Origin of the sequence: Dactylosporangium sp. CA-152071, assembly GCF_050936335.1 — a bacterium.
GTDB classification, from domain to species: domain Bacteria; phylum Actinomycetota; class Actinomycetes; order Mycobacteriales; family Micromonosporaceae; genus Dactylosporangium; species Dactylosporangium maewongense.
Genome location: NZ_JBNJMZ010000002.1, coordinates 2,999,967 through 3,055,984, shown reverse-complemented (window position 1 = coordinate 3,055,984; position 56,018 = coordinate 2,999,967). Strand labels below are relative to the sequence as shown.

Below are 56,018 nucleotides of genomic sequence, written 5' to 3'. Positions count from 1 at the left end.
GTCGACGCCACCCTGACCGACCAGGACACCAGCCGGGCGTCCGGGGACGCCAGCACCGACACGCCGAGGAGTTGACGCCATGGACACCATCGACGACGCCATCGCGACCGCCGACCGCACCTGGCGCGCGCAGGGGGTGAGCGGCGCCGACCGTACGAGCCTCGCCGCCGACCTCAGGGCGGATCTCGCCGCCGCCGCGGAGGACGGGATCGGGCCCGCCGAGCTCCTCGGCCCCGACGTGCCCGGCTTCGCCCGCCGGCTCGCCGACGAGGCGGGTGTCCGGCGCGTCCCGCGGGAGTACCTGCGCTTCCTGCGGACCTCCATCGCCGGCGCGCTGCTCGGCGGCGCCGCCGGCTTCGCGCTGATCACCATGGTGGTGCACCCGCTGCTGGTGGCCCTGTTCGACCTGCCGAGGTCCGTGAAGGTGCCGATCCTGCTGGCTGCCGGCATCTTCTACGGCGCCGCGGTGGCGTTCGCGGTCACCGGATCGGTCGCGGCCGTCCGGATTCGATTGCGGCATCTCCCGTACACCGGAAACACCGCCAACGCGATGGCCGTCCTCATACCGGCCGCCGCGCTCGTCGCGGCCCCGCTGACGGTGGGGTTCGCCCGGCTGACCGGCTACAGCACCAGCCCGTGGGTCGTGCTCACCGAGTGCGCGCTCGTCGTCGCCGCCCACATCGGCGCCGTCCTGCTCGCTCGCCGCTGGGCGCTGCGCGAACCGGGAACATCGTTCGCGATTTAAGCTGGTCGCCATGGACACGATCTGGACCCGCCCCGACCGCGGGTCCCGGGGACCTGTCCCGCAGCACAGCCGGGCCGAGATCGTCGCGGCGGCCGTTGTACTGGCAGACGCCGGCGGCCTGTCCGCGGTTTCGATGCGCGCCGTCGCCTCGGCCCTGTCCACGGGCGCCGGCTCGCTGTACCGCTACCTGTCGTCCCGCGACGACCTGCTCGACCTCATGTCCGACGCCGTCCTCACCGAGCTCCCGCTGGACCGGCCGCTCACCGGCGACTGGCTCGACGACCTGGTGGAGGTCGCCCGCGAGCAACTCGCCCTGTACCGCCGCCACCCCTGGCTCACCGAAGCCGCCCGCCGCGGCACCTTCGGACCGCGCGCCGTCAACTACTTCGAGCGCTGCATGGCCATCATGGCGCCGCTGCCCACCGCCGCCAGCACGAAGATGGAGACGATGGGTGTCCTGACCGGCGTGGTTTCGCTGTTCGCCCAGCCGGTGCCGGGCAACCCGCCGCCCGGCGACCCGGCCGCCGAGGAGCGGAAGCGCGCCTCTGCCGCGCAGCTGTTCTCCCTGGTGGACCCGCAGGCGCACCCGAACCTGACGGCCGCGTTCACCGGCCCCGCCCAGCCGCCGGCCGCCTCCGACCTCTTCGAACGCACCGTCCGCAGCGTCCTCCGAGGCCTCCTCACCCCCTGACCGCCGAGCCCGAGATCTGCCCGCAGGCCCGCCGAACGAGGGCCTTCCTCATGATCCGGTAGACCTTGGGCAGTCAGAGGTGCACAAGGTCCACCGGATCATGAGAACTGGCCTGGCCCCGCTGGGGGAACAGCACCACAACCACGGCCCCGGCAGCGTGGAGTCTGTGCGGAGCCGCAGGTCGAGGCGGACGTGCTTGCTGTGCCCGCAAGGGACAGGCGGCTCCACGACCCGTCACAGCAGGCGACCGGCCCGGCGCTGACCTGATCCGGGGAGGGCAGGCGGGGGCTTGCTGGCGGGGCGGGGTCAGTGATGGGAGCAGGTCGGGTTGCGGCGATGGCGGTGGCGAGTCGGGGCTGATCCGATCCAGGGCGGCAGGCGGGTTCGGGTAGGGCTTGCCGGCGAGGCGGGGTCAGTGGTGGTGGGTGGCCGTCGTCGGGGTGGCGGCTGAGGCCGGGGGTGGTGGGGGAGCGTCGACGGCGCAGTGCCGCAACGGCTTCTCCAGCACGGCGGGTGCGGTGGGGGCGGCCGGCGTGGGGCGGGGTGGGTTGCGGATCGTGGTGGCGGCGACGGCGGCGGCCAGGAGGCACAGGGCGGCGCAGATGAGGACGGCGGTGTGGAAGCCGGCGGAGAGGCGGGGTGGGTCCAGGTAGGCGGTGCCCGTGATGCCGGCGGCGGCGGGGAGGACGGCGACGGCGATCAGGCCGGCGGCGCGGGCGACGTCGTTGTTCACGGCGGAGGCCATGCCGGCGTGGCTGGAGCGGGCGGAGGACAGCGCGGTCGACGTGAGCGGGGCGACGGTGGTGGCGAGGCCCAGGCCGAGGACGACGACGGCGGGCAGGACCGAGGTGACGTACGAGCCGGAAGCGTCGATCCGGGCGAACAGCGCCATGCCGAGGCCGACCACGACGGGGCCGGCGCTCATCTGCAGGCGCGGGCCGATGCGGCTGGCGAGCGCGCCGGAGCGGGCGGACAGCAGGAGCATGATGACGGTGACGGGCAGGAGGGAGACGCCGGCCTGCAGGGCGCTGTAGCCGGCGACCTGCTGGAGCTGGATCGGCAGCAGGAACAGGGCACCGCCGATGGCGCCGTAGACGACGAACGTGACGACGTTGGTGGCGCTGAACTGCGGGGACGCGAACAGGTCCAGCGGCAGCATCGGGTGGGCGGTGCGGCGCTCCCACCAGACGAACGCGCCGAGCATCAGCACGCCCCCGACGAGGGCGGTGAGCACCAGGGGGCTGGTCCAGCCGAGGGAGTGGCCCTCGATCAGGCCATAGGTGATGCCGATCAGGCCGAGCGTGACCAGGGTGCCGCCGGGCACGTCGACGCGGCCGGTGGCGGTGGTGTCGCGGGACTCGGGGACGTGGCGCCAGGTGAGCAGGACGACGGCGGCGGCGATCGGGACATTGATCGCGAAGATGAGCCGCCAGGAGGCGGCGCCGACGAGCCAGCCGCCGAGGAACGGGCCGATCGCGGTGGCGACGCCGCCGAGGCCGGACCAGGCGCCGATGGCGCGGCTGCGGTCCTCAGGGCGGAACGACGCCTGCAGGATGGCGAGGCTGCCTGGGGTGAGCAGGGCCGCGCCGACGCCTTGCAGGGCACGGGCGGCGATGAGGGTCGGCGCGTCGGGCGCGGCGCCGCACAGGACGGACGCGACGGCGAACCAGACGACGCCGACGAGGAAGATCTTCCGACGCCCATACCGGTCGCCGAGCGCGCCCGCGATGAGCAGCAGCCCGGCCAGGGCGAGCGTGTAGGAGGTGACGACCCACTGCAACGTCTCGAGGTCGGTGTCGAACGAGCGACCGATCGCCGGCAGGGCGATGCCGACGACGGTCGCATCGATCGCGGCGATGCCGGAGCCGAGGATCGTCGCGGTGAGGACCCAGCGCCCGGACGCGGTGCCATACGACAGCGTTGCCATGCAGAGAACCTAGCCCGAGGGTCCGACAAAAAGACGGCAGGAAACGATGGCAAGGAACGACGGCAAGAAACTCAGTGGCGGTAGCCGCGCACCTTGACCTTGAAGTTCATCGCCGGCCCAGGCGTCGGTGCGGTCTTCGTCACGAGGGTGTAGCCGGGCGGGTCGAGCGCGAGGTCCAGCCGGTGGAACAGCCGCGCCATCGACAGCGCCATCTGCACGTCGGCGAAGCTCTTGCCGAGGCACGTGTGCGGCCCGCGCCCGTACGGCGAGTACGCGCCCGGCCGCAGGTGCTCCGACCGCGGCTTCTCGTACCGCCCGATGTCGAAGGTCTCCGGCGAAGGGTAGTACTCCTCCATGAAGTGCGGCACGGTCGTGCCGACGTAGACCATCTCGCCTTCCTTGATGGTGTACCCCGCGAACTCGAAGTCCCGCGTCGCGGTGCGGTTCAGCGCGACCGCGATCGGATAGAGCCGCATCGTCTCCATCAGCGCGTACCGGATCGACGGGATCTTGCGCAGGTCGTCGTCGGTGATCGGGCCGCCGGCGAACAGCGCGTCGGCCTCGGCCTGCACCCGCTCGAGCACTGAGGGGTGCTTGAGGACGGAGTAGATGAAGGCCGCGGTCGTGTTCGCGACCGTGTCCAGCCCGGCGACGTACGGGCCGGTGAGCGCGAGCACGAGATCGTTGGCCGGCAGGACACCCTCGCGGTTGAGGTGCACGTCCATGAGGTCCTCGACCAGGTTGCGCTCCTCCGGAGGCTTGCTGCCGGCGTTCGCGCGCAGCGAAGCGACCATCGTGTCGCTGAGCTCGAACACGCGGCTGCGGGCCTTCTTGTACCGGGGATTCTGCAGCAGGATCTTCGGCCGCTGCTTCGTGACCAGGACGTTGAGCACGTAGAGCGTCATGGTGCGGATGTCCGGCACGTACTCCAGGGGCGCGTTGCCGGTCAGGATCGTGCCGAGCTGGTCGGTCACCATGTACTGCAGCGCGTGCACGACCGGGACGGACGCGCCGGCCTTCCAGTCCCGTGCGAGGACCCGGTCGGTGATCTCGACGAGCTCGTTGCCGCGGCCCTTGATCGCGTCGCGGGAGTAACCGCGGCGCATGATCTCCCGCAGCTCCTTGTGGCTGTCGCCGTCCTCGCCGAGGATCGTGCGGGTGCCGCCGTACTCGTCGAGGAAGCCCTGCCAGAACTCCTTGGACCGCAGGCATTCGCGGCCTTCCTTCGAGCCCATGAAGTCGGCCGCCTCGGCGCCGGCGATGACCGTGAAGGACTTGTTGAACACCCTGATCTTGAAGACGGGGCCGTTCTCCCGGTAGGCCTGGGCGAAGAACCGCGCGGGGTCCTTCGCCAGCCCCAGCACGTTGCCGACGATGGGGCGGCCCTTCGCCACGGGGATCGGGCGCGCGGCTGCCGGGGCGGTTTCGGTGACAGTCATCGAGCGTCGACCCTCCGTGGTCTGTCGCAACGTGTCGCGGAAATCGAAGCGATGCTATCCAAAGAGCGGTCGCCTGCCATCATGGCGGGCATGCTGCTGCGGCGATGGACCGAAGGCGACGTCGAGGCGTTCTACGACATCTACTCGCGCTGGGAGGTGATGCGGCACCTGGGCGCGCACCCCCGCAGGGTCGTCGCGGACCGCGACGAGGCACTCGCCAGGCTGGCCAGAATGCGCGAGCGGGAGGACGGCCCAAGGGGCTTCTGGGCGATCGAGGAGGGTGGTGTACCGGTGGGCACGGTCCTCCTGGTGCCCCTCGCCGACTCCGACGAGGTCGAGGTCGGCTGGCACCTGCACCCGGCGCACCACGGCAAGGGCCTCGCCACCCGCGCCGCCCGCGAGGTGCTGTCCCGCACGAGCGGCCGGGTCCTGGCGCTCACGGACGACGACAACCTCGCGTCGCAGGCGGTCGCGAAGCGTCTCGGCATGACCGACGAGGGGCTGACCGACCGCTGGTTCGGCCTGACCGCCCGTCAGTTCTCCATCATGCTCGGCTGAGGATCATGTGGGTCGCCGCGTCGGAGGCGACCATGCGCGTGCACGCGTAGCCGTCGGTGAGGCCGTCGGTGAAGAGCCGCTCGCCCCGCCCGAGCACGATCGGGATGATCGCCACGTGCAGCTGGTCGACCAGGCCGGCGCGCAGGTACTGCTGGACCGTCGAGACGCCGCCGCCGAGCCGCACGTCGAGCCCGCCGGCGGCCTCGGTGGCCCGCTCCAGGGCCGCCTCGATGCCGTCGGTGACGAAGTGGAAGACGGTGCCGCCCTCCATCGTGATGCTGGGCCGGGCGTGGTGGGTCAGGACGAAGACCGGGTGGTGGTAGGGCGGGTCGGCGCCCCACCAACCGGCCCAGGACTCGCCGGGGGACCAGGGACCGCGGAGCGGGCCGAACATGTTGCGGCCCATGATGGTCGCGCCGAGGCCGGTCTGGCCGGCGGCGATCATCTCGTCGTCGATGCCCTCGCTGCCGCCGTCGCGGCCGGACATCTGCCGGCCGGTGCGGGTCTCGAAGAGCCAGTCGTGCAGCCGCTCCCCGCCGGTGCCGATCGGGTCCTCGAGCCGCTGGTCCGGCCCTGCGCCGTAACCGTCGACCGAGATGCAGAAGTTGTGCACACGCAGCATGGCGGATTCCCCTTCGAAGACGATGTCGTCACCAGGTCGAAGCAGGACGGCCCGGATCGACATCACCGAGGAAGGCAATGAGACCTAGGTTCCTAGGAAGCCTAGCACCCCGTGACATGGGCCACGCGGACGAACCACGCCACGAGCGTCGGGGCATCCATGCGTTTTTGACAATCATTGTCAACTGGCGACAGGATGGGATCATGCTGCGTCGCGCCGTCCTCGCCGGTCTCACCGCCGGGTCCCTGTTGCTGAGCACCGCCGGCTGCGGCGGTGAGGAGGCCCCGCAGGGCGGGAGCGACGGCCGGCTGCGGATCGTGGCGGGGTTCTACCCGCTGCAGTACGTGTCGGAGCGCCTCGGCGAGGAGAACGTCAAGGTCACCAACCTCACCCAGGCCGGCGCGGAGCCGCACGACCTGGAGCTCAAGCCGAGCCAGCTGGCGCAGATCACGGACGCGGCCCTGGTGGTGTACCTGTCGGGGTTCCAGCCGTCCGTCGACGAGGCCGTCAAGCTGCAGGCGAAGGACAAGGCGTTCGACGTGGCCCCCGACCACGGCGACGACCCGCACGTCTGGCTCGACCCGGTCCGGTTCGCCGAGATCGCCGGGAAGCTCGCGGAGCGGCTCGCCACGCTCGACCCGGCCAACGCCGGCGCGATCCGGGCGCGGGCCGGCCAGCTGCAGGACGAGCTGCACCGCCTCGACGAGGAGTACACCGCCGGGCTGCGGACGTGCGCGCGGCGTGACATCGTGACGAGCCACGCGGCGTTCGGGTATCTCGCGTCCCGGTATCACCTGACGCAGGTGCCGATCTCGGGCCTGGACCCGGAGGGGGAGCCGAGCCCGCAGCGGGTGTCGGAGGTCGCGGCGCTGGCGAAGGAGAAGGGCGTGACGACGATCTTCTTCGAGGCGCTGGTCAGTCCCAAGCTGTCGGAGACGGTGGCGAAGGAGATCGGCGCGAAGGCGGCGGTGCTCGACCCGATCGAGGGCGTCGAGGAGGGCAGCGACTACGTGTCGGTCATGGTGCGCAACCTCGCAGCCCTGCGCGAGGCGCTCGGGTGCACCTGAGTCCTATCCTTGGCCGGGTGCGTCGCCCTCCATTGCGCGTCCTGAGCATCCTGACCACCGCCGTCCTGCTGGCGGGTTGCACGTCGAGCGGCGCCGTCGACCTGGACCGGCCGCCGCAGCCCCTGGCGGTGGGCAACGTCGACGGCACGTCCACCCCGGTCGCCGATCCGGTCTATCCGGCGTACGGCAACCCGTCGGTCGACGTGCTGCACTACGGGCTGGCGCTGGCGTGGGCGCCGCAGACGAAGACGCTCACCGGGAAGGCGACGGTGAAGCTGCGGGTGCTGCGCGCCGAGCCGGCCCTGAAGCTCGACCTGAGCAGCCCGTACACGCTGAGCTCCACCAGTGTCGACGGGGTCGCGGCGCAGGGCCGGGTCGCGGGCGGGAAGCTGACCGTGGACCGGGCGCTGGCGGCGGGCACCACGGTGACGCTGGTGGTGGAGTACCAGGGGACGCCGGCGCCGGTGCCGATGCCGTCGCACCGCGGTGACGCCGAGCCGCTGGGGCTGACGGTGACCGACGCGGGTGAGCTGTGGACGATGCAGGAGCCGTTCGGCGCGTCGACCTGGTACCCGTCGAACGACCAGCCGTCGGACAAGGCGCTGTACGACATCTCGATCACGGTCCCGGAGGGCTGGGAGGCCGTCGCGAGCGGCACGCCGGGGCCGGTGACGGGCGGCACGTACACGTACAGGTCGACGCAGCCGGTGGCGACCTACCTGACGACCCTGGCGGTCGGGCAGGACTACCAGGTGACGAGGCTGACGGGCCCGCGTGACCTGCCGATCTCGCTGTGGACGCGGCCGGGGAAGGACGACCGGTTCCTGCCGGTGCTGCGCAAGGCGCCGCAGCAGCTGGCGTGGCTGGAGGCGCGGTTCGGGCAGTACCCGTTCCCGAGCGCGGGTGCGGTGATCGTGCCGTCGCGGTCGGCGATGGAGACGCAGCAGATGGTGACGATCGGCGGCGACGTGCTGTCGCAGGGCACGAACGTGTCGGCGCTGGACGGGATCATGCTGCACGAGTACGCGCACCAGTGGTTCGGTGACGCGGTCGGCCCGGCGGTGTGGAAGGACGTGTGGCTCAACGAGGGCTGGGCGACGTACGCGGAGGCGCTGTACACGGCGGAGCGCGACGGTTACGACATCGAGGACTGGGCGCGGCGGGCGCGTAAGAGCGACGCGGACGCGCGGCAGCGGCTGGGGCCGCCCGGCAACCCGCGGGCGGACAGTTTCGCGGAGAGCAACGTGTACGTGTGCCCGGCGCTGATGCTGCACGAGCTGCACCGGGCGTTGGGTGACTCGGCGTTCTTCGCCCTGGCCCGGGCGTGGGTGTCGAAGCACGCGGGGACGGCGCAGGACCGGGCGGCGTTCACCGCGTTCGTGAACAAGCAGACGGGCCGCGACTTCACGAAGCTGATCGACGCCTGGCTGGACTCCCCGACGACCCCCGCGTAGCCGCTATTCGTGCAGGCCGCCGGCGACGACGTGGATGAACGCGGCCTGCACGTCGTCGGCGTTGAGGGCGTTGTCGACGTACGCGTCGATGGGTTTGAGGGCGGTCTTGAGCCGGTCCGCGGAGTCCTTCTTGCCGAGCACGACGATGCTGACCGTGACGGGCTTGTTGGGGTCCTGCAGGCCGGTGAGCTTCTGCACGAGGGCGTCGACGGCGGCGGTGTTGGCGCTGTCCTTGTTCTGGTCGTCGGTGAAGACGAGGACCTGGTTGAACATGTCGTCGTGGTAGTCGTCGCGGACCGACTGGTAGGCGGCGGCGATCGTGTCGAAGAGCCCTGGTCCGGTGCGGTGGGCGGCGAGCTTGCCGACCTGCTTCTCGAACGAGGCGCGGGTGGCGTCGTCGAGGCGGTCGGTCGGCATGAGCTTGCGGTAGCCGGGGTTGCCGGGGTTGATCTCCCAGAGGCCGAGGCGGGACCCGACGGGCATGAGGCCGGACAGGACGAGGCAGCCGTTGCGGAGGACCTCGATCGGCTGGGTGACCTGCTTGCCGGGTGGCGGTGAGGTGGGGGCGCCGCTGCTGGTGCCGTTGCTGGCGAGGTCGACGACGATGAGCAGGTTGCTGCGCCGGTCCTCGGGGTCCCAGGTGGCGAAGATGTGCTGCACGTGGTGCGGCTGGAGGACCTCGAACGGTTTGGCGGTGGGTTCGGGCAGGATGTTGGCGCCGTCGAAGATGGGCCGGAGGTTGTCGGGTCCGCGCAGGCCGGCCTCGGCGATGGCGCGGCTGCCTTCGGCGCTGGTGAACGCGGCGTAGAGGCGGCGCAGCGCGGCGGCCTTCTTCGGGTTGGCGGCGGCGGTCGCGGCCGGCAGCCACGTGTAGCGCAGCAGCGCCGTGTGGTCGGTGCCGACGATGTACCGGCGGTCGGTCCTCGCCAGCCGGAGCGTGGCCAGCAGCGCGTATTCGGGGATGAGCCCGACCTCGCCGGGGGCCTCGGGGATGGCGGCGAGGTCGTGGTTGACGGTGCGGGTGACGTTGAGGACGTTGGTGAGCACGAGCGAGGACGCGTCCATGCCCTTCTCCAGCCAGACGGCCTCGCCGACGGCGCCGGCGGCGACCATGCCGTCGCCGGACATGGCGGGGTTGCGCACGACCAGCTTGACGCCGGAGTTCTTGGTGTTGAGCAGGCCGGACAGGGCGAGCCAGCCGCCGCCGCCGGCGTTGATGCGGTCGCCGGTGGCGGGGTCGGTGACCATGTAGATGGGGCTGGACGCGAGGGTCGCGTAGGCGTTGAGGGTGTCCTTCTTCGCCACGAACTGCGGTGGTGCGATCACGTCCCAGGAGGCGTCGTCGGGGATCCACAGGTCGGCGCGGCTCTGGGTGAGCTGCCCGGCGGCGGGGCGGCCGTCGGTGCTGGTGGTGTCGACGAGGACGCAGTCGTCGCCGCCGCGCAGGGTGCGGCCGGCGGCGGAGACCACGGTCGCGAAGGACGACGCGGTGACGACGTGCAGGGTGGTGGGGCAGCTGCCTTCGGCGCCGTTGGCGCTGTTGTTGCGCAGCACGTACCAGCCGGCGCCGGCGACGAGTCCGACGGCGAGGAGGAGCACGAGCCCGCGCAGCAGTGTGCCGACGAGGCGGGTGCCGGCTATGTGCTTGCCCATCGTGGCAACCATCCGCGAGGTCAGTGGGGGTGGAAACGCGGAAAGTATGCCATTGAGCAAGGATGATTCCGGTCCCGGTCGACCGTCCGGCCGTGACCCTGAGCCGTTCAGCCAGGGTGTCCGTCCGGACGGTCGATCACGTGGCCGTCTGCCACCAGGTGGGCAGCGGCTACCGGGCAGCGGCTACCGGGCAGCGGCTACCGGGCAGGGTCAGCCGCGCGGGACGACGGTGCCGAGGACGCCGGTGCTCGGGGCCCAGTCGGCGGAGACGATGGTGGCGCCGCGGCCGGCGAGGAGGTTGATCCTGGCGAGGGCCTGGGCGTTGGTGGGCGCGGTCGGGTCGATCGGCGGCGGGACCGCGGAGGCGTCGGTCATGACGAGCAGGTAGTGGTTGGTGTTGTACCAGGTGGTGTCGATGGACCCGTTGAGGTACGTGCTGGCGCTGCCGTCGAAGATCACGAACCAGGGCCGGATGTTGGTCTCGCTGTAGCGGGTGCGCGGGTCGCCGGCGGCGGCGTCGAGGACGGACGGGAAGGACTGGGCCCGGGCGAGGTTCCCGGCGGCGGCGAGGTCGCGCAGGTGGCGGCCGTATTCGACGTCGGTGTCGAGGTTGTCGAACGGGTTGCCGCGTTCGAACGTGCCGGGGATGATCTCGAGCATGACCTTGCCGGCGAGGGCGGCGCGGGTCGGCCAGTTGTCGGCCTTCGCGGCGGCGTCGAGGGTGGCGTAGGAGCCCTTCAGGTCGGCGGGCTTGAACACCTTGGTGCCGAGCTTGCTCGCGACGAGGGTGTCGAAGTCGGCGGGGCCCAGGCCGTACCGGCTGTCGAACCCGGCCTTGAGCTCGATCTTGAGGTGCAGGGGCTGGTGGCCGGGGTGGGCGTCGCTCCAGATGCGGATGTCGTCGAGGCAGACGCCGAACTGCTGGTCGCGGGCGCCGGTGCGCAGCTGGGCGGCGGTGGTCGCGGCGGTGCAGTTGTTGCTGGTGCCGAAGAGCTCGTGGTTGACGCGCCAGCGGCGGCTCGCGGTGTCGACCCAGATGTCGAACTCGAGCAGGGACACGCCGGTGTCGAGGGCGTCGGCGAGGTAGGCGTACTTCGCCTTGTCGTAGGTGTTGTGGACGCCGACGGCGGTGGTGTGGGAGAGCTTGAGGGCGTCGGTCGGGCCGGCGGCGTGGGCCGTGGACGGGGTGACGAGGGCGGCGGCGACGACCGTGAGTGTGACAGCGGCCAATGACTTCCAGCGCATGCGGAGCACGATAGTCATCGATGGAGTGCGGGCGGAGCCGGCGATGTGAACAGCTGCCGAACGATCATCCACTGTGGACTAAGTGAACACGGTCTGAACAGCAGATATACGGCAAGAGCCTTGCGGCGGCGGGGCACAATCACGGGCGTGAAACGGACCGGATGGCTCATCGTCCTCGTGGTGCTGCTCGTCGTCGCCGGCGCCTCGATCGGCCACCTCCTCGGCCGCGACGCCGACCCCCGCGAGCTCACCGGGGTGATCGGCTCGGAGAAGGCCGGCTTCTTCGCCGACCCCGAGGTCAAGGCCGCCCTCGCCAGGCACGGCCTCCGGCTGCGGCTCGACCCGGCCGGCTCCCGCCGGATGGCCGGGATGCCGCTGGACGGCTACGACTTCGCGTTCCCCGGCAGCGCCCCGGCGGCCGTGGAGATCGCCCGGCACCGCCGGCCCGCCGCCCCCGCCGTCACGGTGTTCAGCTCACCCCTCGCGGTCGCCAGCACCAGCCCGATCGTCGACCTGCTGCAGAGCGCCGGCCTCGCCCGCCGCGCCGCCGCCGGCGGGCACTGGACCCTGGACGTGAAGGCGCTCGTCGAGGCGAACCAGCGGCAGCTGCGCTGGGACCAGATCCCCGGCAACGCCACGTTCCAGGTCAAGCAGGCCGTCCTCGTGGCCACCACCCGGCCCGCCGACTCGAACTCCGCCGCGCTCTACGCCGCGATCCTCAACCAGGTCACCGGCGGCAACCTCAACGCGGTCACCAAGCTCTTCGCCGACCAGGGCGCGGTCGACACCACCACCGAGGAGCCCTTCGAGAGCTGGCTGAGCCGCACCACCGACTTCGCGCCGCTGGTGCTCGTCTACGAGGCCCAGTTCCTGGACCGCGGCAAGGGCGACAACCACGTCCTGCTCTACCCGCAGCCGACGATCGTCAGCGAGCACACGGTGGTGCCGTTCACCGCCGCCGGCGCCGAGCTGGCGAAGCTGCTGCAGACAGACCCGCAGCTGCAGCGCCTCGGCGCCGCGCACGGGTTCCGCACCGCCGGCGCGCCCCTCGCGCCCGGCGCGGCCGCCCTCGGCGGCCCCGACGTCATCCCGTCCCCGGACGAACCCACCCTGCAAGCGCTGCTCGACGCGCTGGAAGAGAGACTCGCATGAGGAAGCTCCTGGTGGCCTCCCTGGCCCTGGTCGTCGTTGGTTCCCTCGCCGCCTGCACGGACACGCCGCAGGCCGCGAAGGGGGAGCAGCCGTTCGTCAAGGGTGACGGCGTGCTGCGGGTCCTGGCCGGCAGCGAGCTCGCCGACCTGCAGCCGATCCTCGACGAGGCGGCCGCGGCGACCGGTGTCACCGTCAAGCTGACCCCCACCGGCACCCTCGACGGCGTCGAGTCGGTGGTGCAGGGCGGCGCGGCGAAGCAGTACGACGCCACCTGGTTCGCCAGCAACCGGTACCTGCAGCTGCACCCGGACGCCGCGTCCCGCACCGGCACCGCCACGAAGATCGCGACCTCGCCGGTCGTGCTCGGCCTGCGCCGCTCCGTCGCCGAGAAACTGGGGTGGTCAGTGCAGGATGGCGGGACCCGCCCCACCTGGAGCGAGATCGCCGTCGCCGCCGGCGAGCGGAAGTTCACCTACGGCATGACGAACCCGGCCGCGTCCAACTCCGGGTTCGCGGCGCTGGTCGGGGTCGCCGCCGCGATCGCCGGAACCGGCGCCGCCCTCACCGCCGACCAGATCGGGCCGATCACGCCCCGGCTGCGGGCGTTCTTCGCCGGGCAGAGCCTCACCGCCGGCTCGTCCGGCTGGCTCATGGACGCCTACCTGCGCGCCGGCACCGAGGGCCGGCCCGTCGACGGACTCGTCAACTACGAGTCGGTGATCCTGTCGCTCAACGCGTCCGGGAAGCTCACCGAACCGCTCACCGTCGTCTACCCGGCCGACGGGGTCGTCACCGCCGACTACCCGCTGACGCTGCTGTCCGGGGCGTCGGAGCAGGCCCGCACCAACTACGCGGCGGTGACGGACTACCTGCGCCGGCCGTCGGTCCAGCGGCAGATCATGCAGCGGACGTGGCGCCGCCCGGCCGTGCCCGACGCGTCGCTCACCCTGGACGCCGCGTTCGGGCCGAAGAGCGGCAACCTGCCGGAGCTGCCGTTCCCCGGCAAGCTCGACGCCGCCGACGCGCTCATCGGCGCGTTCGGTGACTCGCTGCGCCGCCCCGCCCGCACCATCTACGTGCTGGACCTGTCCGGGTCGATGAAGGGTGAGCGGCTGGCCGGGCTCAAGACCGCGCTGACCGGGCTCACCGGCGCCGACACGAGCCTGTCCGGGCAGTTCAGCCGGTTCAACGGCCGCGAACAGGTGATCCTGCTGCCGTTCAGCACCCGCCCCGGCACCCCGACGACGTTCGACCTGCCGGAGGCCGGGTTCGAGCCGACCCTCGCGCAGATCCGCACCCACGTGCAGCAGCTCAAGGCCGACGGCGACACCGCCATCTACGACGCGCTGCTCGCCGCGTACGGCATGGTCGGCGCGGGCGGCGACGACCGGGTCACGTCGATCGTGCTGCTCACCGACGGTGCCCGCACCGCCGGCGCCGACCTCGCCGCGTTCCGGGCGAAGGTGCCACAGCTGCCGCGGGTGCCAGTGTTCACCGTCCTGTTCGGCGAGAGCAACACCGGCGAGATGACCGAGGTCAGCAACCTCACCGGCGGCCGCACCTTCGACGCCCGGGCGACCGGCGCCCTCGCCGGCGCGTTCAAGGAGATCCGGGGGTACCAGTAACGTGCTGTTCAAACTGCCGCAGTGGTGAAACGGCGGGGGAGAGGGTACATCCATGGGATGGCTGACCTCTCTCTCGACGACTACCTGGTCGAGGACGACGACGATGACGACCCGGTGCTGCTGCGTAAGGACGGGCAGCCGGTCGACACCTGGCGGGAGGACTACCCGTACGACGAGCGGATGACCCGCGACGAGTACGACCGCACCAAACGCCTCCTGCAGATCGAGCTGCTGAAGCTGCAGTACACGCTGAAGGCCCGCGGCGACCGGCTCGTCATCCTGTTCGAGGGGCGCGACGCCGCCGGCAAGGGCGGCACCATCAAACGGTTCATGGAGCACCTCAACCCGCGCGGCGCCCGGGTCGTCGCCCTGGAGAAGCCCAGCGAACGCGAGTCGACGCAGTGGTACTTCCAGCGGTACGTGCACCACCTGCCGGCCGCCGGCGAGTTCGTGCTGTTCGACCGGTCCTGGTACAACCGGGCCGGCGTCGAACGGGTGATGGGCTTCTGCAACCGCGCCGAATACCTGGAGTTCATGCGGGAGGCGCCGGAGCTGGAGCGGATGCTCGTGCGGTCCGGGATCAACCTCGTCAAGTTCTGGTTCTCCGTGTCGCGCAACGAGCAGAAGACCCGGTTCCTGATCCGGCAGGTCGACCCGGTCCGGCAGTGGAAGCTGTCGCCGATGGACCTCGCGTCCCTGGACAAGTGGGACGACTACACGGACGCGAAGGAGGCGATGTTCTTCTACACCGACACCGCCGACGCCCCCTGGACCGTGGTCAAGTCCAACGACAAGAAACGCGCCCGCATCGAGGCGATGCGGCACGTGCTGAGCCGCTTCGACTACGACGGCAAGGACGCCGACCTGGTCCGCAACCCCGACCCGCTGATCATCGGCCCGGCCGCGCTGGCCGACGAGTCGACCGGTGACGCACCTCGGCTGTAGCGCTCTAGCCTGGGCGGTGGATTGTCCATAGGCTTGTGCGGTGTCGGAGGGGCGGACGGTGCCGTCGTGGCGGCTGGGTGAGCACGTCAGCGCCACCTACGCCGCCGCCGATGAGTGCCGCGATCTGCTCACCGGGTTCGTGCGGACCGGGGTCCGCCCAGGCCAGCGGGTGGTCGTGTTCCTCGACGCGGACGACACCGACCTGGCGCGGCAGCTCGTCGCCGCCGCGCCCGACGCGGCGGCCGGGCAGCTGCTCGTCCTGCTGTACGGCAGCGGCTTCACCGCGTCCGGCGACGGCCGGGTCCAGCAGATGCTCGACGGGCTCACCACCGTCCGCGACGAGGCGTTCGCCGACGGGTTCCAGACGGTGTTCGTCGCCGGGAAGATGACGTGGACGCTGCGGGCCGGGTTCGCCGCCGCCGACCTCGTCGCCTACGAGTCGGCGGTCAACGCGTTCTTCGGCGACGTCCGGATCGGCGGGCTCTGCCTGTACGACCGCCGCCGCTTCGACAAGGCGACCATCGGCGCGGTCGCGGCCGCGCACGCCGGGCCACTGCTGCGCTTCACCGTCGGCGGCTGGGGTGCGCACCTGCGACTGTCCGGCGAGCTCGACGCCTCCAACACCGGCGCGCTGCCGTCGATCCTCGGCATGGTCACCGAGGCCGACAGCACCGTGCTGCTCGACGCCAGCGACCTGCACTTCCTCGACGCGGCGGCGGCCCGCGCGATCGTCGGGTTCGCCGCGTCCCGGCCCAACCGGCACACCGTCGTGCGCTGCACCCGCGGCGTCCGGCAGGCACTCGACCTCGTCGGCGCCGACGAGGTGCCGACCCTCGTGCTCCGCGACCGGGTCGGCGGCGCATGACCAGTCGGGTGCTTCGCCGCCGGGCAGGCGGGGTATGACTGTGCGCGTGCCTGCCTTTCCCCGCGGTGTAGCGACCTACTACGAGACCTCCGGCCACGAGCGCGTCGACATCGCGCCCGAGGTCGTGCAGACGGTGCTGGCGCTGCTCGGGCCGCCCGCCGCGGTGCCGGGCCCGGCGGCGGGCGGGGCGCCGGTGGTGCCGTCCGGGCCGCTGCCGGCGGTGCCGCGCACCTGGGGGTGGATGCTGCAGCTGTACGGGGTGCGCTCGGCCGGCTCATGGGGTGTCGGCGACTTCGCCGACCTCGCCGCCTTCACCCGCTGGGCCGCGTCGACGGGCGCCGGGGCGATCCTCGTCAACCCGCTGCACGCCGTTGCGCCCGTCGATCCGCTGCCGTCCTCGCCGTATTCGCCGTCGTCGCGCCGGTTCGTGAACCCGCTGTACCTGCGGATCACCGACCTGCCCGAGTACCGCTCCGCCGCGCCGGACGTCCGCGCCGCCGTCGACGCGCTGCGGCCCGCCGGACCGGCCGACGAGCTGATCGACTACGACGGCGTGTGGCGGGCGAAACGCGCGGCGCTGGCCCTGCTGTGCCCGGCGGCCGAGGGTGCCGCCCCCGAGCATCCCGGGCGCCCGGAGCGTTCCGAGCTGGCGGACTTCGCCGTGTACTGCGCGCTCGTCGCCGACCACGGCCCCGACTGGCGGACCTGGCCCGCCGAGCTGCGGCAGCCCGGACCGGCCGCGTACGCGGTCGCCGACCCCGCGGCGGTCGCGTTCCACATCTGGTTGCAGCGGCGCTGCGCGGAGCAGCTGGCGGCCGCGAACGCCGCCGCCGCCGGGATGACCGTCGGGATCATCCACGACCTGGCCGTCGGCATCGACCCCGGCGGCGCCGACGCGTGGACGATGCAGGACGTCGTCGCCGCCGGGGCGAAGATCGGCGCGCCGCCGGACGCGTTCAACCAGCAGGGCCAGGACTGGGGGCTCGCCACGTGGAGCCCGGACCGGCTCGCCGACACCGGCTACGCCGCCTGGCGGACCCTGCTGCGCGACATCTTCCGGCACGCCGGCGGGCTGCGCGTCGACCACGTCGCCGGCCTGTGGCGGCTGTGGTGGGTGCCGCCGGGCCGGACCCCGGCGCAGGGCACGTACGTGTACTACGACGACGAGGCGATGCTCGGCATCCTCGTCGAGGAGGCGAAGCTCGCCGGCGCGGTCGTCGTCGGCGAGGACCTCGGCACCGTCGAGGAGGTCGTCACCACCACCCTGCAGGACCGCAACGTCCTCGGCTCGGCCGTGCTGTGGTTCACCCGCGACGACGACGGCCGGTTCCTGCCGCCCGGCGACTGGCCCGAGAACGCGCTCGCCAGCGTCTCCACCCACGACCTGCCGACCGCCGCCGGGTTCCTGTCCGGCGAGCACGTCCTGTCCCGCGCCGAGGCCGGCGTCCTCACCCGCGACGTGAAGCTCGAGTGGGCCGCCGCCACCGCCGACCGCACGGCGCTGCTGGACCTGCTGGACGCCGAGGGGCTCACCGGCCCCGACAGCACCGACGAGGAGATCGTCCTCGCCATGCACCAGCTGCTGCTGCGCACCCCGTGCCGGATCGTGCTCGCCTCCCCGTACGACGTCCTCGGCGAGGTCCGCCAGCCGAACCTGCCGGGGACGACCACGCAATATCCGAACTGGCGGATCCCGCTGCCGCTGCCGCTGGAGGAGCTGACCACCGACGCGCGGATGAAGCAGATCGCGGACCTGTTCTCCGGCGACATATCGGTGGCGCGCCCTTGACGGGGTCGCCCAAGATGGGTGCCCGGAATCCCACGATCAGGGAGCGGGCGGATGTCGAGCGGGAACAGCTACCTTCAGCAGGTCGTCGCGCAGCAGGAGCGCCTCGAGAGTGACCTGAGGTCCAAGCGCAGCGTCGCGGCACCGGCCCCCGCCGCGCCGGGAGGCCCGACCCGCGGCGGCGGCGGCCGGCAGCAGGTGAGCCAGCCGGCACCGAACGCCGTCGAGGTCCGCGTCACCGGGTTCGGCCGGTGGAAGACCGTCATCGTCCCGCCGAACGCGTTCGTCGTGCACACCCGCCGCGGCCGCAGCGAACCCCTGCACGTCGGGCTCGGCGTGTCGTTCCGGTACAACCCCGCGACCGACTCCTACCTCGTCGTGCCCGGCGCCATGCAGACCATCCTGATCAACGCCTTCTGCATCTGCCGGGAGCTGCAGGGCGTCCTCGTCCAGGCGTACGTGCAGTGGATCATCGAGGACTTCTCCACCGCGTACCGCAAGCTCGACTTCGGCGACGCCGAGGACCCGATGCGCCTCGTCAACCTGCAGCTCAAGGAGCAGGCCGAGGCCGCGATCAAGGACAAGGTCGCCACCCTCGGCGTCAGCGACGTCCTCAGCGACAAGCAGCCCATCATCGAGGAGCTCACCGCCCGGCTGCGGGCCGTCGCCGAAGGCACCTCCGGGAACTCCGCCGCCGACCCCTCCGCCGGTCTCGGCCTGCGGATCGTCACCGTGCAGATCAAGGAGGCCGTGGTCAGCTCGTCGCGGCTGTGGGAGAACCTGCAGAAGCCGTACCGCTCCGAGCAGGGCCGCATCGCCCGGCTCGCCGAGCTCGCCGCCGACGAGGCGATCGGCGCCCGCGAGCTCGCCGCGTCCCGGCTGCGGCAGACCCAGCAGATCGAGAGCGACCGGGAGCTGGCCGAGCTGCGCGCCCGCAACGCCGCCGTGCAGTTCGACCAGGAGGCGCAGGAGCAGCTGCGCCGCTCGCAACGGCAGGAGGAGGACAGCCGCGCCCTCGCCGACCTGCAGGACGCCACCGCCCGGCACGCCATGGCGCTGGAGCGGTCCCGGGCCGCGGAGGAGGCGGAGATCGGCCGGCTGCGGATCGAACGCGACACCGAGCTGCGCCGCCTCACCGTCAACGGCGAGCTGGCCGTCGAGGCGATCCGCGCCCAGGCCGTCCACGAGCAGGGGCTGCTCGAACTCGACCGGGCCCGGCTGCGCGGCGAGATCGACAACTCGCAGTCCGCGGAGGCGATCCAGGCGAAGCTCGTCGACTCCCTGCCCGAGATCGTCGCGAAGCTGCCGAAGCCCGCCGAGCTGCGCACCGTCACCATCGGCGGCAACGACACCTCCACCGTCGGCGGTCTCCTCGCGGAGCTCGCCGGCGTCGTCGGCGCGCTCCAGGCGACCCTGAAGAAGCCGTAACCGGCCTACTCGACGGGCATGAACGGGCGCTTGCACCGGCGGCGGGCCGTCGGGTCGAGGTGCCGCCACCGGATCGTCGCCATGCTCCGCCCGTCCGGCAGCGTGTGCATGAACACCCCTTCAACCGGCAGGAACCCGGCCGAGGCGAGCCAGCGGCGGCTCGCCTCGTTGTCGGTCTCGCACCTGGCCCGCAGCTCCGTGACGCCGAAGTGCCGGTGGGCGAAGGCGCACACGACCTGCAGGGCCTCCCGGCCGAAGCCGAACCGGCGGAACGCCGGGTGGACGAGGCCGCTGACCTCCATGTAGCCGTCGTCGGCCCGGCCGAAACCGGCGCTGACGACGGCGACACCCGTCTGCGGGTCGCGGCCGATGAACTCGGCGCCCTCGTCGGCGATGACCATGGGGTCCGTGTCGTCCTGGTCGACCCACGGCCCGTCCTCGCCCCAGCCGAGCCGGAACCTCGCCTCGGCGTCGGCCAGGTCGGCCCACACGTCGATCAGCTCCTGCCGGCGCGGCACCGACACCTCCAGCCGCGCCGTCGTCGCGGTGTGCGCCCCACCGAACCCGCACCGCAGTACCGGCGCCGCCGTGTCGACCATGGTTGTCGACGGTACCCGACGGCGCCGGCCGCTCTAGCTCAGGCGGAACTGCTGTGCGGCCGAGCCGTTGCAGTCCCAGATGCGCAGGGCGGTGCCGTTGGCGGTGGCGCCGTTGGGGGAGTCCAGGCAGCGGCCGGACTGCGGGTTGCGCAGCGAGCCGTCCGCCTGCTGGGTCCACTGCTGGCCGCCGACGCCGTGCGGGTGTCGGTGGAGGCCCAGCTGACCGTGGCGCGGTCCAGCACGACGCCTGCGTCGACCCAGTTGGTGAGGTCGGTGGAGCGCCACGCGTGGAAGTACCGGCCGGGCGCGTCGGTCGTGCCGCCGCTCGCGGTCGTGTACACGTAGTAAGCGCCGTTGAACAGCTCGATCGAGGGGTCCGGGTGATCCCCGGGGAGGATCGGGTTCCCTGAGGTGGCGGCGACGGCGGGCTGCACGGGGGCCACGAGCAGCCCCACGAGCAGCGCCGCCAGGGCGAGGACACGTTTCATCGCAGACTCCTGACCTGACACATGGCGGTGTGTCGATGCCCGATTATGCGTACCCGCGACGCCTTGTGAAAGATCTTGTTGGAAATTGTTCGGCTTGACTTCCGTACACCGGCGGGCATTAAATAACCGAGAGGTTAGATAACCAAGTGGTGAGGTAACCCATGGTCACCGATCAGCTCAGCATGACCTTCGCGGCGCTCGCCGACCCGACCCGGCGGGCGATCCTGGCCCGGCTGACCCGCGGCGAGGCGACCGTGAAGGAGCTGTCCGCGCCGTTCGCCATGAGCGGCCCGGCGATCTCCAAGCACCTGCGGGTCCTGGAGCACGCCGGCCTGATCAGCCGCGGCCGCGAGGCGCAGTGGCGCCCCTGCCGGCTGGAGGCGGCCCCCATGCGCGAGGTGACGGAGTTCGCCGAGGAATACCGGCGGTTCTGGGACGAGAGCTACGCCCGACTCGACAGCTACCTGCAGACCCTGCAGCAGAAGGACGGCACCGATGATTGACGCCAACGTCACCGCGTTCGACCTGCCCAGCGACGTGGAGATCCAGATCCGGCGGACCCTCGCGGCGCCGCGGGCCCTGGTCTTCGACTGCTACACCAACCCCGAGCACCTGCCCAACTGGATGACCGGCCCGCCCGGGTGGACCATGCCGGTCTGCGAGATCGACCTGCGCCCCGGCGGCACCTTCCGGTACGTGCTGCGCGGCGAAGGCGCCGCCGAGATGACGCTCACCGGCACGTTCACCGAGGTGCGGCGCCCGCTGCGGCTCGTGGCGACCGAGACGTGGGGCCCCGGGTTCCCCGAGACGCTCAACACCGTGACGTTCGAGGCCGCCGGCAGCCACACCACCGTCACCACCCTCGTGCGCTACCCGTCGCAGTCGGCACGCGACGCCGCCCTGCAGTCAGGCATGAAGGAAGGCCTGGAGGCGGGCTTCACCAGCCTGGAGTCCTACGCGCAGGGCGTCACCCTCCCGCCGGTGCCCGACATGCGCCTCGAACTGGTGCCGGTGCCCGTCGCCGACGTCGACCGCGCCATCGGGTTCTACGTCGACCTGCTGGGCTTCCACCTCGACCACGACATCAAGCCCAACGACGACGTCCGCGTCACGCAGCTCACCCCACCCGGCTCGGCGTGCTCGATCGTGCTGTACAAGAACCTGCCGGGCCTCGACCTGCCCGCGGGCACGCTGCGCGGCCTGCACCTCGTCGTCGCCGACATCCACAAGTCCCGGGAGCTGCTGCTCGCCCGCGGCGTCGAGGTCGCCGGCGTCGACGACATGGGCGGCATCCTGTACGCCGCCTTCACCGACCCCGACGGCAACACCTGGCTCCTGCAGGAGATCCCGCCGCGCCTCTGACACTGCGTCATCCGTCGTGGCCGGCTTAGCTGTGGCCGCATTCGTTGTGGCCGGCTCCGCTGGGCCGGCTCCGCTGGGGGCGGCGGATGGACCGGCTCGAGCGCCTGCTGTACACCATGCGGGACGTGCGGGACTGCGCCGACCCGGTCGTCGACGAGATCGACGAACTCGTCGCCGCCGACCCCGCCCACAGCCGCGCCGTGATCCTCGCCTATACCGGCGACGAGGTGACGCGGCTGTGGGCGCTCGGCCGGCTCGGCGACCCGCTGGACCTGCCCACGGTCGCCGCCGCCCTCACCGACCCGGCCCTGCGGCACGTCGCCATGGAGTCGCTCGGCGGCATCCACGCCGCCGCTGGCTTCGACGGAGGTGGCGCTGGTCATCGGCTCGACGGCACCGGACTTCTCACGCCCCCGCTCCACCCCCTCTCAGACGTCGGTCAATGCCCCGAAACATCCCTTTCGAGATCGGCGTAGCGCGATCCACCCCTATGTCGATCAGGCAAGCCGGTCTGATCGCACGACACCGATACGCGAAAGTCGCAAACCCGGGCATTGACCAACGTCTGGTAGCGGGTTGCCACGGAGCGGCTACGGGTGAGTGGTCTCGGGTAGCGGCAGTCAGGTCCGACATGTCAGCGGAGCCGCCGTGCTGAGTCCGGGGTCATGCCGCGTCCGAGTACGCGAAAGTCGCAAACCCGGGCATTGACCAACGTCTGGCAGGGGGTTGCCACGGAGCGGCTGCGGGTGAGTGGTCTCGGGTAGCGGCAGTCAGGTCCGACATGTCAGCGGGGCCATCGTGCCGCGTCCGGGGTCATGTCGCGTCCGAGGGTTGTGCCGTGTCCGGGTTGGGTTTGTGCCGTGTCCCGGTTGAGGTCGTGCCGGTGCCCGAGAGTTGTGCCGCGTTCGGGTTGGAGTCGTGGCTGGACTGCGGATCTGGGGCTTCGCCCTCGCCGCGCAGACGTTGGTCAATGCCCCGGAACGCCCCTTTTCGGGATCGACGTTGCGCGATCCACCTACATGTTGATCGCGGAAAGTGAGGTGGATCGCGCAACGTCGATGGATGAAAAGCCGCAAATCCGGGCATTGACCAACGTCTGGCAACGGTTGGCAACGGTTGGCAGCGGTTGGCAACAGTTGGCGTGGAGTGGCGGGGAGCGGTCGCGGGTGGCGACGGTTGGGTCGGTGGGCAAAGGCGCAAGCTCGGGTGTTGACCAACGTCTGGCAGCGGCTGGTGAGGGTCGGCGTGGAGTGGTCGCGGGTGGCGGCGGTCAGGTTGATGGGCAAAGGGTGCGAACTCGGGCATTGAACGATGTCTGTTGGGGAGGAGCCGTGCCTCGCGTCTGGGTTGGTGCGGCGGCCAGCCACCGGATGCGGCGCGCATGCGCCGCTTGGCCTGCCTCGCGCCTCAGCGCGGGCAGTGCGTCGCGGAGCGGCGCATTGGGGTGCGGGTGAGAATCCCCGCCGGGCCCCGCCGCGGCAGCGGTGGGGGGAATTACAGGATGGCGGCGGATTCTGGGGGGAGGGTGAGGGAGTCGGACTGGAGGACGGTTGCTTCGTCGGTGGTGAAGAGGAGGCAGGCCGTTGAGAGGGGGATGGTGCGGGGGGTTGATGTCAGGTTTGCCACCACGGTGTGGGGGCCGCGGCGGATCAGCAGGACGCCGTCGTCGTGGATGACCTCGACCAACGGTAGGCGCGGGTCTGACAGGGCGGGGTGGCGTTTGCGGAGGGCGATCAGCGACCGGTACACCGCCAGCATCGACGGGTCCTGGGCGGACCAGTCCAGGTGGGAGTGTTCGAAGGTGGCCGGGTCCTGCGGGTCGGGGACGTCGCCGGGAGGCCAGCCGTGGGCGGCGAACTCCTCGCGGCGGCCCTCGCGGACGGCTGTGGCCAGTGAGGGCTCCGGGTGGCTGGTGAAGAACTGCCACGGGGTGCGGGCGGCGAACTCCTCGCCCATGAAGAGCATCGGGGTGAACGGGGACGTGAGCAGCAGCGTCGCGCCCACCTTGAGCAGGCCGTCGGACAGGGTCGCGGTCAGGCGGTCGCCGGTGGCGCGGTTGCCGATCTGGTCGTGGTTCTGCAGGCAGACGACGAAGCGGTGGCCCGGGATGCGGAGCGTGTCGACCGGGCGGCCGTGCACCCTGCCCCGGAAGGAGGACCAGGTGCCGGCGTGGAAGAAGGCCGAGGTCCAGACGGTGGCGAAGCAGGCGGGGGAGCCGAAGTCGCCGTAGTAGCCCTGCCGTTCGCCGGTGAGCAGGGCGTGCAGGGCGTGGTGCACGTCGTCGTCCCACTGGGCGTGCAGGCCGTAGCCGCCGGCCTCGCGGGCCGTCACGAGCTTGGCGTCGTTGAGGTCGGACTCGGCGATGAGCGACAGGGGGCGGCCGACGGCGGTGGACAGCGCGTCCACGGCGACGGCGAGCTCCTCCAGCAGGTGGGTGGCGCCGCGGTCGACGAGGGCGTGGACGGCGTCGAGGCGCAGGCCGTCGGCGTGGTAGTCGCGCAGCCACTGCAGGGCGCTGTCGATGATGAAGCGGCGGACCTCGCCGGAGTGGGCCTCGTCGAGGTTCAGCGAGCGGCCCCACGTGTTCGCGCCCGAGGACAGGTAGGGGCCGAAGGTCGGCGTGTACGCGCCGGACGGGCCGAAGTGGTTGTAGACCGCGTCGATGATCACGCCCAGGCCGTGGGTGTGCGCGGCGTCGATGAAGCGTTTGAGGCCGTCGGGGCCGCCGTAGGACTCCTGGACGGCGTGCCAGCCGACGCCGTCGTAGCCCCAGTTCCAGGTGCCGTTGAACGTGTTGACGGGCAGCAGCTCGATCATGTCGATGCCGAGGTCCCGCAGGTAGGGGAGCTTCTCGATGGCGGCGTCGAACGTGCCGCCGGGGGTGAACGTGCCGACGTGCAGTTCGTAGATCACGCTGCCGGGTAGCTGCCGGCCCTTCCAGTCGCCGTCGCTCCAGGTGTACGAGTCGTGCTCGTACACCTGGCTCAAGCCGTGGACGCCTGAGGGCTGCCGCCTGGAGCGTGGGTCTGGGAGGGCCTCGCCGCCGTCGAGGACGAACCCGTAGTCGGTGCCGTGGCCGGCGTCCGGCACGGTCAGCGTCCACCAGCCGTCAGGGGCAGCCGCCATGGGCGAGGAAGGCGAGGACGAGTCGCCGATGGACAGCGAGACGGTGGAAGCGGACGGGGCCCAGACGCGGAACTCGTGCACGGGCTACTCCCTCACCAAGAGCGCGACGGGGTACGTCGAGAGGATGTCGCCGACCCGCGTGGAGGCGATCGCGCGGCCGGTCAGGACGTCGGTCCAGGCGCCGCCGGGCAGCACCAGGGTTTCGCTGTCCCAGCCGCCGGCGGCGGCGAGGCGCAGCGGCAGCCGCGTGGCGACGGTCAGGGCGCCGCCCCGGTCGAAGGCGATCGTGTGGCCGGCGCTGTCACCGGTGGTGGGCACCGGCTGGTAGCCGCGGAACAGCTCCGGCCGGTCCCGCCGCAGCCGCAGCGCCCGGCTGACGACGAGGAGCTTCGCCACCCCGGAGGAGTCGACGGGCGGCTGTACAGCGGCGGCATCCAGCGCGGCGAGGAGGTCGCGCCGCTCGGCGAAGTCGACGGGGCGGCGGTTGTCGGGGTCGACGAGCGAGTCCTCCCACAGCTCCGTGCCCTGGTAGACGTCGGGGACGCCGGGCATGGTCAGCTGCACCAGCTTCTGCCCGAGGGCGTTGGACCAGCCGAAGGGGCGGATCCGCGCCACGATCGCGTCGACCTCGGCGCGCAGTGCGGCGTCGTCGTCGAGCAGGCGCACGGCGGCGGCGAACGTCGCCTCGAAGGCCGGGTCGGGGTTGTCCCACGAGGTCGAGCGGTTGGCCTCCCGGGCCGCCTTCGTCAGGTACGCCTGCAGCCGCTCGGCGGTCAGCGGCCACGCGCCGACCACGGTCTGCCAGAACAGCGCCTCGAACGACGGGTCGGGGATTCCGGCCCGGCCGAGCAGCGGCGTGAGCAGGTCCGGCGCCACCGAAGCAGCCTCGGACAGGACCGCGAGGCGGGCCCGGACGTCCTCACCGCGCTTCGTGTCGTGGGTCGACAGGGTCGTCATCCCGGCCGGCCACTCGTCGAGGCGGCGGACCGCGGCGGCGTGGAACTCCAGCGGCGGCACCCCGAAGCGGGACGGGTCGCCGCCGACCTCGTTGAGGGCGACGAACCGGTTCCACCGGTACATGGCGGTGTCCTCGACGCCCTTGGCCATGACGGCGCCGGTGAGCTGCTGGAAGCGGGTGCACAGCTCGTCGGCGGGGTCGGTGAGGCGGGGGACGAGGCCGTCGAGCGCCTCGGCGAGGTCGGGCCGGCGGCGCTTCGTCTCCGCGACGGCGGCGTCGAAGTCGTCCCGGCCGTATGGCAGGTACGTGCGGTACACGTGGAAGTTCGAGGCGAGCTCCGCCAGGACCTCGACCGACAGGGGGCCGGGCGCGAGGGCGGCGAGGCGGCGCAGCTCCGCCGGGAACAGCCGCCGGGTCACGTCCAGCTTCTGCTCGTGCGCCTCCTCGGGCCAGTCCGCGCCGTCGACCGGCGGGGCGCCGGCCGGGTCGATGAACAGGCCGCACACGTCGCCGAGGGCGTCGTAGCCGGTGGTGCCGTCGACGGGCCAGTGCGGCGGGAGCGGCTCGCCGCGCTCCAGGATCTTCTCCACGAGCAGCCACGCGTCCGGGGCCCGCTCGCGCAGCGTGGCGAGGTACCCGTCGGGGTCGCGCAGCCCGTCGGGGTGGTCGACCCGGATGCCGTCGACGTCGCCGTCGGCCACCCAGCGCAGCACCTCCTGGTGGGTGGCGTCGAACACGACCGGGTCCTCCACCCGTACACCCGCCAACTCCGTCACGGCGAAGAACCGGCGGTAGTTGAGCAGCTCGTTGCCGCGCCGCCAGTCGACGAGCCGGTAGTGCTGCCGGTCGTGCACCTCCTGCGGGGTGCCGTCACCGGTGCCCGGGGCGATCGGGAAGCGGTGCTCGTAGTAGCGCAGCTCGGTCCCGGAGACCGACAGCTCGGCGATGTCCGAGGCGGCGCCCAGCACCGGCACCACGATGGGGCCCGCGGACCAGTCGATGTCGAACCACGACGCGTAGCGGGAGGACGGGCCGTGCGTCAGGACGTCCCACCAGGCCGGGTTCGCGGCCGGCTGGAACAGGCCCATGTGGTTGGGCACGATGTCGACGACCAGGCCCAGCCCCTGCTGCCGCAGCGCCTCGACCAGCCGCCGCAGCGCCTCCCGGCCGCCCAGCTCCGGGTTGACGCGGGTCGGGTCGACCACGTCGTAGCCGTGCGGGGAGCCGGGCGTCGCGGCGAGCAGCGGCGCCGAGTACAGGTGACTCACGCCGAGGTCGTGCAGGTAGCCGGCGAGCCCGGCGGCCGCGTCGAGGTCGAAGTCCGGGCGCACCTGGACGCGGTACGTCCCGGACGGGATGTTCGCCGCCACGCGGATCACACGGTCCGGTCGAGCACGACGAGGGACCGGTCCGGCACCACGAGGGTCCCGCCGGCGGTGTACGACACGCCGCCGCGGGCCGACCCGGGCGCGGTCGCGATCACCAGCTCCCACTCCTTGCCGTAGTCCGGCTGCGGGATGACGAAGTCGACCGGCTCGTAGTGCGCGTTGAAGCACAGCAGGAACGAGTCATCGACGTGCCGCTCGCCGTGCGACCCGCGCTCGGTGATCGACTGGCCGTTGACGAACAGCATGAGCGCCTTGCCGAACTGGTTGTCCCAGTCCTCCTCGGTCATCTGCCGGCCGTCGGTGGCGAACCACGCCACGTCCGGGATGGGCGTGCCCTCCTGCCGGGCCACGGGCCGCCCGGTGAAGAACCGCCGGCGGCGGAACACCCGGTGCCGTTCCCGGAACGCCGCGAGCCCCCGGGTGAAGGCGAGCAGCTGCTCGTCGACGTCGTCCCAGTCGATCCAGCTGATGTCGTTGTCCTGGCAGTACGCGTTGTTGTTGCCGCCCTGGGTGCGGCCGAGCTCGTCGCCGGCGGCGATCATCGGCACGCCCTGCGACAGCATCAGCGTGGTCAGGAAGTTGCGCCGCTGCTTCGCCCGCAGCGCGTTGATGTCCTGGTTGTCGGTGGGGCCCTCGACGCCACAGTTCCACGACCGGTTGTGGCTCTCCCCGTCGCGGTTGTCCTCGGTGTTGGCCTCGTTGTGCTTCTCGTTGTACGACACCAGATCGTTGAGCGTGAAGCCGTCGTGGCAGGTGACGAAGTTGATGCTGGCGAACGGTAGCCGGCCGTCGTCCTGGTAGAGGTCCGCCGAGCCGCAGATCCGCGACGCGAACTCGCTGAGCGTCGCGGGCTCCCCGCGCCAGAAGTCGCGGACCGTGTCGCGGAACTTGCCGTTCCACTCCGTCCACAGCGGCGGGAAGTTGCCGACCTGGTAGCCGCCCGGGCCGACGTCCCACGGCTCCGCGATCAGCTTCACCTGGTTGACGACCGGGTCCTGCTGCACGACCTCGAAGAACGTCGACAGGCGGTCGACCTCGTAGAACTCGCGGGCCAGGGTCGAGGCGAGGTCGAAGCGGAACCCGTCGACGCGCATCTCCGTCACCCAGTAGCGCAGCGAGTCCATGATGAGCTGCAGGGTGTGCGGGTTGCGCACGTTGAGGCTGTTGCCGGTGCCCGTGTAGTCGGTGTAGTAGCGGTTGTCGTCGTCCTCGAGCTTGTAGTAGTGCCCGTTGTCCAGGCCCTTGAAGCCGAGTGTCGGGCCGAGGTGGTTGCCCTCGGCGGTGTGGTTGTAGACGACGTCGAGGATGACCTCGATGCCGGCCGCGTGCAGGGCCTTGACCATGCCGCGGAACTCCTGCACCTGCTGGCCGCGGTGCCGCCGCGCGTAGCCGTGGTACGGGGCGAAGAAGCCGATCGTGTTGTAGCCCCAGTAGTTGGACAGGCCGAGCTCCACCAGGCGCTGGTCGTGCACGAAGTGGTGCACCGGCAGCAGCTCCAGGGCGGTGACGCCGAGCCGGCGCAGGTGCTCGATGATCGCCGGGTGGGCGATGCCGGAGTACGTGCCGCGCAGCTCCTCCGGCACGTCCGGGTGGCGCATCGTCAGGCCCTTCACGTGCGCCTCGTACACCACGGTGTGGTGGTACGGGATGCGTGGCGCGGCGTCGTTGCCCCAGTCGAACCACGGGTTCACCACGACGGCCTTCGGCATGAACGGCGCGGAGTCGGCGGTGGACATCTGTTCGGGGTCGTTGAAGTCGTACCCGTAGACGGCCGGGTCCCAGGTGATGTCGCCGTCGATCGCCTTGGCGTACGGGTCCAGCAGCAGCTTGTGCGGGTTGCAGCGCAGCCCCCGCGCCGGCTCGTAGTCACCGTGCACGCGGAAGCCGTAGCGCTGTCCCGGGTCGACACCAGGCAGGTAGGCGTGCCACACGAAGGCGTCGACCTCGACGAGCTTGACCCGCTCCTCGACATCGTTGTCGTCGAACAGGCACAGTTCGACGGCCGTTGCCACCTCGGAGAAGATCGCGAAGTTCGTGCCCTGCCCGTCGTACGTCGCACCCAACGGGTACCGGTTGCCCGGCCAAACCTGCATCTCAACTCCTGATCCATCAGCCGGCACCAGTGTTCAACGGGTGCGGCGTTGCCACAGTGTTACGTGCGTCGAAAGTTCACGCGCGGGTACGCGCGAAGCTGGCTGCCATATGCCCAGTGCCATCAATAATGAATCGTGCGCCGGGGCGCGTCGGCTTTCCGACAGGTGCCCGGGATGAATCACACCCGAAATTCGTGTGGCGCACGTTTCAAACAAGGGGGATTGGATCATAGTTGGGCACATGCCCCCGGGATCGGTCATGACCTTCGGCCCCCATGTCTGCGGCTCGGCTTCCGGGTTCGAACACGAGTGGCTCGTCACCGACGGGACCGGTGGCTACGCGACCGGGACGGTCGCGGGGCTCCGCACCCGGCGGTACCACGGCCTGCTCGTGACCCCGGACCGCCACCTCGCGCTCGCCGCCCTCGACCCCGTCGTCACCCTGCCGGGCGGAGCCACCGTGCGCCTCGCCGTGCATGAGTGGGCGTCCGGCGCGATCGAGCCGGCCGGCCACCACCACCTCGAGCACTTCGAGCTCGCCGACGGCGTGCCGCGCTGGCGCTGGCGGATCGGCGAGGTCGTGGTCGAGCGCGAGGTCGCGATGACGCACGGGCGCAACAGCGTCGCCGTCGTGCACCGGCTCGTCGACGCGCCCGCCGGTGTCACGGTCGAGCTGGCGCTGACCGCGCTGTGCACGTGGCGCGACGCCGACGGCGAACGGGACCGGACGACCGAGCCGCCGGCGGTCGAGCTGGCCGGGGGCGGCGGGTTCACCGTCGACGGCGCCTACCGCGTCGACGGGCCGGACTTCCGGCCGGTCGGCGAGTGGTACCTCGACGCGTATGCCCGCGAGGAGGCGGCCCGGGGCCTGAACCCGGTCGAGGACCTGTGGGCCGCCGGCACGTTCCAGGCCACCCTGGCCCTCGACGAGACGCTGTCGGTGTCCGCCTGGTCCGGGGACCTCGACGCCGTGCCACCCGCGGCGGCCACCGTGGTGGCCGACACGCGGCGCCGGGCGCGGAAGCTGCTGCGGACCGCCGCCACCGCCGGTGCCCGCGACGCCGTCGACAAGGCGCTCGTGCTCGCCGCCGACCAGTGCATCGTCACGAAGCCCGACGGGACGCCCGACGTCGTGGCCGGGTACCCGTGGTTCGGCAGCTACCTGCGCGACACGATGACCGCCTACGAGGGCCTGTTCCTCGCCACCGGACGGTTCGACGAGGGCGCCCGGCTGCTGCGGGCCCACGCCGACCTCCCCGAGCGGATGCGCGCCTCCCGCTTGGGCGACTGCGACGGGCCGCTGTGGTTCGTGCACGCCGCCGAGCGGCACGTCGCCCGTACCGGCGACGACGCCCTCGCCGCGGAGCTGCTGCCGGTGCTGGAGGGCGTGATCGCGGCGTACACCAAAGGCACCCGCGACGGCGTGCGCGCCGACACCTCCGACGGGCTGCTCGCCGTCGAGGCCGACGAGTCCGGCCTCACCTGGATGAACGCGCGGCTGCCCCGCGGCCCCGTCACCCCGCGCGACGGCAAGCCCGTCGAGCTCAACGCCCTGTGGGCCAACGCCCTCGGCGCCGTCGGCGCGCTGCGGGAGCGCTGCGGCCGCGACGCCTCCGTCGTGCACTCCCGCCGGGAGGCGGTGAAGGCCCAGGTCGTCAAGCGGTTCCGGGCCCCCGATGGGTGGCTCTTCGACCTCGTCGACGCCCGGCCGGCCGCCTACCCGAAGGGCGGCGGCAGCATCCACGACGACGCCGTCCTGCGCCCCAACCAGCTGCTCGCGTTCAGCCTGCCGTACGCGCCGGCCGCCGACGAGCCGCGGCTGCGTACGCAGGTGCTGCAGGCGATCGGGGCGACCCTCGTCACGCCGCTCGGGCTGCGCAGCCTCGCCCCGGCCGAGTACGGCTACCACGGCACCCACCGCGGCGGCGTGGTCGCCCGCGACACGGCGTATCACCAGGGGACCGCGTGGCTGTGGCTGCTGGGGCCGTACGTCGAGGCGCGGATCGCGGCCGGGCTGCCGGTGGAGACCGTGCTCACCGCCGTCGAGGCGCACCTCGGCGAGTGCGGCCTCGGCTCCGTCAGCGAGATCGCGGAGGGTGACGCCCCGCACCGCGCGACCGGCGCCCCGTTCTCGGCCCGCTCGGTCGCCGCGGTGCTGCACGCGAGGGCCGCCATCAGGGCGAATCGCAAGTTGCAAACGGCATCTTCCGGCAAGACCGAAAAGTTGAAATTGGCCCGCGATGCTGCTCCGCGCAAGCGCCGGAACGCGCTACGGTGACAGTCGGCGACGAGAGGTATCCGCAATGCGCGTCTTGATGATCGCCTGGGATTTTCAGAGTCCGTCGACAGATGGTGCGCCCCGCGGGCGCATCGCAGCGTTGTCAGCAGCACTGGCCGCCGCCGGTCACTCGGTGACCGTGGTGACCCGCCATGGTCCTGTGCCGGAGTCCGTCGTCGACGGCGTGCGGGTGGTCCGCGCCGCGCCGCTGCCCTCCGCCGACGGGGCGGGCGGGGCCGGCGCGCTCGCCGACACGATGGCCGTCAACCACCTGCTCGCCGAGGCCGCGGTCCGCACCGTGCCCGCCGAGGGGTATGACATCATCCACGCCCACGACTGGTTCGTCACCCACGCCGCGGTCACCCTCAAGGAGGCGCTCGGGGTGCCGTTCGTCGCCTCGATGCAGGCGACCGAGGCGGGCCGGCGGCAGGGCTACCTCACCGGCGACACCAGCCGCTCCGTGCATTCCGTCGAGTGGTGGCTGGGCTCCGAGGCGTGCCGGGTGATCGTGCCCACCGAGTACCTGCGGTGGGAGGTCCAGCACCTCTTCGACGTCCCCGACGAGCGGGTCGACGTCGTGCCCAACGGCATCGACCCCGACAGGTGGACGGCGGGCGCCCGCGAGGTCCTCGCGGCCCGGCTCCGCTTCGCCGGCGAGGGGCCGCTGCTGGTCTCCGCGGGCCGGCTCATCGCCGAGAAGGGCGTCCAGGACCTGCTCGAGGCCCTCCCGGCGATCCGCGACCGGCACCCCGGCACGCGCGCCGTCGTCGTCGGCGACGGTGACTACCGGGCCGCCCTCATCGAGGAGGCGCGCAAGCGCAAGCTGCACCGCGCCGTCAGCTTCCCCGGCCAGCTCGACCAGCGCACCCTCGCCGCGGTCCTCGCCGCCGCCGACGCGTTCGTCGTGCCGAGCCGGTATGAGCCGACCGGCACCGTCGCCCTCGAAGCCGCGGCCTCGGGTGCGGCGCTCGTCGTCGCGTCGACGGGTGGGCTCGCCTCGATCGTGGAGCACGGCGTCACCGGCGTCCGCTTCCCCGTCGGTGAGCCCGACGGCCTCGCCGACGCCGTCGACGCGTTGCTGCAGGACCCGATGTTCGCGCAGGGCCTGGCGACGAAGGCCCGGCAGATGGTCCGGGACCGGCACTCGTGGGAGGCGATCGCGGCCCGCACCGCCGCCGTCTACGCCGACGCGGTGGCCTCCGCCCCGGAGTTCGAGGCGCGCCGGCACGCGGCGGTGGTCGGCTCCGGCCTGCCCGTCGTCTTCGTCCCGCCGGGCAACCTGCTGGCCGACCCGCCGGAGGTCCCGGTCGGCGAGCGTCCCGCCACGCTGCTGCGCGCCGCCGCCGAGGAGGCCGCCTGGCAGGCCGGCGCGTCGGCCGCCCGCGAGGCGATGCGCACCGAGGGCGCCCTGTGGCACGACGCCGTCGAGCGGGAGGCCGCTGACCGCGCCGAGGCCGCCCGGGCCGCCGCAGCCCCGTTCGACGTCGTCATGGCCGCCGTCGAACGCCGCTGACCCCGCCCGACACCTTTTGTCCGCCCCGACAAGACCCAGCGCCTCGTGATCCGGTAGACCTTGTGCACCTCTGACGGCACGAAGTCTTCCGGATCATGTTGTACGCCGTGCTACGGCTGGCTCCGGTCGGCGCCTCGTGATCCGGTAGACCTCGTGCCCCTGAGCCGCACGAAGTCTTCCGGATCATGTTGTACGCCGCGCTACGGCTGACTTCGGTCGGTGCCTCGTGATCCGGTAGACCTTGTGCATCCGTAGCTGCACGAAGTCTTCCGGATCATGGTGTACGCCGTGCTACGGCTGACTTCGGTCGGTGCCTCGTGATCCGGTAGATCTTGTGCACCTCTGACGGCACGAAGTCTTCCGGATCATGGTGTACGCGGCGGGTCAGGCGTGGGTGGCGAGCCACTCCTGGAGCGGGGCGCACGAGCGGAAGAACGTCACCAGGTGCGTCTTCGCCTTCGCGGTGCCCAGCCAGGGCCGCAGCTCGAACTGGTGCCACGCGATCAGGCCCTTCTGCCGCAGCAGGTCCGCGCGCGGGTGGTCCTTCGGGAAGCCGCGCGGGACGGTCTTCAGCTGCTCGTGCGACGTGACCGAGGTGCCCTTCGCCTCCAGGGCGGCGACGATCTCGGTGAGCGGGGCGCCGCTGGAGTTGTCGGCGACCGCCTGGCGGAACTTCGCCAGCCGCGGGGAGTCCATCATGTACGCGCCGGCTCCCGCCGCCAGGCCGGCCGCCGTCAGCTGGACGTAGCCGCCCTGCTCGAACGAGGCCGCACACGAGGTCTTGTACGGCGACTTGTCGGCGCTGAACCGGACGTCCCGGTACGGGCGGAAGATCTTCGCCGGGCCGAACTCCGGCGCGAGCTCCTCCAGCAGGGCGAGCATCGGGGCGCGGACCTGCTCCTCGTACACCGCCTTGTGGGCGGTCCAGTACGTCTTGGAGTTGTCGGCCTCGAGGCCGTCGTAGAAGTCGAGGGCCTCGGCGGGCCAGCCACGGAACGCCACGACCAGCAGTCTATGTCGTCAGCACGAGGTGGGCGTCCGCGCGCAGCCGCGACACGAGGGCCGGGGGAGCGGTCAGCGGTGAGCCGGCGGTGAACGGCGGCCGGGGGTCGTACTCGCAGGCGAGCTGGATCGACTGGGCCACCTGCGGCCCGGCGATCGTGGCCGCCAGGGTGAGCGCCAGGTCGATGCCGGCCGAGACGCCCGCGCCGGTCACGTACTTGCCGTCCTGGACGACCCGTTCGGCGACGGGTGTCACGCCGTACATCGGCAGCAGATCCAACGCGAGCCAGTGCGACGTCGCGGTCCGGCCCCGCAGCAGGCCCGCGGCCGCGAGGATGAGCGAACCGGTGCAGACCGACGTCGTCCAGGTCGTGGCGGGGTCGACGGCGCGCAGCCAGTCGTGCAGGGCGGTGTCGGTCACCTGGTCGCGCACGGACGGGCCGCCGGGGACCAGGACGAGATCGGGGTCGCGGCAGTCGGCGAGGGCCCGGTCGGCGACGAGGGAGAGCGCTCCGGTGTCGGTGCGGACGGGGCCGGCCTGCACCCCGGCGAACGTGACCCGCGCGCCGGGCAGCCGCGACAGGATCTCGTAGGGGCCGATCGCGTCCAGGGCGGTCATTCCGTCGTACACCACGAAAATCAGCTGCATGAGAACCGCTCCTTGTAGTCGGTCGGTGTGACACCGAGCGTCCGGATGAACGCGCGGCGCATGGCCTCGCCGGTGCCGTAGCCACAGGCACGCGCCGTGTCCTCCACGAACGCGCCCTCCTCGAGGTGCCGGCGGGCGGTCTCCAGGCGGACCCGGTCGACGTAGCGGCCGGGCGGCGTGCCGACCTCCGCCGTGAACGCCCGGCTGAACTGGCGCGGGGACAGGTTGGCCCGCCTCGCGAGGGCCTCGACGGTGAGGTCGCCGCCGGGGTGCTCGGCGATGTGGCGCTGCACCTCCCGCAGCGGGTCGCGGTCGGCGACCTGCGCCTCCAGCTGCGCGCTGAACTGCCGCTGCCCGCCGGGCCGGCGGACGAACATCACGAGGTGCCGGGCGATCTCGAGCGCGAGATCCCGGCCGTGGTCCTGCTCGACGACCGCGAGGGCCAGGTCGATGCCGGCGGTGACCCCGGCGGACGTCCAGACGCCCCGGTCGTGCACGAAGATCGGCTCGGTGTCGACGGTGACGCCGGGGAAGCGGCGGGCGAGCGCCGGGGCGTGGCGCCAGTGGGTCGTGGCGCGGCGCCCGTCGAGCAGGCCGGCCTCGGCGAGCAGGAACGCCCCCGTGCACACCGACGCCACCCGCCCGGCCCGGGGCACGGCGCCGCGGAGCCAGTCGACGAGCCGCGGGTCGCTCGTCCGGGTGCCGACGCCGCCGGGCACGACCAGCACGTCCGCCGGGTCAGCGTGGGCCAGGTCCTCGTCCGGCAGCATCCGGAGCCCGCTGGACGTCCGGACGCCGAGGCCGCCGACGCTGCCGGTGCGGACGCTGTACGACCCGCTCCTGGCCTGCTCGGCGCCGGCGAACACCTCGACCGGTCCGGTCACGTCGAGGCTCTGCACCCCGTCGAACAGCACCACCAGTACCCGCCGAGCCGCCATGCCTCCGATCCTCGCGGCGCAGCGGGGATGTCCGCAACGACGCCGACCCCACCTTTCATGCCATGCCTTTTGCCAGGTCCGCGGATCGTGCGGGCATGCGGAAACGCCGGTCGACCTGGGATGGTCGACCGGCGTGGGTGGTGCTGGAGGGTGCCGGGCCTCAGCCCGCGCGGCGGCGGGCGCGGCGCATGGCCAGCTCGTCACCGCCGGCCTGGGTGAAGTCGTCGGCGGAGACCGGGACCTCCTCGGCGGGGGTGGCCGCCTCGGCGGGCAGGTGCGACAGGGTGCCCTCGATCTCCTTGAACGCGCCGGAGATCGCGATGCCGAACACGCCCTGGCCACCCTGCAGCAGGTCGACGACCTCTTCGGGGGAGCGGCACTCGTAGACGGTGGTGCCGTCGGAGATCAGGGTGATGCCGGCCAGGTCGGCGACGCCACGGGAGCGCAGGGTCTCGATCGCCTTGCGGATGTTCTGCAGGGAGACGCCCGCGTCCAGGAGGCGCTTGACGACCTTGAGCACCACGATGTCGCGGAACGAGTAGAGCCGCTGGCTGCCGGAGCCCGCCGCGTCGCGCACGCTCGGCACCACCAGCCCGGTGCGGGCCCAGTAGTCGAGCTGCCGGTAGCTGATCCCGGCGGCGTGGCAGGCGGTCGGACCGCGGTAGCCGACGTCGTCGGACTTGGCGATCGTACTCACCGAAACCGTGTCAGCAGCATGACCGGATATCCCGGGATCGGGCGGCTGTTGCATTGCGACCCACCTCCAGCGTCAACACCCGCAACCCTATAGCGCACCTTGAGGGTCAGCGGGGAGGTAACGCCGCGACACGCCGGGTGCCGGTGCGTCAAATTTTCCGCGCGTCGCCATCGTAACCATTTGTCCGATATGTCGGCGGTACGAGGAGACCCTTCGGAACCGAACCTACTACCCGGCGAAGTCCTCCGGGCGGACCTGCTCCAGGAACTCGCGGAACTTCTCCACCTCGTCCTCCTGCTCGTCCGGGATGACGATGGCGGCCTCGGTGAGCACCTGGTCCGCGCAGCGGATCGGCGCACCCACCCGCAGCGCCAGAGCGATCGAGTCACTCGGCCGGGCGGAGACCCGCACGTTGTCGCCGATGACCAGCTCGGCATAGAAGATGTTGTCGCGCATCTCGACGATCTCGACCGCCTTCAGCGGTGCCTTGAGCGCCGCCAGCATGTCGCGCATCAGGTCGTGGGTGAGCGGCCGCGCAGGCTTGACCCCCTGCTGCTCATAGGCGATCGCGGTCGCCTCCACCGCACCGATCCAGATCGGCAGGTAGCGGTCGCCGTCGACCTCCTTGAGCAACACGATGGGCTGATTGGTAGGCAGCTCCACGCGAACACCGACCACATTCAGCTCTCGCACTGCCCGCCTCCGTGTCGACTTGCCACTCCCTGCACGGTACACGGACCAAGGGGCGGTCGTGCCACTCGCGCCACCGGCCAAGTGCGCTCAGTGGCGAAGATCGCTCCGGTCGAGGGTGCGAAGGAGGGTCTCACTTACCCAGGATCTCGCGCAGGCCCGCTCGCACCAAGGCGGCATGCACCCGCTGGGTCAGTGCGGCCAGCTCGTGGACGGTGTCCGCGGCCCGGGCTCGGGCGGCCGGCCCGCTCTGCCGGGTCATGGGCGTCACCAGCTGGCTGAACAGGCCGATCTCGCGGTCCGCTGCGGCCCGGTAGGCCCGCAGGTGGCGCGGCTCGATGCCGAACTCGGCCAGCCGCGCCGCCGCCGTCGCCACCTCGAGCGCGTCGGCGTCGAACCCGCCACCAGGCCGGGGCTTCACCAGGCCGTGCCCCTCCAGGGCGCGCAGCGTGTCGTCGCTCAGGCCGGCCTTGTCGAGCAGCTCCTCGCGGTTGAGCCGCACCTCGGGGGTGGCCTCGACCGGCAGCGCGGACTGCGACACGTCGGTGAGCGGGTCGCCCATCGTCGCGAGATGCTCGCGGATCACCCGAAGCGGGAGATATTGGTCACGCTGGGCGGTCAGCACGTAGCGCAGCCGGGAGATGTCGGTCCAGGTGTACTTGCGGTAGCCGGCCGGCGTCCGCCGCGGCTCCACGAGACCCTCGGTCTCCAGGAACCGCAGCTTCGAGATCGTCACGTCCGGGAAGTCGGCGCGCAGCTGCGCGAGCACCTCACCGATGCTCATCAGGCGCTCACCCCGGGCAGCACCTTGAGGACCGCCACGGTCGTGTCCGTCGCGGTCCTGCGGTGTGTCCCAGGCGGCTGCCGACGCCGTCATCGCCTCAGCTCTCGTCGGGGCGCGGTCCTGCCACGAACACGAGGCGGAACTTGCCGATCTGGACCTCGTCGCCGTTGCTGAGGGTCGCGGCCTCGACCCGCTCGCGGTTCACATACGTGCCGTTGAGGCTGCCGACGTCGCGGACCGTGAACGTGCCACCCTCGCGGTGGAACTCGGCGTGGCGACGCGACACCGTGACGTCGTCGAGGAAGATGTCACTGTCGGGGTGCCGACCGCTGGTCGTCACGTCGTGGTCGAGCAGGAAGCGGGCACCGGCGTTGGGCCCGCGGCGGACCGCCAGCAGGGCCGTGCCGGGTGGCAGTGAGCCCGACACGCGGGTGGGGACCACGTCGTCGTCCTGCCCGGCGATGGCATCCTCAATGGCGCCAAGGTTGAGCGTGGACGTGACGTCGAGCGGGGGGAACTCGTCGTCTGGGCGCGTCATGGAACCACCTCACGGTCGTCTCTTCGGGTGTCCTCCGATGCGACAGGCCGATGCATACGGTTGACTGAGCGAGCCTAGTCACGCCCGAAATCACGGGTCAACCAGACGCGCGGCAGCCTATTGCCGTATTTCCTGTCAGTCTCTTCGGACGTTGTCTGCTGGTGCGCTGTTTCAGTTCGCGGTGCTGCTCAGCTGTTCTCGGTCAGTTCCCCGTACGCCGCGGCGTCGAGCAGCGCGTCGACGGCCGCCGGGTCGTCTGCCTTGAGCTCGACCAGCCAGCCGGCGCCGTACGGGTCGGAGTTGAGCACCTCGGGCGTGGCGTCCAGGGCGGCGTTGACCGCGACGATCTCACCCGACACCGGAGCGTAGATCTCCGACACGCTCTTGGTCGACTCGACCTCGCCGAACGACTCGCCGGCCTGCACCTTCGCGCCGACCTCCGGCAGCTGCACGAACACGATGTCGCCCAGCGCTTCCTGGGCGAAGTCGGTGATGCCGACCTTGAAGGCGCCGGCGTCGGCCGGTGCGAGCCACTCGTGCTCCGCCGTGTAACGCAGATCCTCGGGAATCACGTCGGTCCTTCGCTCGTGCTGGCCGGTCCGTCGTCGGGTGCCGGGTCAAGCTGGCTTTGCGTATCGCAACTCACCGGCGGCGTGCAACGCTGTCACGCGCACCGGGTCCGCTTCGCGCACCAGAACCGTACCGCCGTGCTGCCGCACGCTGTCCACCACCCCTCCGGGGATGTTCAGCGCAGTGCGCATGGTGTCAGGCCCTCCGATGACCATGATCGTATACGGCGCCGTGAGACTCGACCCGGCGACCACCAGCCGGTCGTTGTCCCCGTCCACGAAGTAGGTCGCGGCGACGACGCGGACCGTGCCGCCCTCGCGCCCGCTGATCTGCATCGCCTCGGCGCCGGCGCCGCGCAGCTCCTCGATCGCGTCGAGGATGACCTCGGCCTTGACCTTCTCCGTGCCCGGGGTGATCTCGATCGACAGCCCGGGCCCCTCCGCCGGCAGCGTCCCCGCAAGGATCCCCAGCTCGTCGGCCCGTTTCCGGGCCTCGGCGAGCGCCGCGTCGCGCCCCTGCGCCCCCGAGTCCAGCTGCCGCCGCGTCTCCTCCAGGTCGCTGATCTCCCGCCGCAGCCGATCCTGCTGCGCGTCGAGATCCGACAGGATCCGCACCAGGTCCTCGGGCCTGGCGGCGGCCAGCTCGGCGTCGGAGTTGCCCGCCTTGAACTGCACCGAGATCCCGAACCCGAGCAGCCCCAGCAGCAGCGCGATGACCAGTCCGGTCCCGCCCCACCGCCTCCTGCCACCGGCATCCGTCGCCTCACCCGGCGGGGGAGCGCCCTCGGACTCACCCGGGACTGCTTCCGCGGGGGTCGTCCCGTGCTCCGTTTCGGGTTCTTCGCTTCCGGCCCGTTCCGCCGGGGGCTTCTTCCTGCCCTCCGGCTCCGAGCCCCCTCTTCCGGACATTTCCGAAATGTCGCCCGTACGGGGGAGCTGGCGGGGTGATGGAGGGCGCCGGCGGGAAGGCGTCGAAGAGGAGCGCCCGGCACTGTCCTCGCCCGCGGGGGAGAGGTGCTCACCCTCGGCCGGTGAGGAGGACCGCGCACCGTCCTCGGGGTTGTCACCCTCGGCCGGCGAGGAGGGCTGCGCACCGTCCTCATGTGTGGGGCGGAGGTGATGTGTGGGGTGGAGGTGGTCGCCGTCGGCGGGCGGGGTGTCGTCGGTGGGAGTCATGCGCGGAAGAGATGACGGCGGATGGCGGCGGCGTTGCTGAAGATGCGCACGCCCAGGACGACGACGACGCCGGTGGAGAGCTGGCCGCCGACGCCGAGCTGGTCACCGAGGTAGACGATGAGGGCGGCGACCAGCACGTTGGAGATGAACGAGATGGTGAACTGCTTGTCGTCGAAGATGCCGTCGAGCTTCGCCCGCACGCCCCCGAAAACCGCGTCCAGGGCGGCGACGACGGCGATCGGCAGGTACGGCTGCAGACCCAGCGGCACGGTCGGCTCGAGGAAGATTCCCGCCGCGACGCCGATGGCGAGTGCGAGCACCGCGATCACCGGTGACCTCCAGTGGGTGATGGCGACACCGAGGGTGCCGGCGGGTGGGCGTACCGCAGCGGGGGCTCGGGGGCGGCGGCGAGGACGAGGCCCTTGCGGGTCTTGACGGTGAACTGCATGCGGTAGTTGTCGACGTACCGGCGGAACCGGCGGGCGGTCGTGGACGAGGAGAACCGGTCGGCGATGTCGGGGGAGCCGATGGCGGCGACGTCGTACGGGCTGGTGACGGGCTTGAAGTCGACGAGGATCACGCCGCCGGCGGCGCGGATGGTGCTGGTGGCGGTGAGGCGCTGGCCGTTGACGGCGATGGCCTCGGCCCCGGCCTGCCAGAGGCCGTTGGCGACGTCCTGCAGGTCGCGGTCCAGCACGATGCCGAGGTTCTCCTCGGCGGTGTGGCCGGTGACCGGGTCGACCTGCGGGGGAGCGTCGACGACGCGGACGACGACCCCGTCGCCGGTGACCTTCGCGGTGCCGGCGCCGGCGGCGAGGCCGCGCAGCGTCGCGGCGCCGGAGGCGTCGGCGAGGGCGTTGTCGCGGGCCTCGTCGACCTGGGTGCGGAGCACGTCGACCTGGCGCTGCAGGTCCTCCGCCGTGCGCTGCCGCGAACGGACGTCGGCGACCAGGTCGTCGCGCGCCCGGCTCGCCGACGGCGCCTCGGCCACCACCTGGTGGTACGCCACGGCCAGCAGGAACCCGACGGCCGCGAGCGTCACGGCCCGGGCGGCCGGCCCCCACCGGGGCGGCGGCGTGCCCTCCCGGCGGCGGGCGGCGGCCTGCGCGTAGCCCGGGTCGAGCGGCGTGCGGAACAGGTCGCCGAGCAGGTCGTCGCGGCGAGCGAACGTCACGACGCGAGCCGGCCGGCCCGCACGTGGATCGCGGCCTGGATGAAGTAGAAGACGGCGGCCACCCAGTACAGGACGATCCCCCACCACAGGAGCGCCCAGCCGCTCGGCAGCGCCCACGGGCGAGCGGCCTCGCTGAACTTGGCGAGCAGCATCATCGGGAAGCCCATCAGCAGCACCGCGGTGGCGGTCTTGCCGACATAGTGCACGGGCGGCGGGCCGTGGCCGAGAACGCGCAGGACGACGAGGCACAGGATCATGACGGCCTCGCGGGCCAGCAGCGCGATCGTGAACCACCACGGCACGACGTCCTTGAACGTCAGCGCGAACAGCGTCGCCAGGATGTACAGGCGGTCGGCGAGGGGGTCGAGGAGCTCCCCGAGGCGGCTGACCTGCTTGAGGCGGCGGGCGGCGAAGCCGTCGACCCAGTCGCTGAGCCCGCCGACGACGAGCACGCCGACCGCCCAGCCGGTCGCGTCGGTGGCGAGGAACAGGTACAGGAACAGGGGCACGCCGAGCAGGCGGGCGAAGCTGATCAGGTTCGGCACCGTGAGCACCGGACCCAAGCTCTGCCGCTGGTCCACCGTCCGCCCGCTCTCCCCGATCAGCTGTACGACGACCGGAATGCTAGCAGCACCCGATCGCGTGCTCGCGCAGGCGCGGCCGGAGGTGGGACGATCGTGCGATGGTGCAGGCTTCCGGGGTACGCATCGGCTGGGACGACCTGCCGCCGTCGGTGCACGCGGCGGTCGAGGGGATCCTGGGCGGGCCGGTCGTGGAGGCCGTGTCGCAGGTCGGCGGGTTCTCGCCCGGCACCGCGGACAGGGTGCGCCTGGCCGACGGCTCGCGGGCGTTCGTCAAGGCGGTCAGTGCCGCGCACAACGAGCACAGCGTCGTGCTGCACCGCGCCGAGGCCCGGGTCACCGCGGCGCTGCCGGCGGACGTGCCGGCGCCCCGCCTGCTCGGGTTCCACGACGACGGCACCTGGGTGGCGCTCGTGTTCGCCGACGTGGAGGGCCGGCAGCCGCTCGTACCGTGGCAGCAACCGGACCTCGAGGCCGTCCTGGACGCGCTGCGGCGGCTCGCGGTGCCGGCGACGGGGCTGCCGGCGCTGCCCTCGCTGCTCGCTCACAACTTCGCCGGCTGGCGGCGGCTGGCGGCCGATCCGCCGCCGTCGCTGGATCCGTGGGCGGCGGCCAACCTGGACCTGCTCGTCGAGCTCGCCGACCGGGGGACGGCGGCCCTGGCCGGGGACCGGCTGGTGCATGTCGACATCCGCGCCGACAACCTGCTGATCCGCCCGGACGGTTCGGTGATGGTCGTCGACTGGCCGGGCGCCGCGGTGGGCGTCTCCTGGTTCGACACCCTCTCGCTGTTGCTCAATGTCCGCCTGTACGGCGGGGAGATCTCCGACGATGTGCTCGACTGCTTCTCGCCCGACCCCGGTGACGTGACCGCCGTGGTGGCGGGCCTGGCGGCGTTCTTCACCGACGGGGCCCGGCAGCCCGCGCCGCCGGGGCTGCCGACGCTGCGCCGCTTCCAGCAGGACCAGGCCGACGTCATGCTGCCCTGGCTGCGGGCCCGGCTCGACGCCGGGCTGCGCTAGTTTCCGGTCTGGCTTTCCGGGCTGGCTTTCTGGTCTAGCTTTCGGGGCGTTCCTCGCGGCGGCGCAGCTCCTCCTCGCGGCGGCGGAGGTCGGCCTCCCACTTGCTGAACATCTCCTCGTCGTCGCGGCGCGAGCGGGCGAGCTCGCGCAGGAACGCGGGGTCGTCGTCGGGCGCGACGGACCGCGGCCGCTCGCGCTCCGGGAAGCCGCTGCCCGGCCGCCAGGTGCCGCCCGCCCGGACGGCCTGCGGGCGCCCGGCGGCGTACCAGGCGATCCACCCGACCGGGGAGAACAGCAGGATGATGAACACCCAGGCGACCTTCGGCAGGTTGCGCACCCGGTCCTCGTCGGAGGACAGGCAGTCGATGAGCGCGACGACCAGCATCACCAGGTCGATCAGGAACAGCAGTCCATAGAGGCGAATCACGCCGGACATCATGGCAGCCCCCGGCGCCGTTGTCTGTCCCCGCCGATGGGATCCTTCAACCTTGTGGAAACCGCTGACCTCGCCGCGATCATCGCCGAGCGCTGCCGCCTGACCGGCTCGTTCGTCCTGCGATCGGGGCGCACCGCGACGCACTACTTCGACAAGTACCAGTTCGAGGCGGACCCGGTCCTGCTCGACGCCGTCGGCGCCGGGCTGGCCCGGCTCGTCCCCGCCGGCACGGAGGTCCTCGCCGGGCTGGAGATGGGCGGGATCGCGGTCGTCGTCGCGCTCGCCCGGCACGCGGGGCTGCCGTGCGCGTTCGTCCGCAAGGCCGCGAAGCCCTACGGCACCGGCCGCCTCGCCGAGGGCGCCGACCTCACCGGCCGCCGGGTCCTGCTGGTCGAGGACGTCGTCACCTCGGGTGGCCAGATCGCCCTGTCGGCCGCGGCGCTGCGGTCGGCCGGGGCGATCGTCTCCGACGCCGTGTGTGTCATCGACCGTCAGGAGGGCGGGACCGAGGCGCTGGCGGCCGAGGGGATCACCCTGCACCCGCTGTTCCGTTTTTGATCTGCTTGCTAGATCCCTGACTCGGCGGCGATGGTGGTGTCCGTACCGTGGCCGGTGTGGACGACCGTGTCGCCCGGGAGGGTGAGCAGGCGGGTCCGGATCGACTCCAGGATCGTCGGCTTGTCCGAAAATGATCTGCCGGTGGCGCCGGGGCCGCCCTGGAAGAGGGTGTCGCCGGTGAAGACGACGCCGAGCTCCGGCGCCGACAGGGAGACGGCGCCGGGGCTGTGGCCGGGCGTGTGCAGGACCGTCAGGTCGGTGCCGGCGACCGTGATGACCTGACCGTCGGCCAGGGTCGCGGACGGTTCGAGGTCGGGGTGGCGCATGTGCCACAGCGGCAGATCCTGCGGGTGCAGCAGGATCGGCGCGCCGGTGCGCAGCGCCACCTCCGGGGCGGCGTCGATGTGGTCGTCGTGGCCGTGCGTACAGACGATCGCCAGCAACCGCCGGGAGCCGACGGCGTGCAGGATCGCGGCGGCGTCGTGGGCGGCGTCGATGACGATCGCCTCCTCGTCGTCGCCGACGATCCACACGTTGTTGTCGACGTCGAACGTCTCGCCGTCCAGCGAGAACGTGCCTTCGGTGACGATTCGTTCGATTCGCGCGGCCATACTCGTATCTTTACAGGCCCGGGAACTTCCCGTTGCGGAAGAGGTCGACGAAGATCTGGTGGTCGGCGCGGGCGCGGGCGCCGTACTCGTGCGCGAAGTCGGCGATCGAGGCGACGAACCCTTCCTCGTCGCGGTCGATCGCGGCGACGATCGCCTCCTCGGTGGAGAAGTTCACCAGATCGTGGCTGGACTCGTCGTCGGCGACCGAGTGCATCCTGGCCGTCGCCCGGCCGAGGTACTCGACCACGCTCGTCAGGTCCGCCAGCTCGTTGACGTCGCTCCAGTCGAGGTCCGCGGCGTACGGCGACACCTCCGCGACGACCTGCCCGACGCCGCGCAGCTCCGTGTAGCCCGCCCACGAGTCCGCGTGCGCCTGCAGGGCGTGCTGCGACTCGCTCGTGCGGTGGCCCTGGTGCTTGAAGTACGCCTTGACCTTCGGGTCGGTGATCCACCGCGACACCGCCGGCGTCTGGCCCTGCTTCATGTAGATGATGACGTCGTTCTCCAGCGCCTGGGTGTGGCCCTCGAGCAGCACGTTGTAGGACGGCAGGCCGGCCGAGCCGATACCGACGCCCTTGCGCATCACGACGTCCTTGATCGTGTACTTGGGCGACCGAGACCCGTCCCACGACGGCAGCGTGTGCAGGTACGCCGCGAACGCCGCCTCGACCTCCGCGCGGGTGTCGGCGTCCACCGCGTACACCCCGTCGCCCATCGCGAACCGGCGGTCGTAGTCCTCGATCACCGTCTGCTCGTCGAGCAGCGCGACCCGCGTGTTGAGCCGGGCCCGCTGCAGCACGTCGCGCAGCACGCCCTCGGTCGTGTCCAGGGTCAGCGAGCCGATCGCCTCCTCGCCGCCGGCGGCGATCGCGCGCAGCTCCGACACGTACGTGCGGCTGTACTGCTTGACGAGGTCGCTGATCACCGCGTCGGACAGGGCCTTCGCGTAGCCGATGAGCGCGATACTGGCGGCGAACCGCTTCAGGTCCCAGATGAACGGCCCGACGTACGCCTCGTCGAAGTCGTTGACGTTGAACACGAGGATGCCCTCGGAGTTCAGGTACGTGCCGAAGTTCTCGGCGTGCAGGTCGCCGTGGATCCACACCGACGAGGTCCGCTCGTCGAGGAACGGGTCGGCGACGCCGTTGAGGTCGGCGTAGTAGACACAGGCGCTGCCCCGGTAGAACGCGAACGGCGTCGCCGCCATCTTGCGGAACTTCCGGCGGAACGCGGCGGGGTCCTGGGCCATCAGCTCACCGAACTCGGTGACGAGCACGTCGACCAGCTGATCGGCGCGCTGCTGGGAGTCGTTCATTGATCAACCGTATGCACAGCCGACCTCCGGCGGGCGCGCATTGGCGCAATCACGACAGCCTGTCGCGCTCCGCATCCGGCACGTTCGGCGGTCGGCACACCACCCACCCGTCGTCTACGCTGCCGATCTTGTGACCGCCGTGCCGATGCCCTGTGCGCGCTGCGACCTGCCCGGTTACCCCACCGGCGCCGAACTGCTCTGCGCCACCCACGGTGCCGTCCCAGACGCGGCGGCGGTCGAGGCCCTCGTCACCGCCGGCGGCACACAACCTCTCCCCGGCGGCGCTCCACGCTCCTCCGGCGACACCCGCCCCGTGGCCGGCGGTGCCCCGCCTTCTCCCTCCGGCTCTTCTTCTCTGGGTTTGGCCGACGGCACTTCACTGTGGCCTGTCGCTGGCGGCGGATCACTCTGGCCGGTCGTCACTGGTGCATTCATCGCCGCCGGTCTCGCGCACGCCGCCCTGCAGGCCTACTCCATCTGGGCCCTCCGGCGCGCGGACGCGGCGCTCCACGACCCGGCGACCACCCCGCCTCTCGATGACGCCTTCCGGACTGCCGCCGACGCCGTGTCGCTCGCGCGGACCGGCCTCTGGTCGTACCTGGCCTGCTTCCTGCTCTGGCTCCTCCTCACCGGCGCCACCGCCACCCGTCTCGGCCTGGACCGGCGCGCCGCCCTCCGCCACTGGACGATCCTCGTGTGGCGCATCGCCCTCGTGCCGACGCTGACACTCGCGATCCTGAACGACCACCTGTCGCCCACCTGGCCGGCCGCCCACGCGGCGCTCGCCTTCGCCGTCTTCCACCTCCTGACGACGGCCCTCCTGCTCACCTACACCACCGTCGTCCGCCGGCGCCTCCGGCCGTTCTTCCCGGGCCCTTCGTGACTCCTGTCGCTCGCTGGCTGCTGTACGTCGTCGCCGCCTACCTGGGCCTGCTCGGCCTCACCTACGGCGTGGGCGTCGCCTCCACCTGGCACCAACCGCCCGCGGTTGCCCTGGACGGCTTCCCCGCCCGGGTCGACGCACCGTGGCCGTGGACACCGACACTCGACTCGGCGCCCGTCACCGCGGTGCCGGTCGCGATCGGCGGCAGCACACCCGGCCTGCACAACATCCTGACCGACACCGAGGGCAGCGTGTCGTTCGTCGACGCCCGCGGCGGCCAGCACATCCTCGACGTGGCCTCCGAGGGCGCCGCAACCCCCGGCGAGTCGCTGCTGCTGTCCCCCGACGGCACCATGGTCGCGTACCCGCACGACGCCCTGGGCTCCTCCCCGGACTCCTCGATCGCGGTGCGCACACTCGGCGACGGCCACATCCGCCGGCTCCCAGTCCCCGCACCGGCCGGCGGACACGCCACGCCGCTGGCCTGGTCGCCGCACCAGGACCGCCTCGCCGTGTACATCGAAGGCTCCTCCATCGGCGTCCTCACGCTCGACACCGGCACGTACCGCACAGTCCTCCCCTTCCCCGCCGGCCTCGCCGCCACGCCCCGGACGCCGATCGCCGCCGCCTTCTCCTCCAACGGCGACCTCGCCGTCCAGCTCGACACCACGGTGTGCGTCAAGCAGGGCTGCTTCTCCCTCCCCGCCGGCCAACGCCTCGCAGGCAAGGGCGCCTACGCGCCTGCTAACAACTCCCTCGCCGTCGTCACCGACGCAGGCCGCGACTCCACCATCACCTTCATCTCCGAAACCAACGGATCCCCCCTTCCAGGCACCATCCACCTGTACGGCGTGACCACCCTCCGCCTCATCGGCTGGTGGGCCGACCGCGCCCTGGTCGTCGCCTTCCGCCCCGAGCCCGTGACCGACCTCGGCCCTCTCGATGACGAACGCGACTACCCCCCGACCGCCTACGCCCTGGTCCAACGCCTGTCGATCCTCGCCATCACCCCCTCCCTGACGACGCCCCCACCGCCGTCGCCGCAGTCCCAGCCTTCGCCGCAGCCTTCGTCACCCGCCCAGGTCACGTCCCCGCCGCCCCCTCCAGCCCAAGCCTCGCCTTCGCCGCAGGTCTCACCTCTGGCCGCGTCGCAGTTCTCGGCTCAAGTCGCGGCTTCGGCCTCGCCGCAGGTCTCACCTCCGGCTGCCCCACCGCTCTCGGCCCAGTCTTCGGTCTCGTCGCAGGTCTTACGTCCGGCTGTCCCGCAGCTCTCGGCCCAGTCTTCGGTCTCGTCGCAGGTCTTACCTCCGGCTGCCCCGCAGTTCTCGGCTCAGGTCGCGGCTTCGGCCTCGCCGCAGGTCTTACCTCCGGCTGCCCCGCAGCTCTCGGCCCAGTCTTCGGACTCGCCGCAAACGCCGCCCCAGGCGCAAGTCGCACCCCCGTCCTCGTCGCAGTCCCAGGCCCCCTCACACCCCACGGCCCAGGTCCCGGCTTCGGCGTCGTCGCAGGTCTCACCTCCGACCCCGTCAGAGTTCTCGGTCCAGGCTTCGACTTCGGCGTCGCCGCAGTCCTCGGCACGGGCCGCCGTCCCGACGCAGGCTCAAGAGCTGATGGTCCTGCCCGATCAGATCCTGTCCATCGACATCGCCGATCGTGCCCTCCTCGCCGGACACACCAGCCCCGGCCGCCCGGCACCCGCCTGGCCGGCTCGCCCTGGTGTGCTCACCGCGCTGGTCGGTCTTCCCGCCGCCCCGGTCGCGTTCGTCGTCTTCCTCGTCGGCGCGATCAGGCGCGAGCTGGCTGCTGCATCCACCACTCGGTGAACTCCCGGCACTGCCCCACGGTGTCGAGCCGGATCAGCCACAGGTTGCTGAACACCCGCTTCGGATACACGGTCACGCCCTGCACAACGCTTAACTCAGACCCGACCGTCACCGGATGCCACGTGAACGTGGTCTCGCCCGGCCGGTCCCGACGAGCCAGCCACTGCTTCACGATCGTCCCCCGCCCCCGCCACGGCTCCTCGAACGGCGCCGGGTAGTACGCGGCATCCTCGGCGAACAGGCCGCCGATCTCGGTGGGATCGTTGCTGTTCCAGGCCCTGACGTAGCCCGAAACCCAGTCGGTCACAGCCTCCAGATCCGTCATGTCATCTTCCTACTCCTTCCCCGCGCGGCGTGCTCCGCTCATCACCGGGAATCGACGATGCGTAGCGACTCGGTACCTCTTCGTAGATGCTGGCGCTCGCGGCTGGACGTCGGTCGGTGCACCCACGACGATGGGTTCAAGCCGCTTTCGGGCGGCGCAAGCCACCGGGACGGGGGTCGGGTGTGCGCCATCAACAGCTCTGTTTCGCCTTTCCACGAACCACTTCGAGTGCCGACCGGTCACCGGCGGCCTCGGTGGCCGTCGAGCCCACCGAGGGGCACGCCCGGCCTGCTGCGACTCTCGCTGCCGCTGGGCCACGGTGGGCGCAAGACGGGCGGGTCCGGGCCCGGGCGGAGTTCGCGGAGGCCCGCCGTCACGGCCTGGCTGCCCGGCATGCGACCAAGCTCACCCGACTCCGCAATGCCAGGCTGATCGCCGAGCTGGACCAGGCCGCCGCCCACACGCCCGAGGCAAGCAAGGCCACTGTCCACGCACCCGAGGTGGACGAGTCCACTGTGCTGGCGGCCGAGGTGACGGTTGTGTCGGAGCCGCGACCCGCGTCCGCCCCTGATGGGTGCCAGGTCGAGGGGGAGCTACAGGGTGGTGCGGTCGAGAAGGAGTGTTTCGAAGGGCGGCCTGCGTCGGGCGGGCCGGGCGCCGGCAGCGGGAAGGGCAATGGCCGATCGCCGCGTCGGCTTGGCAGGGGTAGGGGACCGAGGGTCTGCGGTTGGGTTCGGTGTGGGGTGGGGCAGCGGTCTGCGAGTCGGGTCGCGGCGGTGGTGGGTCGTGGCGCCATTCAAGGTCGGCAGGGGCGCTGTGAAGGGCGAGGTCCGCCAGGGTGTTGTGTCGGGCGAGGTCCGCCGGGGCGTTGTGCCGGGATCGTGCGGTGATGTCGCGGTGAGCGGTCTGCGGGTGTCCGCGGTGCGGGTGCGCTGTAGGTGGCGGCGGGAGTCCGGCCGCGTACGCTCTGGTCGTGGCCAGATTCCTCGACGTGCATCCCGACAATCCGCAGCCGCGGCTGCTGCAGCAGGTTGTCACGGTGTTGCGGGATGACGGGTTGATCGCGTACCCGACGGATTCCTGCTTTGCGCTGGGGTGCCAGCTGGGCAGTCGGCCGGGGCTGGAGCGGATCCGGGACATCCGGAAGCTGGATGACCGGCACCACTTCACGCTGATGTGCCGGGACTTCGCGCAGCTGGGGCAGTTCGTGCAGATCAGCAACTCGGTGTTCCGGCTGGTGAAGGGGGTGACGCCGGGCAGTTACACGTTCATCCTGCCGGCGAGCCCCGAGGTGCCGCGGCGGTTGCTGCACCCCAAGAAGCGGACTGTGGGGGTGCGCATCCCGGAGCACACGGTCACGCAGGCGCTGCTGGCGGAGCTCGGCGAGCCGCTGCTGTCCAGCACGCTACTGCTGCCGGACCAGGACGAGCCGATGACCCAGGGATGGGAGATCAAGGAGCTGCTCGACCACCAAGTCGATGCGGTCATCGACGGCGAGTGCGGTGTCGAGCCGACGACCGTCGTGGACCTGTCCGGCGACGAGCCCGAGATCCTGCGGGTCGGCGCCGGCGATCCAAGTCGCTTCGAGTAGGTCGCGGCGGGCGAGGGCGTCGAGTCGGGGATTCTGCGGGTCGGCGCTGGCGATCCAGGCCGTCGCGGGCGGGTCGCGGGCGGGTGGGTCGCGGTGGTGGGCAGCCGACTGGAGGCCGCCGGGCGATTGCCCGGCGGGCGGGTGCTGCGGGCCTGGAGTGAGGGCCCTGCGGGTAAGGGTTACAGGCTCGGCATGGTGCCGCGGGGTGGGGTCTGGCAGTAGTGCTGCGGAGTGGGGATTGCGGCCCTGGCGCAAGTCCTGCGGCCCTGGCGTGGGGTCCTGCGGGACGTGGCGTGGGGTCCTGCGGGACGTGGCGTGGGGTCCTGCGGGACGTGGCGTGGGGTCCTGCGGACGTGGCGTGGGGTCCTGCGGACGTGGCGTGGGGTCCTGCGGACGTGGCGTGGGGTCCTGCGGACGTGGCGTGTGCTCGGACGTGGCGTGGGTGCGGCTGGGAGGGCTTGGGCCTGATGGGCGCTCTGCAGGTGGGGTGCTGCGAGTGTGGCATGGGTGCCGCGGGTGGGCGCTGGGGCGGTGGCGTGGAGTGCCGCGGGTGGAGACGCTGGGGGCGTGGCGTGGATGCTGCGGGATTGACGGGTCGATCACGCTGCTCGGCGACCTCGCGTAGGGCACGGCGCCCGAGTGGCGGTTGTGGGTCTGGCATGGGCGATGTGGGAGGAGGGGCTGCGGACCTGGCTTGTGGGTGCTGTGGGTAAGAGGTTGTGGGCCTGGCGGTGGGGTCGGTCGGTGGGAGAGGTTGCGGGGCTGGCGGTGGGAGTGGTCGGTGGGAGGTTGTGGGCTGGTGGGTGCTGTGGGGGTGAGGGGCTGCTGGTTGCGGGGAGCGGTGTTCGAAGGATGGGAGGGGTGTGCGGTGTTGCATCACGTTGAGGTTTGGGTGCCGGATCTGGGGCGGGCGGTGCGGAGTTGGGGGTGGTTGCTGGAAGAGCTTGGGTGGGAGGTGTACCAGGAGTGGGCGGTCGGGCGGAGTTGGCGGTTCGAGCGGACGTACATCGTCTTCGAGCAGTCGCCGGGGTTGACGGGGGAGAAGCATGAGCGGTGCCGGCCTGGGGTGAACCATCTGGCGTTGTGGGTGGACGGGCGGGAGCGGGTGGAGGCGATCGTCGCCGAAGCGGGGGCGCACGGGTGGGTGTTGATGTTTCCCGAGCGGCATCCGTATGCGGGTGGGGCTGGACACTACGCGGCGTATCTCGAGGATGCGGACGGGTTTGAGGTGGAGCTCGTCAGCGGTCGGTGAACTGTCGGGGACCCGACAGTTGCGGGTGGTGGAAAGCGCTGCACGAAAAGAAGAACGGCGCTAGCAGTATTGGTCGGAAAATGGCTGACCATTTTTGGTTTATCGCCCGTTCGGCCAGGTGCGGCGGCATACTTGAACCGTTCGCAAGGATGGCGGAGTTGCCGGACCCGCTTGCGATCAATCCCCTTTCTGAACGTCGCCGCCGCCGAATGCAGTCGGGTGGCGGTTCAACCGTGTCAATCGGCGCCGAATGCGTGATTGGAAGCAAACAAATGACCCTGCTGGAATCCATCGGATCGAATGCGCAAGGCAATGACGAGCAGGAGCAGCGCAGGCTGAGCCTGAGCACCGGTGCGGCGCGGAACCTCGCGACGACCACCAAGTCGGTGCCGCAGATGCAGGAGATCACCTCGCGGTGGCTGCTGAAGATGCTGCCCTGGGTGCAGGCGGGCGGCGGCGCGTACCGGGTCAACCGCCGGCTCAGCTACGCGGTCGGCGACGGGCGGGTCACGTTCGTGTCCACCGGCTCGCAGGTGCAGGTCATCCCGCAGGAGCTGGGCGAGCTGCCGGCGCTGCGCGGGTTCGAGGACGTCAACGCGCTGCGGAGCCTCGCGGACCGGTTCGTGCAGCAGGAGTTCGCGCCCGGGGACGTGATCGTCACCAAGGGGCAGCCGGCGGACCGGGTGTTCCTCATCGCGCACGGGAAGATCAACAAGATCGGCGCGGGGGAGTACGGCGACGAGACCGTCCTCGGGGTCATGGCCGACGGCGACTACTTCGGCGCCGAGGTCCTCACCGGCGGCGCGACGAACTGGGAGTTCACCGCCAAGGCGCTGACCAGCTGCACCGTGCTCGCGCTGTCGTGGCAGGCGATGCAGCAGCTCAACGGGCAGGCCGACGCGCTGCGCGAGCACATCCGCCGGATGCGGGACCAGCCGCAGAAGCCGCAGAACAAGCACGGCGAGGCCGCCATCGAGATGGCCTCGGGGCATGACGGCGAGCCGGTCCTGCCCGGCACGTACGTCGACTACGAGGCGTCGCCGCGGGAGTACGAGCTCAGCGTCGCGCAGACCGTCCTGCGCGTGCACACCCGTGTCGCGGACCTCTACAACAAGCCGATGGACCAGGTCGAGCAGCAGCTGCGGCTGACGATCGAGGCGCTGCGCGAGCGGCAGGAGCACGAGCTGGTCAACAACCGCGACTTCGGCCTGCTCCACAACGCGGCGTACGACCAGCGCATCTACACCCGCACCGGCCCGCCGACCCCGGACGACATGGACGAGCTGCTGTCGCTGGTGTGGAAGGAGCCGACGTTCTTCCTCGCCCACCCGCGCGCGATCGCCGCGTTCGGCCGTGAGTGCAGCCGCCGCGGCGTCTACCCCGGCAACATCGACTTCGGCGGGCACCGGGTCCCGGCGTGGCGCGGCGTGCCGATCTTCCCGAGCAATAAGATCGAGGTCAGCGACACCCGCACCACGTCCATCATGTTGATGCGCGTCGGCGAGCAGCAGCAGGGTGTCATCGGCCTGCACCAGACCGGCATTCCCGACGAGTACGAGCCCGGCCTTTCGGTGCGTTTCATGGGCATCAGCGAGCAGGCCATCATTTCGTATCTGGTGAGCGCCTACTATTCCGCCGCGGTGTTGGTGCCGGACGCCCTCGGCATTCTCGAGAATGTGGAAATCGGGCGGGAGAACTGACGTCGTGCAAACCGAGGAAGAGGTTCGGCGCAGCCTCGGTACCCGCGCCGCACGTACCATTGCGACCACCACCAAATCCGTCCCGCAGATGCAGGGCGTCTCGCCCCGCTGGCTGCTGCGGATGCTCCCGTGGGTCGAGGCCGAGGGCGGCACGTACCGCGTCAACCGCAGGCTCACCTACACCGTCGGCGACGGCCGGGTCACGTTCACCAACCAGGGCGCCGACGTGAAGGTGATCCCGCAGGAGCTGCGCGAGCTGCCGGCGCTGCGCGAGTTCCCGGACGACTCGGTCCTGCACCAGATGGCCGAGCGGTTCGAGCAGCTGGAGCTCGGCCCCGACGAGACGGTCGTGACCGCCGGGCAGCCCGCCGACCGGGTGTACCTGCTGGTCAGGGGCAAGGTCCGGCAGCTCGGCGTCGGCGAGTACGGCGACGAGACCCTCCTCGGCGTGCTCACCGACGGCGACTTCTTCGGCGACGGCGTCTTCGAGGGCACGCACCACAGCTGGGGCTTCACGATCCGCACCGGCACCCCGACGACGCTGCTCGCGCTGCGCCGGCAGGAGATCGACCGGTTCAGCGACACGATCGGCGCGCACATCACGAAATATCAGCAAAAAGCGGGCAAAAAGCAGAACAAGCACGGCGAAGCGGCGATCGACCTGGCGGCCGGGCACGAGGGCGAGCCGGTCCTGCCGGGCACCTTCGTCGACTACGAGACCACGCCGCGCGCGTACGAGCTCAGTGTCGCCCAGACGATCCTGCGCCTCCATACGCGCGTCGCGGACCTCTACAACCAGCCGATGAACCAGTTCGAGCAGCAGCTGCGGCTGACGATCGAGGCGCTGCGCGAGCGGCAGGAGCACGAGCTGATCAACAACCGCGACTTCGGGCTGCTCCACAACGCCGACCTGAAGCAGCGCATCGCCACCCGCACCGGCCCGCCGACCCCCGACGACCTCGACGAGCTGCTCTCCAGGCGGCGCAAGTCGCGGCTGCTGCTCGCCCACCCGAAGGCGATCGCCGCGTTCGGCCGGCAGTGCAACAGCCGCGGCCTGTACCCGCCGACGATCGCCCTCGAGAACCGCCAGGTCCAGTCGTGGCGAGGGGTACCGCTGCTGCCGTGCGACAAGATCCCGATCAGCGACCGGGGGACCAGCTCGATCCTGGTCCTGCGGACCGGCGCCGACGACCAGGGCGTGATCGGGCTGCGCCGCACGGGCATCCCCGACGAGGTCGAGCCGGGGCTCAACGTGCGGTTCATGGGCATCGACGAGCACGCGGTCAGCTCGTACCTCGTCAGCACGTACTACTCCGCAGCCGTGCTCGTCCCGGACGCGCTCGGCATCCTCGAACACGTCGAGATCGGAGGCTGACCGGATGGTCGCCGCCCACGTCGTCAGTCCCAGCGCCATCCAGCCCAGATCCGCGGGCGCGGTCCTCGCGCAGAGCCGGGACGCCGTCATACCGGCGTTGCGCGCCGCCGTCGACACGTTGCCGGCGTCGATGCGGCACGTCGCGGGGTACCACTTCGGCTGGTGGGACGAGCACGGCCGGCCCGTCGACGCGGACCCCGGCAAGGCGCTGCGGCCCGCGCTGGTGCTGCTCAGCGCGGCCGCCGTCGGCCGCGCCGGCCGGGCCGTGACGGGCGCCGTCGCCGTCGAGCTGGTGCACAACTTCTCGCTCCTGCACGACGACGTCATGGACGGCGACGCCACCCGCCGGCACCGGCCGACGGCGTGGAGCGTGTTCGGCACCAGCGCCGCGATCCTCGCCGGCGACGCGCTGCTCACCCTCGCGATGGACACGCTGCTCGCGAGCGGGCACCCGGCCGCGACCAGGGCCACCGGCATGCTCGGCGCCGCGGTACAGCGGCTCATCGACGGCCAGAGCGCGGACCTCGACTTCGAGCGCCGCGCGGACGTCGACGTCGAGGCGTGCCTGGCCATGGCGCAGGCGAAGACCGGGGCGCTGCTGGGCTCGGCGTGCGCGATCGGCGCCCTGCTCGGCGGCGGCGGGCCCGCGCAGGTGCTGCGGCTGGCGCAGTTCGGCGAGGACCTGGGCCTGGCGTTCCAGTTCGCCGACGACCTGCTCGGCATCTGGGGCGACCCGGCGACGACCGGGAAGCCGGTCCACTCGGACCTCCGCAGCCGCAAGAAGTCCCTGCCGGTGGTCGCTGCCCTGACCTCCGGCACCCCGGCCGGCCTGGAGCTCGCGGCGTTCTACACGGGCGCCGGCGCGCTGCCGGAGTCCCAGGTCGGCCGGGCCGCGACCCTCGTGGAGGCGGCCGGGGCGCGGATGTGGAGCCAGGCGCAGGCCGACCAGCTCCTCGTCCGTGCCCTCGACGCCCTCGCCGCCGCCGAGGCCGACCCGCTCGTCGAGGCGGAGCTGTGCGAGCTCGCCCGGTTCGCGACGCGGCGGGACCGGTGACGGTGGCGGCGCTGCGACGGACGGTCCTGCTGGCCGCCCCGAGGTCCTTCTGCGCGGGCGTCGAGCGGGCGATCGAGGTTGTGGAGCGGGTCCTCGACGCTGCCGATCGTCCGGTGTACGTGCGGAAGCAGATCGTCCACAACCGTCATGTCGTGGCCGATCTGGAAACCCGGGGCGCCGTCTTCGTCGAGGAGCTCGACGAGGTGCCGGACGGGGCGACCGTCGTGTTCTCCGCGCACGGCGTCGCCCCGCAGGTCAGGGCCGAGGC

The 56,018-nt window shown here is 71.6% G+C and carries 53 protein-coding genes and 1 pseudogene (2 of these 54 cut by a window edge); 27 read left to right on the top strand and 27 right to left on the bottom strand.

Features of this window, described 5'->3' with window-relative positions; translation table 11 throughout:
• The 3 genes in view from ACQEVZ_RS53695 to ACQEVZ_RS53685 are tightly spaced (at most 10 nt apart) and all read left to right on the top strand, a layout consistent with a single transcriptional unit that may run on beyond the window.
• Positions 1 to 75, top strand: the 3' portion of a protein-coding gene (locus ACQEVZ_RS53695; protein ID WP_433383494.1) for a hypothetical protein. It extends 75 nt beyond the left edge of the window; 75 of the gene's 150 nt are visible here — the last part of the coding sequence; its start codon lies beyond the left edge, outside the window; its stop codon occupies positions 73 to 75.
• A 4-nt stretch (positions 76 to 79) separates the two neighbouring features.
• Entirely contained in the window at positions 80 to 745 is a 666-nt protein-coding gene (locus ACQEVZ_RS53690; protein WP_433383492.1) for a hypothetical protein, read from the top strand.
• Between the two features lie 10 nt (positions 746 to 755).
• Positions 756 to 1,436, top strand: a complete 681-nt coding sequence (locus tag ACQEVZ_RS53685; protein WP_433383490.1) for a TetR/AcrR family transcriptional regulator — start codon at positions 756 to 758, stop codon at positions 1,434 to 1,436.
• Between the two features lie 412 nt (positions 1,437 to 1,848).
• Here ACQEVZ_RS53685 and ACQEVZ_RS53680 read toward each other — a convergent pair whose 3' ends face one another.
• Complete coding sequence (locus ACQEVZ_RS53680; RefSeq protein WP_433383488.1) at positions 1,849 to 3,363, bottom strand: DHA2 family efflux MFS transporter permease subunit; 1,515 nt, start codon at positions 3,361 to 3,363, stop codon at positions 1,849 to 1,851.
• 71 nt (positions 3,364 to 3,434) lie between these two features.
• Positions 3,435 to 4,802 (bottom strand): cytochrome P450, encoded by a 1,368-nt coding sequence (locus ACQEVZ_RS53675; protein WP_433383486.1) that lies wholly within the window; start codon positions 4,800 to 4,802, stop codon positions 3,435 to 3,437.
• Between the two features lie 90 nt (positions 4,803 to 4,892).
• Here ACQEVZ_RS53675 and ACQEVZ_RS53670 point away from each other — a divergent pair, with 90 nt between their 5' ends.
• Complete coding sequence (locus ACQEVZ_RS53670; RefSeq protein ID WP_433383484.1) at positions 4,893 to 5,360, top strand: GNAT family N-acetyltransferase; 468 nt, start codon at positions 4,893 to 4,895, stop codon at positions 5,358 to 5,360.
• Here the strand turns inward: ACQEVZ_RS53670 and ACQEVZ_RS53665 are convergent.
• On the bottom strand, positions 5,347 to 5,982 hold the full coding sequence (locus ACQEVZ_RS53665; protein WP_354892707.1) for a dihydrofolate reductase family protein: 636 nt from the start codon (positions 5,980 to 5,982) through the stop codon (positions 5,347 to 5,349). The genes ACQEVZ_RS53670 and ACQEVZ_RS53665 overlap by 14 nt on opposite strands.
• A 203-nt stretch (positions 5,983 to 6,185) precedes the next feature.
• Here ACQEVZ_RS53665 and ACQEVZ_RS53660 point away from each other — a divergent pair, with 203 nt between their 5' ends.
• Positions 6,186 to 7,049 carry a metal ABC transporter substrate-binding protein gene (locus ACQEVZ_RS53660; protein WP_433383481.1) on the top strand — a complete coding sequence of 288 codons (864 nt, stop codon included), beginning with the start codon at positions 6,186 to 6,188 and terminating at the stop codon, positions 7,047 to 7,049.
• 17 nt (positions 7,050 to 7,066) lie between these two features.
• Positions 7,067 to 8,503 carry a M1 family metallopeptidase gene (locus ACQEVZ_RS53655; protein ID WP_433383479.1) on the top strand — a complete coding sequence of 479 codons (1,437 nt, stop codon included), beginning with the start codon at positions 7,067 to 7,069 and terminating at the stop codon, positions 8,501 to 8,503.
• Positions 8,504 to 8,506: 3 nt separating this feature from the next.
• On the opposite strand, the gene ACQEVZ_RS53650 is transcribed toward ACQEVZ_RS53655, so the two are convergent.
• Both ACQEVZ_RS53650 and ACQEVZ_RS53645 read right to left on the bottom strand, forming a co-directional pair.
• The gene (locus ACQEVZ_RS53650; protein ID WP_433383477.1) at positions 8,507 to 10,156 is read right to left on the bottom strand and encodes a substrate-binding domain-containing protein; all 1,650 of its coding nucleotides are present in this window, start codon (positions 10,154 to 10,156) and stop codon (positions 8,507 to 8,509) included.
• A gap of 210 nt (positions 10,157 to 10,366) precedes the next feature.
• Positions 10,367 to 11,419: a phosphatidylinositol-specific phospholipase C domain-containing protein gene (locus ACQEVZ_RS53645; RefSeq protein WP_433383475.1), complete on the bottom strand. Its 1,053-nt coding sequence runs from the start codon at positions 11,417 to 11,419 to the stop codon at positions 10,367 to 10,369.
• A gap of 129 nt (positions 11,420 to 11,548) precedes the next feature.
• On the opposite strand from ACQEVZ_RS53645, the gene ACQEVZ_RS53640 reads away from it, so the two are divergent.
• The 6 genes from ACQEVZ_RS53640 to ACQEVZ_RS53615 are packed head-to-tail and all read left to right on the top strand — an operon-like array spanning position 11,549 to position 19,202.
• Entirely contained in the window at positions 11,549 to 12,553 is a 1,005-nt protein-coding gene (locus tag ACQEVZ_RS53640; protein WP_433383473.1) for a hypothetical protein, read from the top strand.
• Positions 12,550 to 14,178, top strand: a complete 1,629-nt coding sequence (locus tag ACQEVZ_RS53635; RefSeq protein WP_433383471.1) for a VWA domain-containing protein — start codon at positions 12,550 to 12,552, stop codon at positions 14,176 to 14,178. The genes ACQEVZ_RS53640 and ACQEVZ_RS53635 overlap by 4 nt, the downstream gene beginning before the upstream one ends.
• 57 nt (positions 14,179 to 14,235) lie before the next feature.
• Positions 14,236 to 15,123: a polyphosphate kinase 2 gene (gene ppk2, locus ACQEVZ_RS53630; RefSeq protein ID WP_354892692.1), complete on the top strand. Its 888-nt coding sequence runs from the start codon at positions 14,236 to 14,238 to the stop codon at positions 15,121 to 15,123.
• A 40-nt stretch (positions 15,124 to 15,163) separates the two neighbouring features.
• Positions 15,164 to 15,988, top strand: coding sequence for an MEDS domain-containing protein (locus tag ACQEVZ_RS53625; protein ID WP_433383468.1), 825 nt, complete (start codon positions 15,164 to 15,166; stop codon positions 15,986 to 15,988).
• 46 nt (positions 15,989 to 16,034) lie between these two features.
• Positions 16,035 to 17,777, top strand: a complete 1,743-nt coding sequence (malQ, locus tag ACQEVZ_RS53620; protein ID WP_433383466.1) for a 4-alpha-glucanotransferase — start codon at positions 16,035 to 16,037, stop codon at positions 17,775 to 17,777.
• A gap of 51 nt (positions 17,778 to 17,828) precedes the next feature.
• Entirely contained in the window at positions 17,829 to 19,202 is a 1,374-nt protein-coding gene (locus ACQEVZ_RS53615) for an SPFH domain-containing protein (protein ID WP_433383464.1), read from the top strand.
• Between the two features lie 5 nt (positions 19,203 to 19,207).
• Here ACQEVZ_RS53615 and ACQEVZ_RS53610 read toward each other — a convergent pair whose 3' ends face one another.
• From ACQEVZ_RS53610 to ACQEVZ_RS53600, 3 genes and pseudogenes are all read right to left on the bottom strand, one after another.
• Positions 19,208 to 19,801, bottom strand: a complete 594-nt coding sequence (locus ACQEVZ_RS53610; RefSeq protein WP_344498139.1) for a GNAT family N-acetyltransferase — start codon at positions 19,799 to 19,801, stop codon at positions 19,208 to 19,210.
• Between the two features lie 33 nt (positions 19,802 to 19,834).
• Positions 19,835 to 20,086, bottom strand: a complete 252-nt coding sequence (locus ACQEVZ_RS53605; RefSeq protein WP_433386169.1) for a ricin-type beta-trefoil lectin domain protein — start codon at positions 20,084 to 20,086, stop codon at positions 19,835 to 19,837.
• Positions 20,023 to 20,289, bottom strand: a pseudogene (locus ACQEVZ_RS53600) (family 43 glycosylhydrolase); the annotation flags it as partial. The pseudogene ACQEVZ_RS53600 and the gene ACQEVZ_RS53605, both read right to left, overlap by 64 nt.
• Positions 20,290 to 20,450: 161 nt before the next feature.
• Here ACQEVZ_RS53600 and ACQEVZ_RS53595 point away from each other — a divergent pair.
• The 3 genes from ACQEVZ_RS53595 to ACQEVZ_RS53585 all read left to right on the top strand — a co-directional run bounded on the left by ACQEVZ_RS53595 (position 20,451) and on the right by ACQEVZ_RS53585 (position 22,127).
• Complete coding sequence (locus ACQEVZ_RS53595) at positions 20,451 to 20,792, top strand: ArsR/SmtB family transcription factor (RefSeq protein WP_344498144.1); 342 nt, start codon at positions 20,451 to 20,453, stop codon at positions 20,790 to 20,792.
• Positions 20,785 to 21,651 (top strand): SRPBCC domain-containing protein, encoded by an 867-nt coding sequence (locus ACQEVZ_RS53590; protein WP_433383461.1) that lies wholly within the window; start codon positions 20,785 to 20,787, stop codon positions 21,649 to 21,651. The genes ACQEVZ_RS53595 and ACQEVZ_RS53590 overlap by 8 nt, the downstream gene beginning before the upstream one ends.
• Positions 21,652 to 21,737: 86 nt before the next feature.
• A complete protein-coding gene (locus ACQEVZ_RS53585) occupies positions 21,738 to 22,127 on the top strand; it encodes a hypothetical protein (protein ID WP_433383459.1) in 390 nt (129 codons plus the stop codon).
• Between the two features lie 1,018 nt (positions 22,128 to 23,145).
• Here ACQEVZ_RS53585 and treZ read toward each other — a convergent pair.
• The 3 genes from treZ to glgX are packed head-to-tail and all read right to left on the bottom strand — an operon-like array spanning position 23,146 to position 29,216.
• Positions 23,146 to 24,858, bottom strand: a complete 1,713-nt coding sequence (treZ, locus tag ACQEVZ_RS53580; RefSeq protein WP_433383457.1) for a malto-oligosyltrehalose trehalohydrolase — start codon at positions 24,856 to 24,858, stop codon at positions 23,146 to 23,148.
• A 3-nt stretch (positions 24,859 to 24,861) separates the two neighbouring features.
• A complete protein-coding gene (treY, locus tag ACQEVZ_RS53575) occupies positions 24,862 to 27,105 on the bottom strand; it encodes a malto-oligosyltrehalose synthase (protein ID WP_433383455.1) in 2,244 nt (747 codons plus the stop codon).
• Between the two features lie 5 nt (positions 27,106 to 27,110).
• Positions 27,111 to 29,216, bottom strand: a complete 2,106-nt coding sequence (glgX, locus tag ACQEVZ_RS53570) for a glycogen debranching protein GlgX (protein WP_433383453.1) — start codon at positions 29,214 to 29,216, stop codon at positions 27,111 to 27,113.
• Between the two features lie 241 nt (positions 29,217 to 29,457).
• On the opposite strand from glgX, the gene ACQEVZ_RS53565 reads away from it, so the two are divergent.
• Both ACQEVZ_RS53565 and ACQEVZ_RS53560 read left to right on the top strand, forming a co-directional pair.
• On the top strand, positions 29,458 to 31,494 hold the full coding sequence (locus tag ACQEVZ_RS53565; protein WP_433383451.1) for an amylo-alpha-1,6-glucosidase: 2,037 nt from the start codon (positions 29,458 to 29,460) through the stop codon (positions 31,492 to 31,494).
• Positions 31,457 to 33,007, top strand: coding sequence for a glycosyltransferase family 4 protein (locus tag ACQEVZ_RS53560; RefSeq protein WP_433383449.1), 1,551 nt, complete (start codon positions 31,457 to 31,459; stop codon positions 33,005 to 33,007). The genes ACQEVZ_RS53565 and ACQEVZ_RS53560 overlap by 38 nt, the downstream gene beginning before the upstream one ends.
• Positions 33,008 to 33,391: 384 nt before the next feature.
• Here the strand turns inward: ACQEVZ_RS53560 and ACQEVZ_RS53555 are convergent, their stop codons facing one another.
• The 12 genes from ACQEVZ_RS53555 to ACQEVZ_RS53500 all read right to left on the bottom strand — a co-directional run bounded on the left by ACQEVZ_RS53555 (position 33,392) and on the right by ACQEVZ_RS53500 (position 41,787).
• Entirely contained in the window at positions 33,392 to 34,009 is a 618-nt protein-coding gene (locus ACQEVZ_RS53555; protein ID WP_433383447.1) for a DUF2461 domain-containing protein, read from the bottom strand.
• Positions 34,010 to 34,019: 10 nt separating this feature from the next.
• On the bottom strand, positions 34,020 to 34,658 hold the full coding sequence (locus ACQEVZ_RS53550; protein ID WP_433383445.1) for a DJ-1/PfpI family protein: 639 nt from the start codon (positions 34,656 to 34,658) through the stop codon (positions 34,020 to 34,022).
• The gene (locus ACQEVZ_RS53545; protein ID WP_433383443.1) at positions 34,649 to 35,596 is read right to left on the bottom strand and encodes a GlxA family transcriptional regulator; all 948 of its coding nucleotides are present in this window, start codon (positions 35,594 to 35,596) and stop codon (positions 34,649 to 34,651) included. The genes ACQEVZ_RS53550 and ACQEVZ_RS53545 overlap by 10 nt, the downstream gene beginning before the upstream one ends.
• A 160-nt stretch (positions 35,597 to 35,756) precedes the next feature.
• The gene (locus ACQEVZ_RS53540) at positions 35,757 to 36,347 is read right to left on the bottom strand and encodes a MerR family transcriptional regulator (protein ID WP_433383441.1); all 591 of its coding nucleotides are present in this window, start codon (positions 36,345 to 36,347) and stop codon (positions 35,757 to 35,759) included.
• Between the two features lie 174 nt (positions 36,348 to 36,521).
• Positions 36,522 to 36,986, bottom strand: a complete 465-nt coding sequence (locus ACQEVZ_RS53535) for a bifunctional nuclease family protein (protein WP_033358824.1) — start codon at positions 36,984 to 36,986, stop codon at positions 36,522 to 36,524.
• 130 nt (positions 36,987 to 37,116) lie between these two features.
• Complete coding sequence (ftsR, locus tag ACQEVZ_RS53530; RefSeq protein WP_344498172.1) at positions 37,117 to 37,767, bottom strand: transcriptional regulator FtsR; 651 nt, start codon at positions 37,765 to 37,767, stop codon at positions 37,117 to 37,119.
• A 97-nt stretch (positions 37,768 to 37,864) separates the two neighbouring features.
• Complete coding sequence (gene odhI, locus ACQEVZ_RS53525) at positions 37,865 to 38,305, bottom strand: oxoglutarate dehydrogenase inhibitor Odhl (protein ID WP_344498174.1); 441 nt, start codon at positions 38,303 to 38,305, stop codon at positions 37,865 to 37,867.
• 188 nt (positions 38,306 to 38,493) lie between these two features.
• Positions 38,494 to 38,877, bottom strand: coding sequence for a glycine cleavage system protein GcvH (gcvH, locus tag ACQEVZ_RS53520; protein ID WP_344498176.1), 384 nt, complete (start codon positions 38,875 to 38,877; stop codon positions 38,494 to 38,496).
• Between the two features lie 45 nt (positions 38,878 to 38,922).
• A complete protein-coding gene (locus tag ACQEVZ_RS53515; RefSeq protein ID WP_433383438.1) occupies positions 38,923 to 39,783 on the bottom strand; it encodes a DUF881 domain-containing protein in 861 nt (286 codons plus the stop codon).
• Positions 39,784 to 40,046: 263 nt separating this feature from the next.
• Positions 40,047 to 40,379, bottom strand: a complete 333-nt coding sequence (locus tag ACQEVZ_RS53510; protein ID WP_344498180.1) for a small basic family protein — start codon at positions 40,377 to 40,379, stop codon at positions 40,047 to 40,049.
• Complete coding sequence (locus ACQEVZ_RS53505) at positions 40,376 to 41,224, bottom strand: DUF881 domain-containing protein (RefSeq protein WP_433383436.1); 849 nt, start codon at positions 41,222 to 41,224, stop codon at positions 40,376 to 40,378. Before ACQEVZ_RS53505 ends, ACQEVZ_RS53510 begins: the two co-directional genes overlap by 4 nt.
• On the bottom strand, positions 41,221 to 41,787 hold the full coding sequence (locus ACQEVZ_RS53500) for a CDP-alcohol phosphatidyltransferase family protein (RefSeq protein ID WP_344500652.1): 567 nt from the start codon (positions 41,785 to 41,787) through the stop codon (positions 41,221 to 41,223). The genes ACQEVZ_RS53505 and ACQEVZ_RS53500 overlap by 4 nt, the downstream gene beginning before the upstream one ends.
• A 119-nt stretch (positions 41,788 to 41,906) precedes the next feature.
• On the opposite strand from ACQEVZ_RS53500, the gene ACQEVZ_RS53495 reads away from it, so the two are divergent.
• Positions 41,907 to 42,827: a phosphotransferase family protein gene (locus tag ACQEVZ_RS53495; protein ID WP_433383434.1), complete on the top strand. Its 921-nt coding sequence runs from the start codon at positions 41,907 to 41,909 to the stop codon at positions 42,825 to 42,827.
• Positions 42,828 to 42,861: 34 nt separating this feature from the next.
• Here the strand turns inward: ACQEVZ_RS53495 and ACQEVZ_RS53490 are convergent, their stop codons facing one another.
• Positions 42,862 to 43,254 (bottom strand): PLD nuclease N-terminal domain-containing protein, encoded by a 393-nt coding sequence (locus tag ACQEVZ_RS53490; RefSeq protein WP_344498186.1) that lies wholly within the window; start codon positions 43,252 to 43,254, stop codon positions 42,862 to 42,864.
• Between the two features lie 63 nt (positions 43,255 to 43,317).
• Between ACQEVZ_RS53490 and pyrE the strand changes: the two genes are divergently transcribed.
• Positions 43,318 to 43,821: an orotate phosphoribosyltransferase gene (gene pyrE / locus ACQEVZ_RS53485; protein WP_354892654.1), complete on the top strand. Its 504-nt coding sequence runs from the start codon at positions 43,318 to 43,320 to the stop codon at positions 43,819 to 43,821.
• Positions 43,822 to 43,829: 8 nt separating this feature from the next.
• Here the strand turns inward: pyrE and ACQEVZ_RS53480 are convergent, their stop codons facing one another.
• A complete protein-coding gene (locus ACQEVZ_RS53480; protein WP_344498190.1) occupies positions 43,830 to 44,432 on the bottom strand; it encodes an MBL fold metallo-hydrolase in 603 nt (200 codons plus the stop codon).
• Between the two features lie 10 nt (positions 44,433 to 44,442).
• Positions 44,443 to 45,747: a DUF2252 domain-containing protein gene (locus tag ACQEVZ_RS53475; protein ID WP_344498192.1), complete on the bottom strand. Its 1,305-nt coding sequence runs from the start codon at positions 45,745 to 45,747 to the stop codon at positions 44,443 to 44,445.
• Positions 45,748 to 45,877: 130 nt separating this feature from the next.
• Here ACQEVZ_RS53475 and ACQEVZ_RS53470 point away from each other — a divergent pair, with 130 nt between their 5' ends.
• Positions 45,878 to 46,630, top strand: a complete 753-nt coding sequence (locus ACQEVZ_RS53470; protein WP_433383431.1) for a hypothetical protein — start codon at positions 45,878 to 45,880, stop codon at positions 46,628 to 46,630.
• Positions 46,627 to 48,453, top strand: coding sequence for a hypothetical protein (locus ACQEVZ_RS53465; protein WP_433383429.1), 1,827 nt, complete (start codon positions 46,627 to 46,629; stop codon positions 48,451 to 48,453). The genes ACQEVZ_RS53470 and ACQEVZ_RS53465 overlap by 4 nt, the downstream gene beginning before the upstream one ends.
• Here ACQEVZ_RS53465 and ACQEVZ_RS53460 read toward each other — a convergent pair.
• On the bottom strand, positions 48,416 to 48,778 hold the full coding sequence (locus ACQEVZ_RS53460; protein ID WP_433383427.1) for a nuclear transport factor 2 family protein: 363 nt from the start codon (positions 48,776 to 48,778) through the stop codon (positions 48,416 to 48,418). The genes ACQEVZ_RS53465 and ACQEVZ_RS53460 overlap by 38 nt on opposite strands.
• 973 nt (positions 48,779 to 49,751) lie before the next feature.
• Between ACQEVZ_RS53460 and ACQEVZ_RS53455 the strand changes: the two genes are divergently transcribed.
• The 6 genes from ACQEVZ_RS53455 to ACQEVZ_RS53430 all read left to right on the top strand — a co-directional run.
• Complete coding sequence (locus tag ACQEVZ_RS53455; RefSeq protein WP_344498200.1) at positions 49,752 to 50,369, top strand: L-threonylcarbamoyladenylate synthase; 618 nt, start codon at positions 49,752 to 49,754, stop codon at positions 50,367 to 50,369.
• Positions 50,370 to 51,168: 799 nt separating this feature from the next.
• Entirely contained in the window at positions 51,169 to 51,621 is a 453-nt protein-coding gene (locus ACQEVZ_RS53450; RefSeq protein WP_433383425.1) for a VOC family protein, read from the top strand.
• Between the two features lie 272 nt (positions 51,622 to 51,893).
• On the top strand, positions 51,894 to 53,321 hold the full coding sequence (locus ACQEVZ_RS53445) for a family 2B encapsulin nanocompartment shell protein (protein ID WP_433383423.1): 1,428 nt from the start codon (positions 51,894 to 51,896) through the stop codon (positions 53,319 to 53,321).
• Positions 53,296 to 54,696 (top strand): family 2B encapsulin nanocompartment shell protein, encoded by a 1,401-nt coding sequence (locus ACQEVZ_RS53440; RefSeq protein WP_433383421.1) that lies wholly within the window; start codon positions 53,296 to 53,298, stop codon positions 54,694 to 54,696. The genes ACQEVZ_RS53445 and ACQEVZ_RS53440 overlap by 26 nt, the downstream gene beginning before the upstream one ends.
• A 4-nt stretch (positions 54,697 to 54,700) precedes the next feature.
• Positions 54,701 to 55,750: a family 2 encapsulin nanocompartment cargo protein polyprenyl transferase gene (locus ACQEVZ_RS53435; RefSeq protein WP_433383419.1), complete on the top strand. Its 1,050-nt coding sequence runs from the start codon at positions 54,701 to 54,703 to the stop codon at positions 55,748 to 55,750.
• On the top strand, positions 55,747 to 56,018 hold the beginning of the coding sequence (locus ACQEVZ_RS53430; protein WP_433383418.1) for a 4-hydroxy-3-methylbut-2-enyl diphosphate reductase. It continues 673 nt past the right edge of the window; only the first 272 of its 945 coding nucleotides appear in the window; the start codon lies at positions 55,747 to 55,749; the stop codon falls past the right edge of the window. The genes ACQEVZ_RS53435 and ACQEVZ_RS53430 overlap by 4 nt, the downstream gene beginning before the upstream one ends.

Coding starts and splice junctions, on each gene's coding strand:
- ACQEVZ_RS53690 (WP_433383492.1), top strand. CDS start 80: ATGGACACCATCGACGACGCCATCGCGACCGCCGACCGCACCTGGCGC.
- ACQEVZ_RS53685 (WP_433383490.1), top strand. CDS start 756: ATGGACACGATCTGGACCCGCCCCGACCGCGGGTCCCGGGGACCTGTC.
- ACQEVZ_RS53680 (WP_433383488.1), bottom strand. CDS start 3,363: ATGGCAACGCTGTCGTATGGCACCGCGTCCGGGCGCTGGGTCCTCACC.
- ACQEVZ_RS53675 (WP_433383486.1), bottom strand. CDS start 4,802: ATGACTGTCACCGAAACCGCCCCGGCAGCCGCGCGCCCGATCCCCGTG.
- ACQEVZ_RS53670 (WP_433383484.1), top strand. CDS start 4,893: ATGCTGCTGCGGCGATGGACCGAAGGCGACGTCGAGGCGTTCTACGAC.
- ACQEVZ_RS53665 (WP_354892707.1), bottom strand. CDS start 5,982: ATGCTGCGTGTGCACAACTTCTGCATCTCGGTCGACGGTTACGGCGCA.
- ACQEVZ_RS53660 (WP_433383481.1), top strand. CDS start 6,186: ATGCTGCGTCGCGCCGTCCTCGCCGGTCTCACCGCCGGGTCCCTGTTG.
- ACQEVZ_RS53650 (WP_433383477.1), bottom strand. CDS start 10,156: ATGGGCAAGCACATAGCCGGCACCCGCCTCGTCGGCACACTGCTGCGC.
- ACQEVZ_RS53645 (WP_433383475.1), bottom strand. CDS start 11,419: ATGACTATCGTGCTCCGCATGCGCTGGAAGTCATTGGCCGCTGTCACA.
- ACQEVZ_RS53635 (WP_433383471.1), top strand. CDS start 12,550: ATGAGGAAGCTCCTGGTGGCCTCCCTGGCCCTGGTCGTCGTTGGTTCC.
- ppk2 (WP_354892692.1), top strand. CDS start 14,236: ATGGCTGACCTCTCTCTCGACGACTACCTGGTCGAGGACGACGACGAT.
- ACQEVZ_RS53615 (WP_433383464.1), top strand. CDS start 17,829: ATGTCGAGCGGGAACAGCTACCTTCAGCAGGTCGTCGCGCAGCAGGAG.
- ACQEVZ_RS53610 (WP_344498139.1), bottom strand. CDS start 19,801: ATGGTCGACACGGCGGCGCCGGTACTGCGGTGCGGGTTCGGTGGGGCG.
- ACQEVZ_RS53595 (WP_344498144.1), top strand. CDS start 20,451: ATGGTCACCGATCAGCTCAGCATGACCTTCGCGGCGCTCGCCGACCCG.
- ACQEVZ_RS53590 (WP_433383461.1), top strand. CDS start 20,785: ATGATTGACGCCAACGTCACCGCGTTCGACCTGCCCAGCGACGTGGAG.
- ACQEVZ_RS53585 (WP_433383459.1), top strand. CDS start 21,738: ATGGACCGGCTCGAGCGCCTGCTGTACACCATGCGGGACGTGCGGGAC.
- glgX (WP_433383453.1), bottom strand. CDS start 29,216: ATGCAGGTTTGGCCGGGCAACCGGTACCCGTTGGGTGCGACGTACGAC.
- ACQEVZ_RS53565 (WP_433383451.1), top strand. CDS start 29,458: ATGCCCCCGGGATCGGTCATGACCTTCGGCCCCCATGTCTGCGGCTCG.
- ACQEVZ_RS53560 (WP_433383449.1), top strand. CDS start 31,457: ATGCTGCTCCGCGCAAGCGCCGGAACGCGCTACGGTGACAGTCGGCGA.
- ACQEVZ_RS53550 (WP_433383445.1), bottom strand. CDS start 34,658: ATGCAGCTGATTTTCGTGGTGTACGACGGAATGACCGCCCTGGACGCG.
- ACQEVZ_RS53545 (WP_433383443.1), bottom strand. CDS start 35,596: ATGGCGGCTCGGCGGGTACTGGTGGTGCTGTTCGACGGGGTGCAGAGC.
- ACQEVZ_RS53540 (WP_433383441.1), bottom strand. CDS start 36,347: ATGCAACAGCCGCCCGATCCCGGGATATCCGGTCATGCTGCTGACACG.
- ftsR (WP_344498172.1), bottom strand. CDS start 37,767: ATGAGCATCGGTGAGGTGCTCGCGCAGCTGCGCGCCGACTTCCCGGAC.
- odhI (WP_344498174.1), bottom strand. CDS start 38,305: ATGACGCGCCCAGACGACGAGTTCCCCCCGCTCGACGTCACGTCCACG.
- ACQEVZ_RS53515 (WP_433383438.1), bottom strand. CDS start 39,783: ATGTCCGGAAGAGGGGGCTCGGAGCCGGAGGGCAGGAAGAAGCCCCCG.
- ACQEVZ_RS53495 (WP_433383434.1), top strand. CDS start 41,907: ATGGTGCAGGCTTCCGGGGTACGCATCGGCTGGGACGACCTGCCGCCG.
- ACQEVZ_RS53480 (WP_344498190.1), bottom strand. CDS start 44,432: ATGGCCGCGCGAATCGAACGAATCGTCACCGAAGGCACGTTCTCGCTG.
- ACQEVZ_RS53475 (WP_344498192.1), bottom strand. CDS start 45,747: ATGAACGACTCCCAGCAGCGCGCCGATCAGCTGGTCGACGTGCTCGTC.
- ACQEVZ_RS53460 (WP_433383427.1), bottom strand. CDS start 48,778: ATGACGGATCTGGAGGCTGTGACCGACTGGGTTTCGGGCTACGTCAGG.
- ACQEVZ_RS53445 (WP_433383423.1), top strand. CDS start 51,894: ATGACCCTGCTGGAATCCATCGGATCGAATGCGCAAGGCAATGACGAG.
- ACQEVZ_RS53440 (WP_433383421.1), top strand. CDS start 53,296: ATGTGGAAATCGGGCGGGAGAACTGACGTCGTGCAAACCGAGGAAGAG.
- ACQEVZ_RS53435 (WP_433383419.1), top strand. CDS start 54,701: ATGGTCGCCGCCCACGTCGTCAGTCCCAGCGCCATCCAGCCCAGATCC.